51 protein-coding genes and 1 pseudogene (1 of these 52 running past the window's edge) are annotated in these 56951 nt (G+C 61.9%); 22 read left to right on the top strand and 30 right to left on the bottom strand.

The window, feature by feature from the left end; genetic code table 11:
* Positions 1-148, top strand: partial view of a hypothetical protein gene (locus YY7_RS0127980; protein ID WP_028166103.1) — the 3' portion only. The gene continues 77 nt to the left of window position 1, outside the view; 148 of the gene's 225 nt are visible here — the last part of the coding sequence; its start codon lies beyond the left edge, outside the window; the stop codon is at positions 146-148.
* Positions 149-484: 336 nt separating this feature from the next.
* On the opposite strand, the gene YY7_RS0127975 is transcribed toward YY7_RS0127980, so the two are convergent.
* Together YY7_RS0127975 and YY7_RS0127970 are read right to left on the bottom strand one after the other, a co-directional pair.
* On the bottom strand, positions 485-919 hold the full coding sequence (locus YY7_RS0127975) for a cupin domain-containing protein (RefSeq protein WP_028166102.1): 435 nt from the start codon (positions 917-919) through the stop codon (positions 485-487).
* Between the two features lie 327 nt (positions 920-1246).
* Positions 1247-1900 carry a glutathione S-transferase gene (locus YY7_RS0127970; RefSeq protein WP_028166101.1) on the bottom strand — a complete coding sequence of 218 codons (654 nt, stop codon included), beginning with the start codon at positions 1898-1900 and terminating at the stop codon, positions 1247-1249.
* Between the two features lie 202 nt (positions 1901-2102).
* On the opposite strand from YY7_RS0127970, the gene YY7_RS0127965 reads away from it, so the two are divergent.
* Both YY7_RS0127965 and YY7_RS0127960 read left to right on the top strand, forming a co-directional pair.
* The gene (locus YY7_RS0127965) at positions 2103-3323 is read left to right on the top strand and encodes a polyhydroxyalkanoate depolymerase (protein ID WP_028166100.1); all 1221 of its coding nucleotides are present in this window, start codon (positions 2103-2105) and stop codon (positions 3321-3323) included.
* A 138-nt stretch (positions 3324-3461) separates the two neighbouring features.
* Positions 3462-4256: a substrate-binding domain-containing protein gene (locus YY7_RS0127960; protein ID WP_028166099.1), complete on the top strand. Its 795-nt coding sequence runs from the start codon at positions 3462-3464 to the stop codon at positions 4254-4256.
* A 172-nt stretch (positions 4257-4428) separates the two neighbouring features.
* Here the strand turns inward: YY7_RS0127960 and pstS are convergent, their stop codons facing one another.
* Together pstS and phnA are read right to left on the bottom strand one after the other, a co-directional pair.
* Positions 4429-5433 carry a phosphate ABC transporter substrate-binding protein PstS gene (gene pstS / locus YY7_RS0127955; protein WP_028166098.1) on the bottom strand — a complete coding sequence of 335 codons (1005 nt, stop codon included), beginning with the start codon at positions 5431-5433 and terminating at the stop codon, positions 4429-4431.
* Between the two features lie 44 nt (positions 5434-5477).
* On the bottom strand, positions 5478-7016 hold the full coding sequence (phnA, locus tag YY7_RS0127950; protein ID WP_349642687.1) for a phosphonoacetate hydrolase: 1539 nt from the start codon (positions 7014-7016) through the stop codon (positions 5478-5480).
* On the opposite strand from phnA, the gene YY7_RS63530 reads away from it, so the two are divergent.
* A complete protein-coding gene (locus YY7_RS63530; RefSeq protein ID WP_349642686.1) occupies positions 6897-7268 on the top strand; it encodes a LysR family transcriptional regulator in 372 nt (123 codons plus the stop codon). The genes phnA and YY7_RS63530 overlap by 120 nt on opposite strands.
* Positions 7219-7743, top strand: a complete 525-nt coding sequence (locus YY7_RS63525) for a LysR substrate-binding domain-containing protein (protein WP_245287444.1) — start codon at positions 7219-7221, stop codon at positions 7741-7743. Before YY7_RS63530 ends, YY7_RS63525 begins: the two co-directional genes overlap by 50 nt.
* Positions 7744-8012: 269 nt before the next feature.
* Here YY7_RS63525 and YY7_RS0127940 read toward each other — a convergent pair whose 3' ends face one another.
* From YY7_RS0127940 to YY7_RS0127915, 6 genes are all read right to left on the bottom strand, one after another.
* On the bottom strand, positions 8013-9752 hold the full coding sequence (locus YY7_RS0127940) for a bifunctional protein-serine/threonine kinase/phosphatase (RefSeq protein WP_028166095.1): 1740 nt from the start codon (positions 9750-9752) through the stop codon (positions 8013-8015).
* A 59-nt stretch (positions 9753-9811) separates the two neighbouring features.
* The gene (locus tag YY7_RS0127935) at positions 9812-10630 is read right to left on the bottom strand and encodes a formate/nitrite transporter family protein (protein WP_028166094.1); all 819 of its coding nucleotides are present in this window, start codon (positions 10628-10630) and stop codon (positions 9812-9814) included.
* Positions 10631-11071: 441 nt separating this feature from the next.
* A complete protein-coding gene (locus YY7_RS0127930) occupies positions 11072-11818 on the bottom strand; it encodes a transporter substrate-binding domain-containing protein (protein ID WP_035691111.1) in 747 nt (248 codons plus the stop codon).
* Positions 11819-11974: 156 nt separating this feature from the next.
* Entirely contained in the window at positions 11975-12400 is a 426-nt protein-coding gene (locus YY7_RS0127925) for a DUF4399 domain-containing protein (RefSeq protein ID WP_028166092.1), read from the bottom strand.
* Between the two features lie 25 nt (positions 12401-12425).
* Complete coding sequence (locus tag YY7_RS0127920) at positions 12426-13988, bottom strand: SUMF1/EgtB/PvdO family nonheme iron enzyme (RefSeq protein WP_028166091.1); 1563 nt, start codon at positions 13986-13988, stop codon at positions 12426-12428.
* Between the two features lie 199 nt (positions 13989-14187).
* Positions 14188-15366 carry an MFS transporter gene (locus tag YY7_RS0127915; RefSeq protein ID WP_028166090.1) on the bottom strand — a complete coding sequence of 393 codons (1179 nt, stop codon included), beginning with the start codon at positions 15364-15366 and terminating at the stop codon, positions 14188-14190.
* Positions 15367-15488: 122 nt separating this feature from the next.
* Here YY7_RS0127915 and YY7_RS0127910 point away from each other — a divergent pair, with 122 nt between their 5' ends.
* Both YY7_RS0127910 and YY7_RS0127905 read left to right on the top strand, forming a co-directional pair.
* Positions 15489-16289 (top strand): AraC family transcriptional regulator, encoded by an 801-nt coding sequence (locus tag YY7_RS0127910; RefSeq protein ID WP_035691100.1) that lies wholly within the window; start codon positions 15489-15491, stop codon positions 16287-16289.
* A gap of 106 nt (positions 16290-16395) precedes the next feature.
* Positions 16396-17748 carry a malonyl-CoA decarboxylase gene (locus YY7_RS0127905; protein WP_028166088.1) on the top strand — a complete coding sequence of 451 codons (1353 nt, stop codon included), beginning with the start codon at positions 16396-16398 and terminating at the stop codon, positions 17746-17748.
* Positions 17749-18817: 1069 nt separating this feature from the next.
* Here the strand turns inward: YY7_RS0127905 and YY7_RS0127900 are convergent.
* The 7 genes from YY7_RS0127900 to YY7_RS0127870 form a co-directional block, all read right to left on the bottom strand.
* On the bottom strand, positions 18818-19987 hold the full coding sequence (locus tag YY7_RS0127900; RefSeq protein WP_028166087.1) for a mandelate racemase/muconate lactonizing enzyme family protein: 1170 nt from the start codon (positions 19985-19987) through the stop codon (positions 18818-18820).
* 137 nt (positions 19988-20124) lie between these two features.
* Positions 20125-20394: a DUF3297 family protein gene (locus YY7_RS0127895; protein ID WP_028166086.1), complete on the bottom strand. Its 270-nt coding sequence runs from the start codon at positions 20392-20394 to the stop codon at positions 20125-20127.
* Entirely contained in the window at positions 20391-20867 is a 477-nt protein-coding gene (locus YY7_RS0127890) for a glutathione peroxidase (protein WP_028166085.1), read from the bottom strand. The genes YY7_RS0127895 and YY7_RS0127890 overlap by 4 nt, the downstream gene beginning before the upstream one ends.
* Positions 20868-21069: 202 nt before the next feature.
* Positions 21070-22461 (bottom strand): amidase family protein, encoded by a 1392-nt coding sequence (locus tag YY7_RS0127885; protein WP_028166084.1) that lies wholly within the window; start codon positions 22459-22461, stop codon positions 21070-21072.
* 287 nt (positions 22462-22748) lie between these two features.
* Positions 22749-23318, bottom strand: coding sequence for a c-type cytochrome (locus YY7_RS0127880; protein ID WP_028166083.1), 570 nt, complete (start codon positions 23316-23318; stop codon positions 22749-22751).
* 145 nt (positions 23319-23463) lie between these two features.
* The gene (locus YY7_RS0127875) at positions 23464-24738 is read right to left on the bottom strand and encodes a PQQ-dependent sugar dehydrogenase (RefSeq protein ID WP_028166082.1); all 1275 of its coding nucleotides are present in this window, start codon (positions 24736-24738) and stop codon (positions 23464-23466) included.
* Between the two features lie 175 nt (positions 24739-24913).
* Entirely contained in the window at positions 24914-25174 is a 261-nt protein-coding gene (locus tag YY7_RS0127870) for a DUF6894 family protein (protein WP_028166081.1), read from the bottom strand.
* Between the two features lie 374 nt (positions 25175-25548).
* Between YY7_RS0127870 and pqqA the strand changes: the two genes are divergently transcribed.
* From pqqA to pip, 6 genes are all read left to right on the top strand, one after another.
* The gene (gene pqqA, locus YY7_RS57515; RefSeq protein WP_035635412.1) at positions 25549-25629 is read left to right on the top strand and encodes a pyrroloquinoline quinone precursor peptide PqqA; all 81 of its coding nucleotides are present in this window, start codon (positions 25549-25551) and stop codon (positions 25627-25629) included.
* Between the two features lie 149 nt (positions 25630-25778).
* Positions 25779-26708 (top strand): pyrroloquinoline quinone biosynthesis protein PqqB, encoded by a 930-nt coding sequence (gene pqqB, locus YY7_RS0127860; RefSeq protein ID WP_028166080.1) that lies wholly within the window; start codon positions 25779-25781, stop codon positions 26706-26708.
* Positions 26709-26743: 35 nt separating this feature from the next.
* Entirely contained in the window at positions 26744-27499 is a 756-nt protein-coding gene (gene pqqC / locus YY7_RS0127855) for a pyrroloquinoline-quinone synthase PqqC (RefSeq protein ID WP_028166079.1), read from the top strand.
* A gap of 12 nt (positions 27500-27511) precedes the next feature.
* Positions 27512-27820: a pyrroloquinoline quinone biosynthesis peptide chaperone PqqD gene (pqqD, locus tag YY7_RS0127850; RefSeq protein WP_028166078.1), complete on the top strand. Its 309-nt coding sequence runs from the start codon at positions 27512-27514 to the stop codon at positions 27818-27820.
* Positions 27817-29022, top strand: a complete 1206-nt coding sequence (pqqE, locus tag YY7_RS0127845; RefSeq protein WP_028166077.1) for a pyrroloquinoline quinone biosynthesis protein PqqE — start codon at positions 27817-27819, stop codon at positions 29020-29022. The genes pqqD and pqqE overlap by 4 nt, the downstream gene beginning before the upstream one ends.
* Complete coding sequence (pip, locus tag YY7_RS0127840; protein ID WP_028166076.1) at positions 29012-29998, top strand: prolyl aminopeptidase; 987 nt, start codon at positions 29012-29014, stop codon at positions 29996-29998. Before pqqE ends, pip begins: the two co-directional genes overlap by 11 nt.
* 28 nt (positions 29999-30026) lie before the next feature.
* Here pip and YY7_RS0127835 read toward each other — a convergent pair whose 3' ends face one another.
* From YY7_RS0127835 to YY7_RS0127820, 3 genes are all read right to left on the bottom strand, one after another.
* The gene (locus tag YY7_RS0127835) at positions 30027-32351 is read right to left on the bottom strand and encodes a caspase family protein (RefSeq protein WP_028166075.1); all 2325 of its coding nucleotides are present in this window, start codon (positions 32349-32351) and stop codon (positions 30027-30029) included.
* 1496 nt (positions 32352-33847) lie between these two features.
* Positions 33848-35242, bottom strand: coding sequence for a hypothetical protein (locus YY7_RS0127825; RefSeq protein ID WP_028166074.1), 1395 nt, complete (start codon positions 35240-35242; stop codon positions 33848-33850).
* Between the two features lie 196 nt (positions 35243-35438).
* Entirely contained in the window at positions 35439-35813 is a 375-nt protein-coding gene (locus tag YY7_RS0127820) for a patatin-like phospholipase family protein (protein ID WP_028166073.1), read from the bottom strand.
* Between the two features lie 428 nt (positions 35814-36241).
* On the opposite strand from YY7_RS0127820, the gene YY7_RS0127815 reads away from it, so the two are divergent.
* The gene (locus tag YY7_RS0127815) at positions 36242-36679 is read left to right on the top strand and encodes a hypothetical protein (RefSeq protein ID WP_028166072.1); all 438 of its coding nucleotides are present in this window, start codon (positions 36242-36244) and stop codon (positions 36677-36679) included.
* Between the two features lie 41 nt (positions 36680-36720).
* Here the strand turns inward: YY7_RS0127815 and YY7_RS0127810 are convergent, their stop codons facing one another.
* The 4 genes from YY7_RS0127810 to YY7_RS0127795 all read right to left on the bottom strand — a co-directional run bounded on the left by YY7_RS0127810 (position 36721) and on the right by YY7_RS0127795 (position 39578).
* A complete protein-coding gene (locus YY7_RS0127810; RefSeq protein WP_028166071.1) occupies positions 36721-37482 on the bottom strand; it encodes an SDR family oxidoreductase in 762 nt (253 codons plus the stop codon).
* Positions 37483-37556: 74 nt separating this feature from the next.
* Positions 37557-38249, bottom strand: a complete 693-nt coding sequence (locus tag YY7_RS0127805) for a RibD family protein (RefSeq protein WP_028166070.1) — start codon at positions 38247-38249, stop codon at positions 37557-37559.
* 28 nt (positions 38250-38277) lie between these two features.
* On the bottom strand, positions 38278-38673 hold the full coding sequence (locus YY7_RS53090) for a (R)-mandelonitrile lyase (RefSeq protein WP_035691105.1): 396 nt from the start codon (positions 38671-38673) through the stop codon (positions 38278-38280).
* A gap of 119 nt (positions 38674-38792) precedes the next feature.
* Positions 38793-39578, bottom strand: coding sequence for a carboxymuconolactone decarboxylase family protein (locus YY7_RS0127795; RefSeq protein ID WP_028166068.1), 786 nt, complete (start codon positions 39576-39578; stop codon positions 38793-38795).
* Between the two features lie 115 nt (positions 39579-39693).
* On the opposite strand from YY7_RS0127795, the gene YY7_RS0127790 reads away from it, so the two are divergent.
* Complete coding sequence (locus YY7_RS0127790; RefSeq protein ID WP_028166067.1) at positions 39694-40593, top strand: LysR family transcriptional regulator; 900 nt, start codon at positions 39694-39696, stop codon at positions 40591-40593.
* A 422-nt stretch (positions 40594-41015) separates the two neighbouring features.
* A complete protein-coding gene (locus tag YY7_RS0127785) occupies positions 41016-43004 on the top strand; it encodes an NF038122 family metalloprotease (RefSeq protein ID WP_028166066.1) in 1989 nt (662 codons plus the stop codon).
* Between the two features lie 132 nt (positions 43005-43136).
* Here YY7_RS0127785 and YY7_RS0127780 read toward each other — a convergent pair whose 3' ends face one another.
* Positions 43137-43931 carry an alpha/beta fold hydrolase gene (locus YY7_RS0127780; RefSeq protein ID WP_028166065.1) on the bottom strand — a complete coding sequence of 265 codons (795 nt, stop codon included), beginning with the start codon at positions 43929-43931 and terminating at the stop codon, positions 43137-43139.
* Positions 43932-44040: 109 nt separating this feature from the next.
* The gene (locus tag YY7_RS0127775; RefSeq protein ID WP_028166064.1) at positions 44041-44550 is read right to left on the bottom strand and encodes a DUF4269 domain-containing protein; all 510 of its coding nucleotides are present in this window, start codon (positions 44548-44550) and stop codon (positions 44041-44043) included.
* Between the two features lie 203 nt (positions 44551-44753).
* Between YY7_RS0127775 and YY7_RS0127770 the strand changes: the two genes are divergently transcribed.
* Positions 44754-45497: an SDR family oxidoreductase gene (locus YY7_RS0127770; RefSeq protein WP_028166063.1), complete on the top strand. Its 744-nt coding sequence runs from the start codon at positions 44754-44756 to the stop codon at positions 45495-45497.
* A 48-nt stretch (positions 45498-45545) separates the two neighbouring features.
* Here the strand turns inward: YY7_RS0127770 and YY7_RS0127765 are convergent, their stop codons facing one another.
* Together YY7_RS0127765 and YY7_RS0127760 are read right to left on the bottom strand one after the other, a co-directional pair.
* Complete coding sequence (locus YY7_RS0127765) at positions 45546-46562, bottom strand: methyltransferase (protein ID WP_028166062.1); 1017 nt, start codon at positions 46560-46562, stop codon at positions 45546-45548.
* 49 nt (positions 46563-46611) lie between these two features.
* A complete protein-coding gene (locus tag YY7_RS0127760; protein ID WP_028166061.1) occupies positions 46612-47592 on the bottom strand; it encodes a Bug family tripartite tricarboxylate transporter substrate binding protein in 981 nt (326 codons plus the stop codon).
* Between the two features lie 163 nt (positions 47593-47755).
* On the opposite strand from YY7_RS0127760, the gene YY7_RS0127755 reads away from it, so the two are divergent.
* The 5 genes from YY7_RS0127755 to YY7_RS0127735 all read left to right on the top strand — a co-directional run bounded on the left by YY7_RS0127755 (position 47756) and on the right by YY7_RS0127735 (position 55112).
* On the top strand, positions 47756-49327 hold the full coding sequence (locus YY7_RS0127755) for a winged helix-turn-helix domain-containing tetratricopeptide repeat protein (RefSeq protein ID WP_028166060.1): 1572 nt from the start codon (positions 47756-47758) through the stop codon (positions 49325-49327).
* Positions 49328-49373: 46 nt separating this feature from the next.
* Positions 49374-50045 carry a DUF4286 family protein gene (locus YY7_RS0127750; RefSeq protein ID WP_028166059.1) on the top strand — a complete coding sequence of 224 codons (672 nt, stop codon included), beginning with the start codon at positions 49374-49376 and terminating at the stop codon, positions 50043-50045.
* Between the two features lie 264 nt (positions 50046-50309).
* A complete protein-coding gene (locus YY7_RS0127745) occupies positions 50310-52109 on the top strand; it encodes an FAD-dependent oxidoreductase (protein ID WP_028166058.1) in 1800 nt (599 codons plus the stop codon).
* A complete protein-coding gene (locus YY7_RS0127740; protein ID WP_028166057.1) occupies positions 52079-53926 on the top strand; it encodes a 2-oxoacid:acceptor oxidoreductase subunit alpha in 1848 nt (615 codons plus the stop codon). Before YY7_RS0127745 ends, YY7_RS0127740 begins: the two co-directional genes overlap by 31 nt.
* A gap of 130 nt (positions 53927-54056) precedes the next feature.
* Positions 54057-55112: a 2-oxoacid:ferredoxin oxidoreductase subunit beta gene (locus YY7_RS0127735; protein WP_028166056.1), complete on the top strand. Its 1056-nt coding sequence runs from the start codon at positions 54057-54059 to the stop codon at positions 55110-55112.
* Between the two features lie 137 nt (positions 55113-55249).
* On the opposite strand, the gene YY7_RS0127730 is transcribed toward YY7_RS0127735, so the two are convergent.
* Positions 55250-56440, bottom strand: a complete 1191-nt coding sequence (locus YY7_RS0127730; RefSeq protein ID WP_028166055.1) for an ABC transporter substrate-binding protein — start codon at positions 56438-56440, stop codon at positions 55250-55252.
* A 268-nt stretch (positions 56441-56708) separates the two neighbouring features.
* Positions 56709-56951 (bottom strand): annotated as a pseudogene (locus YY7_RS62080) (IS4 family transposase); the annotation flags it as partial.

Raw genomic sequence — 56951 nt, 5'->3', positions numbered from 1 at the left:
TTGCGAAGATCAGAGCGGCACATATCAGTTGCCGTTCGCCTGTCGCTTTACCGACGGTCATTGGCTCAATGACGAATCCGGCGGAACGGTCGAGGCGACCGTGATTGCCTGGCGCTTTCCTCGCGTCAAGCAAACAGGTGTGGCTTAGGAGATCACAGAAGAGTCGCTATCGGCTTCCGCTTCGCGAGCGACGCGAAGCTCACGCTGAAGCAAAACCTGCGAGTGGGATGAAGCATCATCCCTCTCGCATTTGCTTGTATCAAAATGCGACGGGAAAATTCGCCGCCTTAAGGTTCGGAACACCCGTGGAACGAAGCGCGTCCGAATCAGTGATGGAGTGCTGTACGCTGTTGTTCACGGCTAGATGTCGGCGCCAGTCCGAGCAGGCGCACCACATGCAGGAGAACAACCAGCGGCCGCAGCCAACGGCCAACCACAAGAGTTAATTCCTCCGGAGACGACATGATCGGTGACTCCCAATCGGTTACTTCCAAGGCGTCACCGGCGGCACCTTGTCGGTGGCCGGCGGCATGTCGACGGTCTTGAAGTCCGCCGGGCTCACGATCTCCAGATATTCCATATCCGGTGAGTAATCGAAGAGGTAGTGCGCGATACCGGGCCGCTGGTGCACGACGTCTCCGGCCTGCACCAGCGTCGGCTTGTCCTCGTACATGAAGCGCGCCCAGCCCTTCATCATGATCACGATCTGGAAATCGCAATCATGGCGATGCCAGCCGGTGCCATCCTCGGGCGGGCAATCGGGATTCGCCTTGACCAGATGGCAGATCACCTGGCCGCCGGTGGCATCGGCTATGCCGAGATCGCGGTAGAGGAAGAAGTCGCGCAGGCCGCCGCCCTTGAATTCGGTATCGCCTGGCTTGACATGAGAGAACTTGCTGACAACGGCATGCTGGTTCATTTGAAGCCTCCAACGTTCTCGATCGCGAGACCCGCGGCTACGCAAGGCGTCCAAATTTTCGGCAGCGTCGCATCGTCGCGTTCACAGCTTGGTTCGTGCCATGCGAAATCCGCGCCAGTCGCGCTGCGGCGCAGCGATTCCTGCAGATCGCTGTCGCCAAGCGGACGAAGCGCTTGGAACCAAGCCTGAATTTGAGTCGAGCGATTTTTCGCGGCGCAACCACCGCTCGCCTGCCGCTACTCGCACGCGGCTGCCGTGGCACGAGCTTTAGGCAGTACTTGCACCGTGCTTGAGCCCGCTGAACGCGCAGCCGGCAGGCAGCACTGCCTAATATTCGACCTCCAGCTCCTCGACATCGGCAGGCTCGGCCTTGGCCGCCTCGACCCACTCCCGCATCTCCGGCATCGACATGATGGTCTCGGCATAGGCTGCGAGCATCGGCTCGAGCTTGACGTCATAGGTGATGAAGCGGGTGACGACCGGCGCATACATGGCGTCCGCCATGGTGCGGCGCTCACCGAACAGGAACGGCCCGCCGGACTCCGCGAGGCAGTCGCGCCAGATGCTGCAGATCCGGTCGATATCGGCCTGCGCGCGCGACCAGATCTTGAAGCCCGGGAAATGGCCTTTCAGATTGACCGGCAGCGATGCCCGCAGCGTCGTGAAGCCGGAGTGGATTTCACCGCAGATCGAGCGGCAATGTGCCCGCTTTATGCGGTCTTCCGGCAACAGGCCGGCATTCGGCATGACCTCGTTGAGATACTCGGCGATCGCCAACGTGTCCCAGACGGTAGCGCCCTCGTGGCGCAGGCAGGGCACCAGGATCGACGACGACAGCAGCAGGAGTTCCGCGCGGGCCGAGGCGTCGTCCGGAGCTGTGATCACCTCCTCGAATTCCAGCCTCGCGAATTTCGCCAGCAGCCAGCCACGCAGAGACCATGATGAATAGTTCTTGCTGCTGATGGTCAGTGTCGTTGCCATAGAGCCTTCCTTCACGCCTCAACCTCGACCGCAGGGACCCAAAGCCTCCAGCCTATCCTTGCGGATATCGCCCCTGCTCATCGCCTGGGCGCCGAATATCCCAAGCAGCAAGCCACGTGCCAATTTCGAGGGCGGTTCGACTCCGCTTTGGCTTCGATATTGCATAGCAACGCGGGGCAAGGGGCGGTCGCGTACGATGTCAATGTCAATGATGTACCAAGCCTACCAGAATCACATGGACCTGACGGCACCATGGCGCACGGGGGCGGCGGCGGCACTTAGATATCTTAATCTGGTGCCGCAGGGCGCGTCGGACCGGTTGTTTGGCCGGCTCGCGGCCGCACTCGAACTGATCTCGCGCTCCACCCTGACCTACACCCGCCCCGACTATGGCATCGGCAGCGTGAGGGTGGGCAATCGCGAATTGGAGGTGCGGGAGGAAGTTGCCTACGCCACGCCGTTCGGATCGCTCCTGCACTTCAAGAAGATCGATGGACCCGAGCACCCGCGCCTGCTCTTGGTAGCGCCAATGTCCGGTCACTTCGCGACGCTGTTGCGCAGCACGGTCATGACGCTGCTGCAGGATCACGACGTCTACATCACCGACTGGCACAATCCGCGCGACATTCCGCTCGACCAAGGTCGTTTCGGGCTCGAGGATTACACGGACCATCTCATCACCTTCCTCGATAAGCTCGGCCCGCGCGCGCACATGGTCGCGATCTGCCAGCCTTCAGTGTCGGCGCTGGCGGCGGCGGCGATCATGTCGGAGGACAATCACCCCGCGCGCCCTGCATCGCTGACCTTGATGGCCGGGCCGATCGACACGCGCATCCAGCCGACCAAGGTCAACGAATTTGCCAAGAGCAAGCCGATAAAGTGGTTCGAGGACAACCTCATCAACTATGTCCCGATCCAGTGCCGGGGCGCGTTCCGAAAGGTCTATCCGGGCTTTGTGCAGCTCACCGCCTTCGTCTCCATGAACCTCGAGCGCCACATCAAGCAGCACATGGACCTCGCCAATCATCTTGCCAAGGGCGAGAAGGAGAAGGCAAACGTCATCAAGACTTTCTACGATGAATATTTCGCGGTGATGGATCTGCCGGCGGAATTCTACATCGAGACCGTGCGCGACGTGTTCCAGGAGCACCTGCTACCTCAGGGCAAGCTGATGCACCGGGGCCGGCCGGTGAATCCCGCTGCGATCAGGCGCATGGGCCTGATGACGGTCGAAGGCGAGCGCGACGACATCTGCTCGATCGGCCAGACGCTGGCGGCGCAAGACCTCTGCACAGGTGTGCGCGGCTATCGCAAGGTGCATCACATGCAGGCCGGCGTCGGCCATTACGGCGTGTTCAGCGGCAAGCGCTGGAACAACGAGATCTATCCGCTGCTGCGCGATTTCGTGCACGTGAATTCGTGACGAGCAACGAACTCGCTTCGCCCCCTCCCCAACGACATGGCTGAACACACTTCAACGTGAGCGGTTGCTGGTAGCCGCGTATTGCTTGCCGAAGTAACGTCGCCGCAACGATCAACGAATCCCTGGGGAGAAACATCCATGCGGCACCGCGCCACCTTCCGCGCATTCGCCCTCGCCTGCTTCGCCGTACTCTTCCTCGCCGCCTCTACATCCGCCGCCGAAATCCACGTGATGATCTCGGGCGGGCTGACCGCCGCCTACAAAGCCCTGGTACCCGAATTTGAGCGCAAGACCGGCCACAAGGTCTCGACCGCCTATGGACCGTCGATGGGAACCACCGTCAACGCAATTCCGGTGCGGCTCGAGCGCGGCGAACCCGCCGATGTGCTCATCATGGTCGGCTACGCCCTCAATGACCTCGCCGCGCAAGGCAAGGTGACAGCCGACAGCCGCGTCGATCTCGTCAAATCGCCGATCGGAATCGCGGTGAAATCAGGCGCGCTAAAGCCGGACATCAGCTCGGCGGATGCCGTGAAGCGCGCGCTGCTCGCGGCAAAGTCGATCGCCTATTCCGACAGCGCCAGTGGCGTCTACGTGTCGACCGACATGTTCCAGAAGCTCGGCATTGCCGAAGCGATGAAGGACAAAGCAAGAAAGATTCCGGCCACGCCCGTCGGCGAGATCGTGGCCAAGGGTGAAGCCGAGATCGGCCTCCAGCAGATCAGCGAGCTGAAGCCCGTTGCCGGCATCGATATCGTCGGGCCGCTGCCGGATGAGCTGCAGAAGATCACGGTGTTTTCCGCCGGGATCGCCAGCGCCTCCAAGGAGCCCGACGCCGGACGGGCCCTGATCCAGTTCCTCGCATCGCCAGACGCCCACACTGAACTGATCAAGAGCGGACTGGACCCGATCCCCTCCGGCACCACGCACTAGAGCATGATCCGGAAAAGTGTGAAGCGGTTTTCCCTCGCGATAAACGCGAAGCGTTTGTGCGGAGATCACGCTCGAACAATAACCTGAAGCGCGAGAATGATTCATCCTCATCTCATCGCGCTTTAGGGTGCCACAGCCTGAGCGCATGGCCATGCTCTACGCATGCCGGTCATCAGTTGCTCCAGTTTCTGCTGATGTCGGCTTTGACTTTTTCGGGCAGGGGTACGAATTGCAAGGACCGGGCCGCATCGTCACCGTGCGCAAACGCCCATTTGAAGAACTGGAGGGTGGCGTTCGACGTAGCGGTTTTGCTCGAACTTCTCGGTACCAGGACGAACGTGGCGGTGACGATCGGCCAACTTTGTTCTCCGGGCATGTCGGTCAGGTCCACTGCATAGTTCGGCACGGTCCAATCCGCGTTTGCGGCGGCGGCGGCGAACGTATCTCCGTTCGGTACCACGAATCGGCCGGCCTTGTTCTGGATCTGCACGGTCGAGAGGTGATTGGCGACCACATAGGAGAGTTCGGCATAACCGATGCCGCCAACCGTCATTGGTATCGTCGAAGCCGCACCGTAGCTGCCTTTGACGCCGGCGCCGATCGGCCAGCTGAGTGTCATGCCAACCCCCATCTTGTCCCGCCATGCGTCGCTGTTCTTTGCGAGATATCGGGATATTGCGTAAGTGCCTCCTGACCCTCCCGCATGATAAAGAAGCGAGATGGCGAGCTTGGGCAGAGCGACGCCCGGGTTGAGCTTCGCGACACGTGCATCATCCCAAGACTTGATGTTGCCCATGAAGATGTCGGCGAGAACGGGAGCGCTGAGCCGGAGTTGGCCGGGCGCAACACCGGGGATATTGACGACCACTGCATACCCACCGACAACTGTGGGAAATTGCAGGATATCAGCCTCCTTAAGCTTGCTGTCCTCCATGGGAACATCGGAGGCGCCGAAGTCCGTCAGGCCTTTCAGCACCTGGAGCTGCCCAACGGAAGATCCCGACGGCTGGTAGTTGATCGCGATGCCGGTGCTTGGCTTTTCCTGCTCGGCCCATTTGGTGTAGATCGGAGCGGCGAAAGCCGAGCCGGTTCCAACGACCGCAGTCTCAGCATGCCCGGCCCTGCAGAATAACGTCGTCATCGCGAGCGCCATCAAGCCAATTCGCAATGTGCGCATGTGCAGTCTCCCATGACTGAATTCGATCGGATGAAGATTGAGGCTCATTCGACACCGTTTAGGGCAAAGTCGAAGATATCGTAGTTGCGCAGCACGCCCCTTTCCGCTCGCTCCCAGTAATCGCGCTTGAGTGGACGAGAGAGGAGGAACGGCACGCGCTGCTCCCCGAGACCACCATGGGAGCGCAAGCGATGATTGCCGAGCGCCGACAAGTCATGGTCCTGGCGGCGCGCGCCTATCGCCGTCCCGCGGTCCGAAAACACGGCGAAGTCACCCTCGCGATCCGGCGGCAATTGGTATCGCTCGCACACGGTCGCCCGATCCAGGACGAGCTCGACGCCGGGCAATGACCGCAGATAAGTCATCATAGCCTTGATGTCGCCAGCCCTAAGCAGGTGAACGCGCACGAAGCCGCCCAGCGCTCCGTGGTGACGAACGAACGGATCGGCGATCGGGCAGATCACCCTGACGGTTCCCGCACCGAACTTCTCGTTCAGCGTATCTTCGAGGTAGACGACGTTCGGCTGTCCATCTTCGCCCGACTTGTCAGCCATGCCGTGATCGGCCGTCAGCGCGACAGTTGCGCCGAGTTCGATCATGCGCGCGATGCGCCGATCCACCTCGGAGTGGAAGACATTGGATTCGTCGTCACCGGGCTCGTATTTGTGCTGAACGTAATCGGAGGTCGAAAGATACATGAGCCCAGGCCTTGCCGTTTCCAACAGCTTGAGCCCGGCGTCCAGCGCGAAAAGCGAAAGGTCAGCGGAATACTGATCCGGCTTGCCGCGCCCGACCATTTCTTCGCCGCTCTTGAACCCGAGAGCCGTGAGATCGGCGGCGTTCGGGTGCTCGGACGAGAATGCGATCCCTTCCATCTCGTAGGCGAGCACTTTGAGGAGCTTATCCTTGGCGGTGAACACCGCAGTTCGCACGCCGGCTTTGCTCATGGCACCGAGAATGGTGCCGCATCGCAGTCTCCTGGCGTCTGTCACCATGATCTCTTCGCCGGTCTCCGAGTCGAGATAATAGTTGCCGTTGATGCCGTGTATTGCGGGCGACACGCCGGTGACGATGGACGTGTTGTTGGTGTTCGTCGTCGTGGGCACCGTAGCCAGCGCCGTGCCTACGTAACCGGCAGACTTGAGCGCGCGGATCGTCGGCAAGGTGCCGTCCGCGATTCCCTTTTCCATATATTCGGGGTCGAAGCCATCCAGGCAAATCACGACAACAGGCCGCTTTGGCGTGGCGTAGCTGCGCCCGTTTGCCTCGACCAGGCGCTGAGAAGAGTTGGCTGTTGACGTCTGTGCCTTGCTTAAAATCCCGGCTCTGCTGTCGTTGACGACTGTAGTTTCAGCTTTTGACCCGTTCGATAAGCCGAGGAAATGTGAAAATCTATCGAATAAACCGCACCGATATGTGAGAAAAAGTCGTAGATCGTCGGTGTGGACAACCGGATGAAACCGGTGAGAGGGGAGGTCGGAGTGAAGGAAAGAGAATTGCCACTCGTCGCCCTTTGTGCTTTTGCGGCCGCGGCGCGCAGCGATAGCTTGAGCGCGGCGGCCGAAGAACTGGGCGTCACGCATGGGGCTGTCAGCAAGCAGGTGCGATCGCTCGAAGATTGGCTTGGACAGCAGGTCTTCACACGCGAGGGCCGCGGACTCGCACTCACGCCTTATGGAAAAGTCCTCGCTGAGCGCCTCAGCCAATCATTCCGGGACATCGATGCGGCCTGCCAATACGTCAGACGTCATCGCAGTAAGGCCGTGCTCGCCGTCGACGTTCGCGATGTACTTCCTGATGCCGAGATTGAAACGCTTCGAGACCAGATATCCTAACGTGGCAGTCTGGATATCTACCCGGATGACGGGACAAACGCCGGATGTCTCCTCTAACGATCTGCTGATAACGAGGGGAAATGCCGGTCGGGTCGGCGCTCATTCGAAAGGGACGACGGCGCTTTTTGAGGAAAACCTCACACCGGTTTGCAGCATGGAGTTGTTAAAGAAGCGCCCCGTAAGGAAGCCGGCAGACATTCTCAAGCATCCGTTGATCACTTCGGCGACACGCCCCGGCCATTGGGAGCCGTGGCTGCAAGAAGCAGGCATCCGCGATTATCTTTTCGAAGGCGGTCACCGCTTCGACCACATGTTCGTGGCAATGCACGCTGTCCGCGAAGGTTTTGGATCCATTGTCGCCCCCAGAGAGTTCTTTCCAGGTCAGGCACAGTGGAAGCTTCGATGCCCTCTTCCTGGCCTCGCCGTAAGGGGTGAAACGTATTTTGCAAACCCGGGCGGATCCACGACATGTTGACCGCTTTGTCGACTGGCTAAAGGAAGAGATGACAAGGTGATGACAGATCCGTCCTTACTTGGGCAAGTGTGGAACCTGGCGGAATAAGCATCGTGGTAGCGGTGGATGCATAGAATGTGACATAGTCGGTGTCTCGGTCGGCGAGCAGCGCCGCAAAACTGGCGACAAGTTGCGCTCCCGCCGTCGGCTTGTGGCCATCGCGCCATTTCGCTGCCGCGAGTAATTGTGTCGCTCTCAAGCGAACCTGACCGAGTTCATGAGTTCGCGCTCTAATGAAAACGATGCGCGCCGTAGGCCAGCAGGAGGACCAGGGCGAGTGCCAGCACGAGCGTCGTGCATTTCCAGAACAACAGCGGGTTACGCTCGATCAGAGGGGTCGATGACGTCGTGAGATATCTTGCGTTGGGATTGCGGAGGTCGAACAAGAACTCCGACAGACTGTCATATCGCTTGTATGGATTGGGATGCACGGCCCGCTCCATTGCTCGATCGACCCAGATCGGGATGTCCGCACGGATGTGCGTGGCCGGGCCGTAGATGAGCTTGTTGAAGTCCGATCGGGTCCTCGCGCGGGCGACCCGGGCGCCATAAGGCAGCCGTCCCGTCAGCATGTGATAGGTGATGACCCCGAGCGAGTACAGATCCGAGCGCGGCGTGCCAGGCTCGCCCAGGAAATATTCCGGGGCAGTGTATTGCTGGGTGCCGAGAATCTCGTTGCGGCCGTCCAAGGGCGCCGCCTCGACCACGCCGGTGATCCTCGTCGATCCGAAATCGATGATCTTCACCGTGCCGGTCTTGTCGATCATGATGTTGTCGGGCCTGATGTCCTGGTGCAGCATCTCCTTGCGGTGGAAGGCGCGGATGCCCTTGGCGATTTGCTCGACAATGCCGCGGACCGTCTCAAGCTGCGGGCTCGGATTGTCGATCATCCATTGCCGAAGCGTCTGCCCGTCGATGAGTTCGGTCACGACGTAGAGACAATTGCGCTTGCGCGGTGGCGTCCAGGGCTTCAGCACATGCGGGCTGTCGATGCGCTTGGCGACCCATTCCTCCATCATGAACCGCTTCAGATAGGCGGGATCGTCGCGCAGATCGATCGACGGAATCTTGATTGTCACCGTGGTGCCGGTGTCGTCATCAACGGCGAGGTAGATGTGGCTGCGGCTGCTGCCATGCAGTTCGCGCACGATGGTGTAGCCGTCGAACGCCATCCTGGCTTCCAAGAGCGGCGGCAACGGCAACTCGCTCGATTGGCCGAACGCCTCGCTGGCGCTGCTCTCCGGCAGTTCGTCGATACGCACGATCTGGACCGTGAGATTGTCCTGGCTACCGCGCTCATAGGCCTGCTCGACGATGGCCTTCGCCGCCTTGTCGAGGTCATCGGCGCCGTCGACGATTATCTTTGCCAACTGGCGCGGTGCGACATGCTCATAGATGCCGTCGGTCGCCAACAGGAACATGTCGCCCGGCTCGACCCTGAACGACTGGTAGTCGATCTCGACCTGGGCATTAACGCCCAAGGCACGGCCGAGATAGCTCTGCACCGAGGACAAGACCACGCGGTGGTCGGTGGTCAGTTGCTCAAGGCTGTTGCCGGCGAGCCGATAGATCCGGCAGTCGCCGACGTGGAAGATATGCGCGGTGGTCGACTTGATCACCATGGCGCTCAGCGTGCAGACATAGCCCTTGTCCTTTTCGTAAGGGTTCTGGCTGCGCCGAGTCTGCGCATGCAACCACGAATTGGTGGCTTCCAGCACGCGCTGCGCCGAGGTCTTCACCGACCAGGATTCCGAGGTGCAGTAATAGTCGGTCAAGAACCCCTTGACGGCCGACTCGCTTGCAATACGGCTGACGCTGCTCGAGCTGATGCCATCGGCGAGCACGATCGCGATGCCCTTCAGGCCGAGCAGCGGCTCGCTCGGAATCAGGACGCCATGAAAATCCTGATTGGTTTCCTTGCGGCCCCTATCGGAACACTGCCCGACCGATATTTTCAAATGGCGCGACATCGCGAGGTGAAGAGGCAATGGGTCTCTCCGCAAAGGAGAGACCCATATGCGCGATCAGATCAAGCCGCGAGGCGCTCGCGCCTCGGCGCTGTCTTCACATGGGTGGCGTAGAGCGTCAGCCCGGTGAAGGCGAGACCGCCGACGAGGTTGCCGAGCACGGTCGGAATCTCATTCCAGATCAGATAGTCCATGATGGTGAACTTGCCGCCGAGTAGCAGTCCCGAAGGGAACAGGAACATGTTCACGACCGAATGCTCGAAGGTCATGAAGAAGAACAGCATGATCGGCATCCACATCGCGATCACTTTGCCGCTGACGGTGGTCGAGATCATTGCGCCGACGACGCCGGCAGAGACCATCCAGTTGCAGAGCATGCCGCGAACGAACAGCGTCAGCATGCCCGCCGCGCCGTGCGCGGCATAGCCGACCGTGCGGCTTTCGCCGATGGTGCCGATGATCTGGCCGACCTTGTCGGGCGGCGAAGAGAAGCCGAAGGTCGAGACGATCGCCATCATCACAGCCACGGTGAAGGCGCCGGCAAAATTCCCGATGAACACGAGGCCCCAGTTGCGCAGCACGCCGCCGAGCGTCACGCCCGGCCGCCTGTCAATCCAGGCCAGCGGCGACAGCACGAACACGCCGGTCAGAAGATCGAAGCCGAACAGATAGAGCATGCAGAAACCGACCGGAAACAGCGCCGCGCCGACGATCGGCACACCGGTCGATACGTTGACGCTCACCGCAAAGGCCGCGGCGAGCGCCAGGATCGCGCCTGCCATATAAGCACGGATCACCGTGTCGCGCGTCGACATGAAGATCTTCGACTCACCCGCGTCCACCATCTTGGTGACAAATTCCGAAGGCACGAGATAGGCCATTCCAGTTCCCCTTGTTCGCAAAACCAACAACACCGCGGCTCGGCCGCAGCGCGGATATGAAGGATGAGTGGCCGTCCTGGACGCGCGCCGGATCTACGGCGCGACAGGAATGATTCCTGCTGCGACGCTGCGGTTGGCGGAGCCCAGTTGGAACAGGGATACGGGGTGTCGTCTTTAACGACTGCTCGGCGCGTCCGAATAAGGTCGCTTTGATCCCTGCACCTTCAGCCAACGCTGGCCCAGGCAATCCGAAGGACGGCAGTCGTCATTGACTGGTACATCCAAAAGCAATCGATGTGCCAACAGCGGTGCTCGCCGATCGGTGGAGAACGGCCGGGAATTGCAGGGGCTTTAGGCAGTTGTCGCTGCGCCGCCCTGGTGAAGCCATGCCGCTGATTTGGGCACGCTGCCTATACGGCACGCACACTGAGGACTGGGCGCCTATTTGGCCTGCGTCCGGATCGGCGCGTCCTTCAGCCCGTTATTGTCATAGGCTTTGCGGAGCGTGCCGTTGGCAGTCGCTTCCGTCATGAACTTGGTCGCAAAAGTCGCCGACAGCGGATGATTCAGCGGGACCGCGACCGCAGTCACCGTCTGCTTGAAGGTTTCGTCCAGCACCCGGGTGCCCGGAATATTCTTCGCCATAGCATTGAGCTGGTCGCGCGACAGCGCGAACGCGTCGACCTCGCCACTTTTCAGGAGGTTGAAGATCTCGTCATAGGTCTGATAGCCCGTCACCTTGGCGTTCTTCAGGTGCGCGATCGCACCCCGCATCGTGGTGGTGTTGTTGACGGCGGCGACCTTGACGCCCGGCTGGTCGAGGCTGGCGAAATTCGTCACCGCCGAGCCCGGCCTGACGATGTAGGTGGCGTCCGCGACCTCATAAATCGGGCCGAACGTCATCTTGGTTTCGCGCTCTGGATCCTTGGGCAGGAAGGTGACGTCCCAGGTGCCCTTCGATGCCGCATCGGTGATCTGTCCAGAATTCTGGTGCACGACATATTCAACGGGTACGCCGAGCTGCGTGGCCATTGCCTTGCCGAGATCGACCGGCACGCCGGCATAGCCGGTTTCGGTCTTGGTGCACCAGAACGCACCGCCCGCCGGACTGATCGCAATCGCGACGCGGAGCTTGCCGGTCGGCGCGATCTCGTCCTTCAGCGCGTCGGCACTGGCGGGTGCGGCCATCACGGCGACCGCGACAACAAGGCTTGTGATAAGGGGCAATTGACTGGCCATCGGCTTCCTCCACGCCGAGTCTGGTGCCCGGCTGTTGCAGCAACAAACCGCATGATGGGGAAACAGGCAACCGCCAGTTTTCGCAAGCCGGCCGACACTACAAATTCATCTGACGCGGATCGTGATCTTCTCCGACACGACCGGCGGCTTGAAGGGATAGTGCTTGGCGTCACCGAGCACGAGCTGCAAGGTGTGCTTGCCGGGCGGCAGCTCGATACGCGCCTCGGTCTGGCCTGCACCGAAATGCAGGTGGGACTTGTCCGATGGGATCGGCTCGTTCGGATTGAGCGGCTCGTCGACGTCGATCAGCAGATGGTGATGACCGGCGTTCGCATAGTCATCGCCGGCATGGGTCACGCCCATGTTGCGCAGGCCGAAGCGGGCCCAGAAGGCGCCCTTGATGGTCGTGCCATTCTGCGGCCAGACGAAATACAGGACCGCATCCTTCGGTGCAGGCTTGTCCTGCGCGTGCGCAACGTTCGTAAGCGACGACAGGACCGCAGAAATCAGAAGCGTACGCGCAACTCTCATTGCCCCCTCCCCCAATCCAAATACTTTAAGGCGACAGCGCGACCCGGAAGCCATGGGTCGGATATCGAACGTTGGTGTCGTAGTTATCCCGATTGGCCGGTCGCACATAACGCGTGTCATTCTTCCAGGAGCCGGAGCGGAGCACATGGGATGTGCAGTCTCCGCCAAGCCAGGGAGAACCATCGGCCGGCGCACCCTGATAATTCTTGTGCCAGCAATCCTCGACCCACTGGTCGACCCCGCCGCCCATGTCATGCAGCCCGAACGGATTGGACTTGAAGTTGCCGACCTTGGTCGGCTGCTCGGCGGCGGCGCTGTCGCCGCAATCCTTGCAACTGGCCATGCCCGGCTGCATCTGCTCGCCCCACCAATATCTGGTCTGCGTTCCGCCGCGGGCAGCAAACTCCCATTCGGCTTCGCTCGGAAGCCGATAGGCCTTCTTCGTGACGTCCGCGAGCCAAGTGACGTATTGTTTGGCATCGCTCCAGCTCACATTCGTGACCGGCGCCTCGTCCTTTCCGGTCGCCGTGAAGCCGCACACCTTGGCGGCGGCGCACGCGTTCCATTCGCGGACCGTGACCGGATATTTGGCGATGGCGAATGGCTTGACCGTCACCCTTCGGATCGGCCGCTCCGACGCGTCGTCATTGCTGCCCATCGAGAAGCTGCCGCCCTGAAGCGCGACCATCTCGGGCTCCCGCACGGACGGCGTGGGCGGCGTCGGGGGCGCGACCGCCGTCACGGCCGGGCTCGCGGAGGGCTGCGGCGGCTGCGGTTGCGCCGTGGGACTGGCAGCGGGAGCTGCCGCCTGTTTCGTGGCGGGCGCCGGCTCGGCCGCCTTCGGCGATGCCGCGGGCGACGGTGATGCCGCTGGCGCCGGGGTTCGCACCGCCAGCTTTTCGCTCCGCGGTATCAGCAAGGACCAGAGGATGCCGCCGGCGATGATCGCGAGCGTGATGCTGAGCAGGAAGATCAGGACGTTCTCGCGCCGCCGGCGCGTCCGCTGGAAGGCCGCGGCATCCGGCAGCACGCGATAGACCCGCACCGGGTCGGTGATGTTCTTGACTTTGCGGTCGCCGAGCGACTCGTAGCCGCACACCAGCTTGTGCTTGATCTGTTCGTAGATGCCGCCGGAAATGAAGACCTGCCCCGGCTCGGCGATCCCTTCAAGACGCGAGGCAACGTTGACGCCGTCGCCATAGATGTCGTCGGGCTCGATGATGACGTCGCCGAGATTGACGCCGATCCGGTACTCGATCCAGTAGTCCCTCGGTACCGCCGCGTTGCGGCCGACCAGGTTCTGCTGGATCACGATGCTGCACCTGACGGCTTCGACCGGACTGTCGAACATCGCAATGAAGCCGTCGCCGGTCGTCTTCACCAGCTTGCCGTGATGCTCGACGATGGTCGGCTCGATCAGGTCGCGCTCGATCCGCTTGACGCGGTTGTGCGTGCCCTCCTCATCGAGCTGCATCAGACGGCTGTAGCCGGCGATGTCGCCTGCGACGATCGCGGCAAGGCGCCGCGGCGTCGGATCACCCGGCGGCCGCTCGTGCCTGCCCGACTTAAAGTCGCGAATCTCACCCATGGATCGGTTGGGCTCCAAAAACCGCAAATACAGCGTTGAGGCGCAATTAGCCTCAGCCCCCGAAACCTAAAGGTCTACCCATAAAGAGCCTATCACACTCCTTACCCCGAACAAGTTTGCCAGATATTGTGCAGCGCATGAAGTGATGCAGTTCACATAACGATCAACCTTGCGTGTCCGCGACAAAATATCCCCAGCCTCAGTTCGCCTGCGGCGCCGGCGTCCTGATCTCATTGGGCAGGATAATGGCCGCTGCGATCGCCAATAGACAGAGCGCGGCGAACGCGCGCAGCATGGTGACGAACCCGCCCTGCTCGTAAAGCCAGGCGACCAACCCGACCGAGGCGCCGGCCGCGGTGAAACCGACGAAATAGCGCACCGCATAGGCGCGCGACCGCCATTCCTCGCTGGTGTATTTGCCGACCATGGCATCGTTGACCGTGACCTGACCGAACGCGCCCATCACGATGCCGATCGACACCAGGATCAGCGGCAGGTCCGACAGCGTCGCTGCCAGATAGAGGAACGGCGCCAGCATGAAGGACAGCGGCAGCGCCACCGTCTTAAGCGAATGGTGGTCGAGCAATTTGCCGATCGTGTACTGCGTCATCGCGCCGAACACATAGACGCAGGCTGCGATCACGCCGAGCAGCGCCGGGCTCCTGGTCAGGTCGGCGAGCCGTTCGGCGAACAGTTTCGGCAGCGCCACCGTCACCGCGTTGAAGGTGGTGGAGATCGCGATCACCACGATCAGGAGCGACAGGATCACGCGCCACATGTCCTTCTTCGCGACGCGCGCCTGGGCTGCGGCCTGCTTGCTCCCCTTGCGATCCTCATGCACCACGGTCAGCGCGAAGGCGATGCCGAGCAGCACGGTGACGATGCCGGGAATGATGAAGGCAAAGCGCCAACCGAGATACTGGCCGATCACGCCGGTGACCAGCGCCGAGGAGGCGACGCCGAGATTACCCCAGACCCCGTTCAGCCCCATCTCGCGGCCGAGCTTGTTGGCATAGGACACGATCATGGCAGTGCCGACCGGATGGTAGATCGAGGCGAACACGCCGATCGCCAGCAGCGCCGCACCAAGCTGCAGCGGGGTCTGCACGAAGCCGACCGAAATCATGGACAGCCCGATGCCGATGAAGAAGATCACCATCATATGGCGGCGGCTCCAGCGGTCGCCGAGCCAGCCTGTCAGCAGCGAGCCGGCGCCGAAGGCGATGAACCCCGGCGTGGCGTATGGCAGCAATTCCGAATAGGCCATGCCGAGCGCCGGACCCATCACGATGACGGCGGCGGCGAAGATCAGCATCGAATAATGGTCAATGAAATGGGCGGCGTTGACGTAGGTGATCACCCGGCTGGGGCTGTTCATGCGTTGATCCTGTTTCGATCCCTTTAGAAGTCCTCTTGAGATGTCCCCTTAGATGTCCGTTTGGGGAATCCTCTTGCTTCCGGAACTAGGTTATAGGGAGTTGTCCTGACGGGATGTCGCCAATGACTGTCGCCGAAACGCCAATTGCCGCGATCTTGCGGGGCCAACGCGCCACCGGCGACGGCGTGCATCTGGTCGCGCGTCACTACCGGCGCGGCGTGCGGCTCGACACCCACATCCACCGCGAGTCGCAACTGGTCTACGCCGCCGAAGGCACGATGCAGGTGACGACGCCGAAGGGTCGCTGGCTGGTGCCGCCGGATCGCGCGGTGTGGGTGCCGGCCTTGATGGAGCATTCGATCGACGTGCTCGCCGACATCCAGATGCGGACGCTGTATTTCGAGTTGCCGTGGCTGAAGCGCAACGCGCGCGGCAACAGCCTCGGTACCGAATTCGTGGTGCGGATATCGCCGCTCTTGCATCAGACCATCCTGGCGCTGTTCGACAGACAGGACGATCACGAGCGGACTGCGCTTCTGCTGCAACTGGTCATGCTGGAACTGGACCAGGCCGAGGATTCCGCGACCTTCCTTCCGCTGCCGCAGGAACCGCGCTGCCGGCGCGCCGCCAGCATCGTCCTCGCCAATCCAACCGCCCAATATGAAATCGAGACGCTGGCACGCGAGGTCGGCACGTCGGCGCGAACCTTGTCGCGCCTGTTCTCGTCGGAGACGCAGCTCAGTTTCAAGAGCTGGTGCCAGCGCGCCCGCATCGCGGCCGCGATTGAACGACTGTCGACAGAATCTAATGTGTCGATCAAGCAGATCGCCTCAGACCTCGGCTATGCCAGCGTTTCGGCGTTCTCCCATGCGTTCCGCCAGGTGACCGGCAAGACGCCGACGGAGTTTGCGGGCAAGGAATGAACGCGAGACTTCATTGGCAAGTCATGACAAAATGGTGTTCTTGAGTATAGTCGGCAGCAACCCAGATCCTATGTAAGGTTCGGTGTAACCGGATTCGATCCCTCCCATGGCCAATGCCTTTTTCTCCGACCTGCTGGCAACGATTTCCGAGCGCGGCCGTACGCTGCTCCGGCGAGGCAATTCGTTGGAAACGAAGCAGGACGCCTCCGAGCTTCTTGAATTGTGCGAGGCGCTGCTCTCGGGCCGTGGCGAAGCCTCCGGCACTGCCATGGCGCGCGAGGTGCTCGACCGCTATCACCATCTCGACGCCGCGGGGCGGCTGGCGTTCTTCCAGACGCTCTCCCGGGATTTCGGCCCTGACCGCGCCAAGCTGATGCAGGCGATCGAGGCCTGGCGCAAGGGTTCCGACGACGGCGAAGCCAGCGATTTGCATTTCGCCTCCGAGCCGCGCCGGCAGGAACTGATCCGCCGGCTCAACCGCGCGCCGGGCGGCACCAGCGAACTGGTGTCGATGCGCGCCGATCTGCTCAACCTGATGAAAGGCAACAAGGACCTGGAGTCGCTCGATCGCGACGTCACCCATCTGCTCTCTTCTTGGTTCAACAGGGGATTTCTCGTGCTGCGCAGGATAGACTGGTCGACGCCGGCCAATATTCTGGAGAAGATCATTCGCTATGAGGCAGTGCATGAGATCCGCGACTGGAACGACTTGCGCCGCCGCATCGATCCCATCGATCGCCGTTGCTACGCGTTCTTCCATCCGGCGCTGAACGACGAACCGCTGATCTTCGTCGAGGTCGCGCTGACCGAGACGATCCCCGGCGCGATCGCACCTCTGCTCGCCGAGCAGCGCGAGCCGGTGCCGATCGAGCGCGCCCGCACCGCCGTGTTCTATTCGATCTCCAACACCCAGCGCGGGCTCGGCGGCATCTCCTTCGGCAGTTTCCTGATCAAGCAGGTGGTCGAGGAATTGCGCCGCGAATTGCCGAAGCTCGACACCTTCGTGACGCTGTCGCCGGTGCCGGGCTTCATGCAATGGCTGAGGCAGGCGAGCGACGCGCCGCTCTCCGACGAGGATCGGCTGCTGCTCGAAGGGCTCGGCAAGCCCGACTGGTTCGACATTGCCGAACTGGCCGCGCAGCTCCGCACCGTGCTGGAGCCGCTCGCCGCCTATTATTTCCTGAAAGCGCGAACGCCGAAGGGACGGCTGATCGATTCGGTGGCGCGCTTCCACCTCGGCAACGGCGCGCGGCTGGAGCGCATCAATTGGCTCGGCGATCTCTCGCCGAAAGGCTTGCGCGAATCCGCCGGCATCATGGTCAATTATCTCTATCGCCTCGACGATATCGAGAAGAACCACGAAGCCTACGCCAACAACGGCGAGGTGATCGCCTCCAGCGCCGTGAAGAAGCTGCTCAAGGGCGAAGGCCGCCGGCTGCTCGAGATGCGGCTGTCGTGACGGGCGAAGCATTAGCGTGAGCGCCATCACTGTGTGGGGTGGGCAATCGGCACGCTCTCTCCACGTCATTGCGAGCGCAGCGAAGCAATCCATGTCTCCACAAGCGGCGCGATGGATTGCTTCGCTGCGCTCGCAATGACGGGCGGAGAATTCTGATTCAATTGTCAAACAGCTCTCTGCTGTCATCGTCCGGCTTGACCGGACGATCCAGTATTCCAGAGACAGCAGAGCTTGAGCCGAGAGGCCGCCGGATACTGGATGCCGCTTTCGCGGGCATGACGGTGGAGTGCGAGGAAACAGCAGTTCGCATTCTCGCGGCGCGTTGCGCCCGAGCTTTGCATCTCGTCTCACCCTCTCATTGAACAGAGGGCGCAGGGAAAGCCGGGTGCTGGTTGCACCCATGGGTCCCGTGCAACAAAAAGCACGGGGGTAGGACCACAGGTTCAACCGATGCATTCCGGCTTTCCCTGCGCGATGGTGTTACGGTTTCCTTCGTGCTCTTCCCGGTGACCGGGCTTTCTTGCCACCGTCGCCTCTCGCGCGAACTTGCTTCGCGCAAGAAACTTAGCGCCAGCGTCGGGGCGCCAGAACCACACGACTTCGCCGTCCGTGAGTATCTCGCTCGTCAGTCGTGACACTCACGTCCACCGCATCTCACCGCAACGTTCGTGACGATCGCGAGCCGCCCCTCATTCGGGTGAGACGCGCGGAGTTAAATCACTGATTTGCCCGACGACGGAAGCGGAATGTTTTTTGCGCGAGGGCTGGACAGAGCAAATCACGTTGATCGGCTTAAGGAAAATCGCGCGAATGATACGACGCCGTCATGCCCGGGCTTGACCCGGGCATCCACGTCCTTCCACGCGCCCGCGACAACGTGGATGGCCGGGTCAAGCCCGGCCATGACGGAGGAAAGGATTGCGCGATGCGTCCCCCCGTCATTCCGGGGCGATGCGAAGCATCGAGCCCGGAATCCATCGAGCCACATACGCGGGCGGAGAAATGGATTCCGGGCTCGCGCTGCGCGTGCCCCGGAATGACGGCGGAGATTCAATGGCGCGAGCGTGGCTTACTCCGCGAGCGCTTTCATCTCCTTGTAGAGATCGCTCTTGCCCTCGAATCCGATGCCGGGAAGATCGGGCATGGTGATGTGGCCATTCTCGACGCGCACGCCGTCGGGGAAGCCGCCATAGGGCTGGAACAGATCGGGGTAGCTCTCATTACCGCCGAGGCCGAGGCCGGCGGCGATGTTCAGCGACATCTGGTGGCCGCCATGCGGGATGCAGCGGCTTGGCGACCAGCCGTGGGTCTTCAGCACTTGCAGCGTGCGCTGATATTCGCAGAGGCCGTAGGACAGCGCGCAGTCGAACTGCAGCCAGTCACGGTCCGGCCGCATGCCGCCATAGCGGACGAGATTGCGCGCATCCTGATGGCTGAACAGGTTCTCGCCGGTCGCCATCGGGGCGGGATAGAATTCCGCGAGCGCGGCCTGCAGCGCGAAGTCGAGGGGATCGCCCGCTTCCTCGTACCAGAACAGCGGATAGTCCCGCAGCATCTTTGCATACGCGATCGCGGTCTCCAGATCGAAACGGCCATTGGCATCGACCGCGAGCTGCGCGTCCTTGCCGATCTCCTTCAGCACGGCCTCGATCCGCTCGCCGTCTTCGGTTAAAGGCGCGCCGCCGATCTTCATCTTCACGACATTGTAGCCGCGGTCGAGATAGCCACGCATCTCCGCACGCAGCGCGGAGAGATCCTTGCCGGGATAATAGTAGCCGCCGGCGGCATAGACGAAGACGCGCGGATTGGCCTTGAGGCCATGCCGCTCGGCGAGCAGGCGGAACAGCGGCTTGTTCGCGATCTTCGCAACCGCGTCCCACACCGCCATGTCGATGGTGCCGACCGCGACCGAGCGCTCGCCGTGGCCGCCGGGCTTCTCGTTCGACATCATGGTCGACCAGACCTTGTCCGGATCGAGATTGTCGCCGCTCGCATCAAGCAGCGTCTTCAGATCGGCCTCGAGCAGCCGCGGCGCAAAGCGCTCGCGGATCAGGCCGCCCTGCCCGTAGCGACCGTTGGAGTTGAAGCCGTAGCCGACCACGCGCTTGCCGTCGCGCACCACGTCGGTGACGACGGCAACCAGGCTCGTCGTCATCTTGCTGAAATCGATATAGGCGTTGCGGATCGGCGAGGCGATCGGCTTTGTCACTTCGCGAACGTCGATGATGCGGACGGACATGTGTGTTTGGCCTTTGGGTTTTGCGTCATGCCCGGGCTTGTCCCGGGCATCCACGCCCTTCCGTTATCGCGAACAAAGAACGTGGATGGCCGGGACAAGCCCGGCCATGACGGAGTGAACTACTTGCGCTTCAGATGTTACGACTTCGGCTTATCGCGGAAATACGGCTCGACCGGGCCGTGGACCTTGATGGTCAGCGGATTTCCATAGCGGTCCTTGGCGTTGCCGGCGGTGACGCGCACCCAGCCTTCGCTGACGCAATACTCCTCGACATTGGTCTTTTCGACGCCCTTGAAGCGGATGCCGACGTCGCGCGCCAGGATATCCGCATTGTAATACGGGCTGTTCGGATCGACCGACAGGCGGTCCGGCAGCTCGTCGTGGGTGGTTTCGTTGTTCTCGCTCATAGCAGGGCCTCGATTGCAGTCTTCAGTCCTTCGGGCCGCGCGGTGGGCGCATGGCGCGCCACCACCCCGCCCGATCGGTCGACCAGGAATTTGGTGAAATTCCATTTGATCGACGGGCCGAGCAGGCCCGATTTCTCGTTCTTCAAGTAGTTGTACAACGGATGCGCATTCGCGCCATTCACCTCGATCTTGGCGAACATCGGGAACGTCACCGCGTAGTTGGTTTCGCAGAACTCCGCGATCTGTTTTTCATCGCCCGGTTCCTGCGCGCCGAACTGGTTACAGGGAAAGCCGAGCACGGAAAAGCCGCGCGGCGAGAGCCCCAGATAGAGCTCCTGCAGGCCCTTGTATTGCGGCGTGAAGCCGCACGCGCTGGCGGTGTTGACGATGAGCAGCACCTGCCCCTCGAATTGCTTCAGGGGCACTTCATCTCCGACCAGCGAGCGGGCCGTGAAATCATAGACGCTTGGCATTGGCTTTACCTCGCCCCGCTTGCGGGGAGAGGTCGAAATTCAAGCAGCGCTTGAATTTCGGGTGAGGGGGAGCCTCCCCGAGCACAACTGTCACCGTGATCGCGGAGAAAGCCCCTCACCCCGACCCTCTCCCCGTAAGAGCGGGGAGAGGGAGAAGCGCCGTCGTCACTTCGACCTAAGATCGTCATGTTCGATTCTTCGATCAGCCTGCAGGATCAATGACCGCGGACGGCGTGCCGCCGGCTTCGATTGCCTCGCCGGCGGCAAGGCAGAGATCTTCGCGATAGCGGCCAGAGACCAGTTGCACGCCGACGGGAATGCGGCCGACCAATCCTGTGCTCACAACCAGCCCCGGCAGGCCCATGAAGGGAATGGCGATCTGCGGCAGTTGCGCGTGCCAGACCCGGGCAAAGGAGGCATCGTCCTTGCAGTCGAGTTGATCGGGGAACGGCAATTCGCCGGAGACCGGCATCAGCAGCACCGCGTATTGCTCGAAGAATGCCAGCCATTCGCGCGTCAATGTCGCCCGGCGCGTCAGCGCCTTCGAAAGATCGAATGGATGCACCTTGGCGCGGTTGCCGCGCAGGCAGGTCAGCGCGCCGGGATCGCCCTCGCGCTCGGCAGCGGCGAGCTGCGCCTCATAGCCATCGCCGAGCCAGAGTTTTGTCTGAAGGTCGGCGGCTTCGCGCAGCGGCGGCGTTGCCGTGATCTCCTCGACGGTCCAGCCGGCACGCTCCAGCCGCTTGCCGGCGTCCGCCACCGCAGCCTTCACCTCGGCGACCGGATTGAGACCGTCGGGATCGAGGCACATCGCGACGCGCTTCGGCACGGAAGGTCCCTCCAGCGGCACCGGCATCCACCAGGGATCTCTGACATCACGGGCCGACATCGCCGCGAGCGCGATGCGCAGGTCGCCAACGGTGCGCGCCAGCGGTCCCGAGACCGCGCTGATCTGCGGGCCGATCGGCCGCTCCGGCAGCGCCGCGTTAAAGGCGGGGATGCGACCCATGGTCGGCCGCAGGCCATGCACGCCGCAGGCATAGGCCGGATAGCGGATCGAGCCCGCGATATCGGTGCCATGCGCGATATGCCCGATGCCGGCCGCCACCGCCGACCCCGCGCCGCCGGACGAGCCGCCTGGCGTAAGGTTCGGATCGCGGGGGTTCTTGGTGTCGCCATGGATCAGGTTGGTGGTGAACCAGCGATAGGAGAAGGCCGGGCAGTTGGTGCGGCCGAGCAGGACGGCGCCCGCCTTGCGCAAATTCTCCACCACGGGATTGTCGGCCTTCGCGATCACGTCGCGCTGCAGCGTCAAGCCGTTGGTGGTGGCAAACCCTTCCTGGTCGACATTGACCTTGATCGTGACAGGGACGCCGCCGAGCGCGCCGACCTCCTCGCCGCGGCCGATCGCGGCATCGATGGCGTCCGCCTGCGCCAGCACGTCCGCAGGTCTGTGGTCGACCACGGCATTGAGCCTGGGATTGACCGCGTCCAGCCGCGCCAGGGCGGCGGTCGCCGCCTCCCTCGCCGAAACCTTTTTCGATTTGATCAGGCCGGCCAGATCCGCGGCCGACAGGCGCCAAAGTTCTTCCATTGCCGACTCCGTTGCGACGGGCGTGTTTTAGCGTCGTGGGGCGGACGTGGCCAGCGCAAGGAATGGACAATTATTCCTAAGCAAGTAAACCGGGCTGCAGCCGCGTGGACGGTGCCCACCTCTCCCAAAGGGAGAGGTCGGCGCAAAGCGCCGGGTGAGGGGTTTCAGTCTCTCATAGGCACCTGAGCCCCCTCACCCGGATCGTATCTTCGATACGATCCGACCTCTCCCCGCTGGGGAGAGGTCGACCGCGGCCACATCGAGTCAGACAAGAGCTATTCGGCGTGTCAGCGGTAGTGGGCGATGTAATACGCCAGGTCGGCGATCTGCTCTTTCGTCACAGGCTGCATCACGTCGGCCATGGTGCCGTCATAGCCGTGGCGGGTGTTGTCCTTGTATTCGCTGAGCGTCTTGTTCAGATAGTCTTCACGCTGGTTGGCGATGCGCGGGACGTTGTCGTTGCCGGAAAAATCCGGCCTGTGGCAGTTGTTGCAGAGATATTGATGCGCGAGCGCCTGGCCGCGCGCCATGCGCGCGGAATCGCCGGCCTCGGCGGGCGATGCCGGCTTCGGCAGGGTGGCGATAAAGTCGGAAAAGGTGCGGAGGTCGTCGTCGGACAGATTCTTCGCCATCTCGTTCATGGTGTCGAACGCGCGCAGCTTCTCGCGGAACATGAAGAGCTGGATCAGCACGTAAGCCGCTTGCTGGGCGCCGAGCGAAGGCGTCTTCTCGGTCTCCGACGTGCCGAGCTCGCCATGGCAGGCAAAACAGGGCGCGGCGCGCTCCTGAATGGTCTCAGCGCTGGCGGCGAAGGTGATGGATGCGAGGGCGAGCGCGGCAACTATTTTTTTGTACATCGATCTTTCCTGGCGCTCGTCATTGCGAGGAGCGAAGCGACGAAGCAATCCACTTCGCCACTTGCGGAGGCATGGATTGCTTCCGCCTTCGCTCTTTGAGCTACGGCGGACAAGTCGCTTCGCTTGCAATGACGGAGAGTACGACCTACTGCCCCGCGACCTTCTGCTTCCCGTAGCTGATGCGGTAGACGGCGCCGTTCCAATCGTCGGAGACCAGCAGCGAACCGTCCTTCAACTGCATCACGTCGACGGGACGGCCGACATATTTGTTATCCTCGAGGAAGCCGGTGAGGAACGGCTCGACCGACTTCACCTTGCCGTCCTTGTCGAGCTTGACCACGACGACATCGCCACCCTCCTTCTTCGACTTGTTCCAGGAGCCGTGGCGCGCGACGAAGATCGCGTTCTTGTACGTCTTCGGGAACATGTTGCCGGTGTAGAAGCGCATGCCGAGCGAAGCGGTGTGCGGGCCCATCAGGCCGACCGGCGGGGTATAGTCGCTGCAGGATTTGCCCCAGCCGAGCTCCTGGTCGATGATGTTGCCCTGGTAGCAGAACGGCGCGCCGAAATCCTCGCCGGCCTTGGTCACGCGGTTGAGCTCATCCTCCGGCACCGTCTCGGACAGCCAGTCGCGGCCGTTGTCGGTGAAGTAGAGGTGCTTGGTCTCCGGATTCCAGTCGAAGCCGACCGTGTTGCGCACGCCGACCGCATAGACTTCCGCCCCCGAGCCATCGAGATTGATGCGCCGGATCTGGCCATGCGCATCGTCATGCAGGACGTTGTTGCCGGGCTGGCCGACCGGGACATAGAGCTTGTTGTCCGGGCCGATGGCGATGAACTTCCAGCCATGGGCCTCGTCCTTGGGCAGATTGTCATAGATCACCGTCGGCTTCGGCGGACTGTCGATGACATCGTCGATCTTCTCGATCTTGGAGACCTTCGAGAGCTCCGCGATGTAGAGCGTGCCGTCCTTGAAGGCGACGCCGTTCGGGCGATAGAGGCCGGAGGCGATCACCTTCACCTGGCGTTTGCCGTCCTTGTTGACGATGGCATAGACCTTGTCGACGAGGCGGCTGCCGACAAACACCGTACCCTTGTCGCTCTGCGCCAGCGAGCGCGCATTCGCCATGCCGGCGGCGTAGACCTCGACGTTGAAGCCGGCCGGCACCTTCAGCTTGGCGAGCGGCAATTTGTCGGGCGCGGCCGCCAGCGGCGGCGGCGCGACCGGGGCAAGCTTGGCGGCCGCCTCGTTCTCCGGCCGCCCGATCAGCGGCGAGCCCGGCGGCAGCGGCTGCGCTGCGGCAGGTGCCGCACCGGCGGCGGGCGGACTGGCGGGCTGCTGGGCATGGGCGGCAAGCGTGAATGCGCCGAAGAAAGCGCCGGCCAGGACAAGGCTGCGCGGCGTGGTCAGATTGTTCATCGTTGTGGTTCTCCCCAGATGCGAAAGCCTTTTGGTCCTCGCATGTGCAGCATCCTGCGCATGCCGGCGTGGCTTCCTGAGTGGCAGTTTCCGACATTCGTCCACGGATGCAATCCGGAACATGGTCGGAATCGAGGCGGGGGAGCGATCTAGCGCAGAACGACCGCGCAGACCTTCAATGTTTCGTGACCGAGCCCGTATCCGGCGGGCCGATGATCGCCTCCGAGAATGGAAATTCGAGCACGATATCGCCCTCGTCGTCGGTCACCTCGATGACGGCATTCAACAGTGTGGCGTCGGCGCCTTCGGTCCGCAGCAGTTCCCGAATCATGGCGCGCGCCATCTCCCAGGCGCGATCGGGATCCCGCAGGATTTCGCCCTCGGGGTCGGAGATCAGCTCATCGCCGATACGGGTGTTGAAGAAATAGCGCGGCATCGGCGGCAGACACTCCGGTTGAGACCCCCTGCGATGGGACCTCCGTGAAACTCAGAATCGCCATTGATCGCAATGCGAACAACAACGAAACGTATGATTTGACTTGCGGCTCTCGCACAACTGCGTGAATTCCTCGAACATGATCCGGAAAAGTGGAAACCGGTCTTCCCTCGCGACCAAGCGTTTGCGCGGAGATCATGATCAAACAAAGAGATGAGATCATGATCTGATTCCGTCTAATCTGGTCATGATCCAGTGCGGCGCAGCATGACTGATGCAGCGCAGCACGTCAAAATTTAACTGGCGAACTTTTTCGCCCGCATTACTTTATCGCCCGGGACGAAATACGCCCGGATCATAAACAGGAGAACCTGATGGCCTGGAAAGCACCAAAGATCGTCGAAGTGTCCGTCGGCATGGAAATCAACATGTATATGTGCGCAACCCGCAAGTAAGCGGGCGCGACGACCTTAGCCTTAATACGTTGCTGGACTTGCGGGCGTCCGACCTTCCTTAAGGGAATGTGTGTTGACGCCCGGGTCCGCTTTGTTGTGTCCCTGGCTCGTTTGTTCCTACGCGTCAGGTTTTCGCCAGGAGACGGATCATGGTTCGCGTCGTCGTCCTGGGCGCGGCGGCCGGCGGTGGTGTTCCGCAGTGGAACTGCGGCTGCCCGGTTTGCACCACGGCAAGAAGCGAGGCGGCGGACCTGCAGAGTACCCAGGCTTCGATCGCGGTCAGCGCCGACGGCGCGCACTGGTTCCTGATCAACGCCTCGCCCGACCTGCGCCAGCAAGTGACCGCAACGCCGCGATTGCACCCAAAGCGCGGCGAGCTTCGCCATAGTCCGATCGCCGGCGTCATCCTCACCAATGGCGAGATCGACGCCATTGCGGGACTATTGTCGATGCGCGAGGGTTCGCCCTTTACGATCTACGCGCACCAGCGGGTGCTGGCGATCCTGAAGTCCAACAGCGTGTTCGACGTGCTCAGCGAGAAGAACGTGAAGCGCCAGCCGATCGCGGTGGACCAGGCGTTCGAACCCGCTTTGCCCGACGGCTCGGCTTCCGGCCTCGAAGTGCTGCCGTTCGAGGTTCCCGGCAAGGGCGCGTGGTATCTTGAGGGCAAGGCACATCCGGCCGGCAATGACGGCGCCGGCGACACGCTGGGCCTGCGCATTGCGGAAAAGGCCAGCGGCAAATATTTCTACTTTCTCGCCGCCTGCGCGCGCGTGACCGATGATCTGAAATCTCGGCTTGCAGGAGCGCCGCTGGTGTTCTTCGATGGCACGGTGTGGCGCGACGACGAATTGATCGCGGCGGGACTCGGCAACAAGACCGGTCAGGGGATGGGACATATTGCGATGTCAGGCAGTCACGGCGCGATCGAGAGCCTCGCAGGGCTTGCCATCGGCCGAAAACTGTTCCTGCATATCAACAACTCCAACCCGGCCCTATTGAAGGACTCTCCCGAGCGGAAGATGGCCGAGGGAGCCGGCTGGCAGATCCCCGCCGATGGAACGGAGATAGAGCTTTGAATGCACCTTTGCCCCAAGGACCTTCACTCCAAGCGATGACCGCCTATTCGATCGGCAAGGGCGTGTCGCTCGATAGCGCCGCGGAGCTGGAAGCCGTGCTGCGCCATATCGGCGCGACGCGCTATCACAACCTGCATCCATTCCATAAACTGTTGCACGGCGGCAAATTGAACAAGGGCCAGGTGCAGGCCTGGGCGCTGAACCGCTACTATTACCAGAGCACGATCCCGATCAAGGACGCGGTCGTGATCTCGCGCTTCCGCGACCGCATGACCCGCATCGAGTGGCGCCATCGCATCGAGGATCATGACGGTGATGTCGACAGCGAAGGCGGGATCGAGCGCTGGCTGAAGCTGACCGAAGGCCTCGGCCTCGACAGTGCCTATGTCGAATCGACCGAAGGCATCCTGCCGGCGACGCGCTTTGCGGTGGAAGCCTATGTGCATTTCTGCCGCGACCGTACGCCGCTGGAGGCGATCGCCTCCTCGCTGACGGAGTTGTTCGCGCCGAACCTGCACGAAGAGCGCATCTCGGGGATGCTGCAGCACTACAACTTCGTCAATCCTGATATCATGAGCTACTTCAAACGCCGCCTGCAGCAGGCGCCGCGCGATGCCGGCTTTGCGCTCGACTATGTCAAGAAGCACGCCACGACACAGGCGGAGCGCGAGGCGGTCTGCAATGCGCTGATCTTCAAGACCAACGTGCTGTGGGTGCAGCTCGATGCGCTCTATCATGCCTATGTCGACGGCCACATCCCGCCCGGCGCTTTCGTGCCGACGGCGAGCTAGAGGAATTCTTCGATGGCGGGCCGCAACATCAACGTCAGCGAGACAAGCCGGCCGAAATTGCCGCGGCATGCCAAGCTGAAGTTCGACGAGACACGGCAGGTCTGGGTGATCCTGGCGCCGGAACGCGTGCTGGCGCCGGATGAGATCGCGGTCGAAGTGCTGCAGCTCTGCGACGGCGAGCGCAGCGTCGCCGACTTGGTCGATCAGCTCGCGGCGAAATACGCCGCACCGCGCGAGGCGATCGCGACCGACGTGATCGCGATGCTGCAGGATCTGGCGGACAAGGGTTTTCTGAGCGAAGCACGGGAGAAGACGCCATGAGCGACATTCTCACCGACGGCAAGACAACGGCCGCGCCGAATGACGGGCTGGCGGTGCTGGAGCAGCACCGCTCGACGGCGACGAGCTATGGCATTCCGCTGGCGGTGCTCGCAGAGCTGACGCACCGCTGCCCGCTGCAATGCCCCTATTGCTCCAACCCGGTCGAGCTCGACCGTGCCGGCAGCGAGCTCACCACGGACGAATGGAAGAAGGTGATGACCGAGCTCGTCGAGCTCGGCGTGCTGCAGATCCATTTCTCCGGCGGCGAGCCGACCGCGCGCAAGGATCTCGTCGAGCTGGTGCAGCATGCTAATGACGTCGGGCTCTACACTAACTTGATTACGTCGGCGGTGCTGCTAACGAAAGAAAAGCTGGCGGCGCTCGCCGATGCCGGCCTCTGCCACGTGCAGATCAGCTTCCAGGGCAACGAGCCTGTTGTCGCCGACCGCGTTGCGGGCCTGAAGAATTCGCACGAGAAGAAGATCCAGGCCGCCAAATGGACGCGCGAGCTCGACCTGCCGCTCACCGTTAATGCCGTGATGCACCGCCAGAACCTGCACCAGCTTTCCGACATCATCCAGATGGCCGTCGATCTCGACGCCGACCGGCTCGAGGTCGCCAACGTGCAGTATTACGGCTGGGCACTGAAGAACCGCGCCGCCTTGATGCCGACGATTGAACAGATCGAGGAGACCAGCCGCATCGTCGAGGAGGCGCAGGCGCGATTGAAGGGCGTGCTCGCGATCGACTATGTGGTGCCGGACTATTACGCGCTGCGGCCGAAGAAGTGCATGGGCGGCTGGGGCCGGCAGTTCTTCAACATCTCGCCGGCCGGCAAGGTGCTGCCGTGCCATGCCGCCGAAAGCATCACCGGGCTCCAGTTCGAATCCGTGCGCTCGAACCATTCGATCGCCTGGATCTGGCAGAACTCGGAAGCCTTCAACCGCTATCGCGGCACCGGTTGGATGCCCGAGCCGTGCAAATCCTGCGAATTCCGCGAGATCGACTACGGGGGCTGCCGCTGCCAGGCCTTTGCGCTGACCGGCGATGCCGGCAACACCGATCCGGCCTGCACGCTGTCGCCGATGCACGAGAAGATCTTCAAGCTCGCGGAGACCGAGGCGGCCGGTGGCAACAACCGCTTCCTCTATCGCAATTTCGCCGGCGGCACGCTGGAGACGGAAGGCGACCATGGCGCCTGACGCCGAGGCGGGCAAAGCATCGCGCCGCACGGATCCCTTCGCGCCACTGACGTCCGAATTCTTAGGTGTCGGCGACGACCACGAGATCTATGTCGAGAGCGTCGGCCGCGAGGGCGGCGTGCCTGCGGTCTATCTGCATGGCGGCCCCGGCAGCGGCTGCCAGCCGGATCACCGTCGCCTGTTCGATCCCGAGCGTTTTCACGCGGTGCTGTTCGACCAGCGCGGCGCCGGACGCAGCCGCCCCAAAGGAAAGCGCGAGGCCAACACGCTGCCGCTTTTGATCGCGGACATGGAGGCGATCCGGCAGAAATTCGGTTTCGAGCGCTGGCTGGTGGTCGGCGGCTCCTGGGGCGCGACGCTCGCGCTGGCCTATGCGCAGGCGTATCCCGATCGCGTCAGCGGCTTGGTGCTGCGCGCGACATTCCTTGGCACGCGCCCCGAATTGGAAGTCGCCTTCCTCGACACGCTGCCGCGCTTCTATCCCGCGCTGTCGGCGGACTTCCTGAGCGTTCTGCCGGCCGAAGAACGCGAGCAACCACTCGAGGCCTATTGGCGCCGCATCCTCGATGCCGACGCGGCGGTGCACGGCCCGGCCGCGCGCGCCTGGCATGACACCGAGCACATCCTCTCCGTCCACGCGCCCAGCCGGACACGGCTTGATCCCGCCTCGCTGAACTCGTCGCGCGCCTTGCCCGCGACGCCGATCATGGAGGCGCATTACTTCGCCAATGACTGCTTCATGGCGCCCGACCAGTTGATGAACGAAGCTGGCAAGCTTGCAGGAATTCCCGGCATCCTGGTGCAGGGCCGCTACGATCTGCTGTGTCCGCCGGCCACCTCGTTCGCGCTGGCCGCGCGCTGGCGAGAGGCCGAAGTCCGCATCGTCGAAGGCGCCGGGCACATCCTGTACGACCCCGGCGTCCGCGATGCCGTGATGAGGGCAATCTCCGACCTCGCCTCGCGCAAGCGGGATTGATATCGCCGAGGCCCGCGCTTCACACCGGTCAATGCTGAGGGCACCCGCCAGGCGGGCAGGCAGCTCCGCCGCGCCCCGCCGGCGCAGCGGGCCGCGCTGGTGGTGGTGGCGCACGCTGCACCTGATGCATCTGCGGCGGCGGTGATGCGACCCGCGGCGGCGCGGCCGGGTGTGGCGGTGGCGCCGCGACGCGCGGAGCAGGAGCTGGCGGCGGTGCGACCGCGGCACGCGCAGGAGGCGGCGTCCGCGCTGCTGCCGGCGGCGGTGTCCGCGCCGCTGCCGGCGGCGGTGACGGGCGATGCGCGGCAGCCGGCGGAGCGACGGAAGGCGTCGGCCTTGCCAATGCGGTTGCCGCAGGCGCGTGGCGCGGCGGCGGCGCGCCAGCGGCCCTCGGAACATCCGCCGGCCGTGCGGCCGACGGGCGCTGTGCGGGCGCTGCCCGGTTGAGTTTCGTGTCGATCGGCGCAGCGGCCGCGTTCGGCGAAGCTCCCGGCCTGATCGCGTTCGGCTGCGCGGCCGTGGCAGGTGCCGTCGCGGTCTGCGGCGAAGGCCGCCCCTTGGTCCCAGCCGGCGCATTGGCGCCAGCCGCGTTGGGAGCTGTGCCGGGCGGCGACGTCAGCCTCGACGCCTTGGTGCCCGGATCAGGCTGCGCGGCGGTCGCGGGCGGCGGCGCCGGCGGCAATGGCTGCCTTCCGGCGCCTGGCAATGCATTCGCGCCGGGAGTGTTGGGTGCCGCGCCCGGCGTGGCTTGTGTCGGCGCACGCGGCGCAAACTTGGTGCCCAGCGCCGACTGACCGGCGCCCTGCGGCGATGGCTGGACCAGATTGGCCCGCTGCGCCGCGGCCGGCGGCAGCGATGGCGCTATCGCCGGTCGAGCTGCGCCACCACTGAACTTCGTTCCGAGCGCGCCGAGCTGCGCCGGAGTTGGGTTCGGATTGTTGATGACGTTGTTGATGATCGTCGTGTTGTGGATGTTGGCGAACACGATGTTGTTCGGCGGCGGCGCAACATAGATCGGCGGCCGGACAAAGACCGGGATCGGCACGAACAGCGGAACGGGCAGCACGTACACATCCACCGGAGGCGGCGGTGGCGCCAGAACCACGAAATCCGGCGGCGGTGGCGGCAGGAAGAACACCGGCGGCGGCGGTGGCGGCGCAAAGGCGTACACCGGATCGTCGAAGTAGAGCACCGGCCGGTCGTCCACATACGTCAGCTCGTCGGGCGGCGGCGGCCCAACGTCGTAGTCGATCGGCGCAAAGGACGGCGGCGGCTCCAGCGCCGCCGAAAGGATTGTAAGACGCCGCCGCGCATCGGCCGCATGAGGGCCGCGCGGATAGCGATGGAGATAGGACCAATAGGCATCAGGCGAATCGGTGCGATAGCTCCGACCCCAGGTGATCGCCTCGCGCCGCGCGGCAACGATCGCCCTCACCCGCTTGGCGAGCGGATCATTCGGAAACGCCTGCAGGAAGTCTTCGTAGCCCTGCAGCGTGTCGCGCTCCAGCGCGGCCGCGTAGGCGTCCTTGGCGTCGAAGTCGCGGATCGGCTTGTCGCGGGCGCTGGCATCGACCTGGGTCGGCGGCGCGTCCTGCTGCCGTTCGAAGAACATGAAGGGCGTGTCGATCTTCTGCGCGTTCCACGGAATCTGCGCGCCCTTGGTCATCTCGCTGACGCGCAGGCGGACGCGGTCGAACAGTTCAGGCAGCGGCAGGCCGCCAGCGCGAATCATCTCCGCGAGCGCCTGCGCGTAGGCGCCGTAAGGCGGCTGTCCCTCGGGCGCGATCGTGCCGGGTGCGGCATTGAACGCCACCAGCATCTTCGCGTCGGGCTCGACCAGCGCGAGGCCGCCGGCGAGCGGCTGCCCCTCCTTGGCGAAGGAATTCGCACGCGCGCCGTCGAGAACGATGATGTTGGCCTTCACCGGCAGCGCCGAGAGCTGGCGCATGTAGTCCGACAGCCGCAGGCCTTCGACCGGCACGTCGATGTCGTGGGCGATCTTCGCATCGACCGGAATGAAATAGTTCTCACCGGTAAGCTGCACGCCATAGCCGGCGAGATAGACAAAGGCGACCGTGTTCGGTCCCGCCTCCTGCACCTTCTGCACGAACTCACGGAACGACTTCCGCAGCGTCTCGCCGTCGAGGTCGCGCGCACCGACGACGTCAAAGCCCGCGGCCTGCAGCGTCTGCGCCACGAGGCCCGCATCGTTGGCCGCCGTCGGCAGCGCGCCGGACGCGTAGGCGCCATTGCCGATCACCAGCGCGAGCCGCTTCTCCTGCTCTTGCGCCTGTGCGGGCAGCGCGATCGATGACACCAGGCCGATGAACAATGCGAGCAGAATGCGCGTCATGATCGTATCCCCTATCGGATGCCAATCGATTGGATTCCTCGACGGGTGAACCACCGCTGAACAGAAATTACGCCAATTATGGCAATCCTTGGCCTCCCCTGTACGTTCCACTGGCTTTTCGTCGCGGCTCAATTCGACGGGGTCAGTGAATGGAACCGTGGCTACGGCGGCGCGGCTTAAAGCCGTCGGGGCGAGTGCGTAAGGCTCAATCCGAACCTTCGGCGTAGGACTTTAGTCAGGTTCAAATGCTCAGCTTGAAGATGCCCGCGATCGAGCTTGTTGGTCACCACGTACTCGAAAGTGGAACGGTTGTGCTCACGTTGGGTACTGTCAAGATTGACTCAAGTAGGCCGCGCAGGCGGCCTGATAAAGCAATCGGATTACCCTTCGCCCCACGATTCGTCGGCGCTTATTCGCTCGCTCGCCGCTCAGCGAAGCTTGAGATCTCGTTAGAAAGAAGCGCTGCAGCAATTGACCGCCTCAAAAGGGAATGGCACACAATCATCTGTAAGGCTTGCAACCGGAGCGGGACGGCCGATCGATATTATGAACTCCGTCTATATCTTTGGCTATCAGAGTATACTCGCGGCCGGCTCGCTAGCTACCTCAGTGGGTGCTGGAGAGAGCAGGCAGCTCATACCAGCACGATTAGAAGGCTATGTTCGCTGCTGGAGCGCAGCACGTAGCTTCCGAACCAACGAGACTAAACGTTACGTTTATACGAACGATTGGCGCATCGCTGAACGCGTGGCATTTGCGACTTTGACTCCGTCTTGCAGCAAGACAGTCAATGGCGTTTGTTGGCGCATTCCGACCGATCGACTGGCTGATCTTGACTTTAGAGAACAGGGCTACACACGCATTGAAGTAAGTCAGAATATATCGCCGTATCGGAGCTATGAGCTTGACAAGTCCGTCCCGTGCTACACCTACATCGACCCAACTCCGGATCCCAGCCCGACGATCGTAAGTCAATCGTACTATGATATGGGCCGGATGGGTGCAGCCTCTATCAGCAAGCAGGTTCCGGAATTCCTAGCTGACTACATATCGTCGACGGAACCGCCCCCATTTCTAGCGGACGACTTAGCGTTCGTATTTTTCTCTGGCGATGGCCATCATCTGTGGTTGTTGGAAGAAAGCGATTCTTCGCTTGTATTGCTCCACCGGTTCGCGCTTCCTCAGCTCATACCTTTTACGCGTGATCCGTCGGAGTCCCTCCGTCATGTTACCACTGGTCTAGAATGGCTCGACGCCAGGCACAGGGTCCTTCCTGAAGTCTCCGATAACAGACGGATTCCATCGGGAATGATCAGAGATTTGCTTCTTGCTGCCAACGGGGAGGATGTTTCAGCATCGCCCTACTGGCTCTGCCGATTAATTGCTGCCGATTCCGCGGCGCTACCCACAGTCCGGCTAGATGAACTAGCAGACGACCCCGACTTCTGGATCCGGCGTGCGGTGCAACTCCGACGAGCGGCGTCCCCGGCAAGTTCCTATTCCCAATCCCATTGAACTCTGTAGGTCATTCCAGGCTGTGGGCGGTCAACTCTCCATAGCAGCTCCTTTTCTTCGCCGCTTTCAAGCATGATCCCATCCGTCGACCGGGCAACAAGCGTACTATCATTTGGATATTTCAAGAACACTGGATCCTTGTAGGGAAGGCTTCTGGGAAAGATGATGCGTATTGATGCCGCCGGCGTAGGGTCAGTAAAGCGCATCCCGAGCCAGGTGTTATTTCGATCCCATGGCGCATCGATCGTTTTTGCCTGGGCTTGAAGTCCGAATTCTTTGTTTAATTCAATTTGCGAAACGTCGAGTTGAAGCTCGTAGGAAGTTAAGGAGACATTGCTCCCGCTCACCGTCTTCGGTTCGGATTGCAATAGCTTGACTGTTTCGTTTGTTTGGGGAGACCGAGCAAAGAACTTCTTAGCGGCGGTTTGAAAGAGGTACCTATATTGTGTCGCGCTTGCGTCGCGCCTTATCAGTCTGGAGATTCTCGTCAAAATCGCCGGACCAACAACTTCTATCCCTCCGCCTGACAGGCGGTTTGCATGAAGTCCGCGCAAATCCCATACCCTGTCGTCGCTCACGATTTCGAAACCGCTGTTTGTAGGTTGCGTAAGTTCTTTCACGGTTTCTATTGCAACGGGCGAGTCTTTCCATTCCGGCGGGTCGATTCTAGTCACCGGGTAGGCTTTTATACCTGCGATCACACTGTTGATTCGTTCAACAATGGGTCCCTTAAGTTCCGCCAATGCCGCGAACAGCAATGCGATCATGGCAAGCTGCGCCCAGCTGACCCAGTCGAGAGCGGAGAACAGGCGCCACTGCCTTTTAGAGCTATTCTGTAACTTCCGCGCTAGGTCACTTTGCAGAATCTTCGTTGCCTTTGTCGGTATATCCCATTCTGGTATTGCCTTGGGCACTGAAAGGCCCTGCTCTGAAGCGAGCGCCTTCGCGGTTAGGTAGTAACCTTGCCTGATCAATTCCTCTATTTCCAAGTCGGAGAATTTATCGAGGTCGGTGCGTACGTTTTCGAGCTGCGATTGGATGGCCTTTGCCGATGCTCCAGCAGCATCAGTTTCATGAGAAATTGAAATCAAGGTTGCGGGCTCTGCATTTGCAGCCCCGGCAAGATCCAATTGCCGAATTCGAAACATGAATATGTCAACCGCGCGTAGCGCCGTTCGCAAAATGCCGAAGTCAGTTTCTTTTTGGGGAACGAACGAGCGGCCTGCGTCACTCGCATAGATGCGGTCGAGTTGATCGGGCGCCCCACTCTTCAATCCGTACAAGCCGAGATTGTCAAAAACACCTGCATCAGTGAAATATTGTCCCTTGCCCATCGAACCTTCGCGAGCGCCAATATCTTTGTCGCCAAGCGACATTGGCGGAAAAAATGCGGGAAAGGCAGACGAGGCCGCTACGATCTGAGCCAGCGGATTAAGTCTGGTCTTAATCGGAGGGATCTTCGATTGATCAAATGGGATGTTCAGCAGATTTTCATGACCGAAACATGTGAGTCCTGGCAGAGATAAATTGGTGCTTAGGACTAGAAGCGTAGGTCGATCTGAACCTCCGATATCAGCAACATATGCTCCATGAAATAGGTATCGATCGTAATATTTGGCTAGCAAATGGGTGGGCGAGATCCGCCATCGGCTCGGAAGGCACTAGAGCCAATAACCACAAGAAGGGAAGCCTCCTTTGGATGCGGCCTCGGATATCCATCTTTGTGAGGGAAATCAGCTCCCCCGCAGTCCTATCGAAGTCTTCACAGGTCGAGTTATACTTGTCCCAGTTCGCCAAAAGATGAGCGGCCGTGATGCTTCCGCCGGACACACTTGCGATACGGGCTACTTCGGCTAGCCGACCTTCGGCTGCCAGCCTTCGAATGACTCCGAGATGAAACAATGAAGCCCTAAAGCCCCCGCCAGACAAGGCAAGGCCGATTTTCATGGCAATGTCACCCTACGTTGAGTTCTAGAAAGATCTGGACGTAGGCGATCGGCACGTCGGAGAGATGAAAAGTCCCACTGATCGACGGCACAATAATTTTCTTAACAAAGATTGCACGAAACCGTGAATACACGCAAGGGTGCCACTGGAGCGAACTACTGCAGTCTTTGCCGCTTAATCGCGATCTCTTGTTGCACGTGCGTTCTGCGGCCTGCGGCCACAACAGGACGCTCTCAATCGCAATCCTTGGTCGCCCCCGGGCGTTCGAAGCCGTCAGTGCTGAGCATGGTTTCATCCCTCGGGTCAGGATTTCGGGACAAAAGCTGCCTTGATCTAACTCAAGCGTTCTTGCGCCTGATCAGGATTGTCTCTCGTTTCAAGCTCGGGATTCGACCTGAGCTCGTTCAAAACACGGGGACCAGGGTCTTATGCGCGACCTTCGCAGTGCAATTGCATCCGGCCTGATGGCATTCGCCGCGTGGACGGTAACGACCAGTCCGTCACCGGCGGACACTGGCAGCGTACATGTCCTCTTCTCCAAGGCCGGAATCATCGCCGCCGTCGGCAATGGTACAGGCGTGCTGACATTCCACGGCAAAAAATATCCCTTCGACGTTTCGGGCGCGAGTTTTGGCGCGACGCTTGCGCTGTCAATTGATGAGTTCGTCGGGCAGGCCCAGAACCTGCACAATCCCGGCGATCTGGCAGGCACCTACACAGCGGTCGGAGCCGGAGGTGCTCTCGTGGCCGGAGCCGGCGCTGTGCGCTTGCAGAATGCGAATGGCGTCGTCCTGGTGCTTAGCGGACCGAGGTTGGGCGTGGAGCTCTCGGCCAGCCTGGCCCGCATCACCATTACGATGAAGTGACCGGGACCTACCGTCTGTGAGGCGTCTTCCGCTGGTCGCGTTCAGTGGGCGGTAAACCCGCCATCCACCACGAGCGCATGCCCGATCACGAAACTTGCGCCGGGGCTGCACAGCCAGAGTACGGCAGACGCGATCTCATCGGGGCGGCCAAGCCGACCGATCGGTTGATCCCGCAGGATTTCCTTCATCGCTTCCGGCTCTTTGGAGAGCATCTCGGAAACCATGGGTGTGTCGATGGTGCCTGGGCACACCGCGTTGATGCGAATGCCGCGCGCTGCATATTCGAGCGCAGCACTCCTGGTCAGCCCAATCACTCCATGTTTGGTGGCGTGGTAAGCCGCACGCCCTGGCAGACCTATCAGGCCGCCAATGGACGAGCAATTGACGATGGCGCCGCTGCCCTGCTCTCGCATGTGGTTGAGCTCATGCTTCATACAGGTCCAGACGCCGCGTAAATTGATGGCATTGACCCGATCGAATTCTTCGCCCGAGACGTCGGCAGTCTCGATCGCAGGCGACTGCACGCCGGCATTGTTGAACGCGGCATCCAGCCTTCCGAGATCGGACACAGTCCGCTCGATCGCTGCGGCGACATCGCCTTCGTCGGCAACGTTGCACTGAATCCCAATCGCCTTATGGCCGGCCGCCACCAGCTCTTCGGTGGCTTGCTGTACGGCGTCTTCGCGTACATCGACGAGCGCGACGGCCGCGCCGGCCTCCGCGAAAGCTCTGGCGGTGGCCAAACCCATGCCGGATGCAGCGCCTGTGATCAGCGCGACCTGGTTCTTGAAAGACAGATACACTGAACTTCCTCCGTTGGTGCTTGTGTAGAGGACGGGCGGCCCGTTCAAGGCCGATTGAGATGCAGGCGCTTGGATCATTCATTCTGCAGCTTGTAGCGCAGCCAGACGATGCCGCCCTCGAGCACCTGATGGCTCTCGAGAGTCATCGATCGGACGGGCGCCGATCGTCCCTGCTCCTTCTCCAGCGAGTCGAACACGGCCGGCGCGCCTGTCGCTCCGTCTACCGTCGGAAACAGGATCAGGCTCACCTCGTCGACGAGCCCTGCCCGCAGGAAGGCACCGTTGGTGACGCCGCCGCCTTCCAGCAACAGACGTTTCACACTGAGTTCGCGGTTCAGGACGTCCAACGTCAGCGGCAGATCGAGTTGTTGCTTTCCGCCGAAGACGTAGGAGATCCCCTCGCTGCGAAGTCCCGCCAAATGTGCATCCGAGACCTCCTCCGTCAGCACGACGACGATGGGATCATTGCCGATGTCCGAGCGGCCCCACACGATCTTGCCGTGCGCGTCCAGCACGATGCCGTAGGCCTTGTCGCGATGCGCGAGCCAGGGCTCGCGCGGGAAGACATCCTTTGTGGACGAGGGATAATTGCTGCCCTTGGCATATTCCTGACCGGTTGTGCGTCCGACCAGCCAAGCGTCGCCTCCGATCTCTTCGTGCAATCGGTCGAACAGCCCTGGCGACGCGCTGGCCTCAGGACTCCAACGGCTGGGAAGCGTGCGGCCATCGATGCTCGCCGCCATGTGGCAGATGACGTAGGGCTTCATTCGCTCTCTCCATCCAGTCGCCGCTTGGTCACTTGCGGTACTGCTCGTCGCTGACCTTCTCCATCCAGTCGACGTTCTTGCCATCGAGCGATTCCTGGATGGCGATGTGGGTCATTGCCGTGGTCGGCGTCGCTCCATGCCAGTGCCTCAGGCCTGGCGGGAACCACACCACGTCGCCCGGCCGCACCTCCTCGATCGGTCCGCCGTCGCGCTGCACCCATCCCAGTCCCGAGGTGATGATCAATGTCTGGCCGAGCGGATGGGTGTGCCAGACGGTTCGGGCGCCGGGCTCAAAGGTGACCTGTCCGGCGCCGACCCGCGCCGGATCAGGCGCCTGGAACAACGGCTCGACGCGGACCGAACCGGTGAACCAGTCCGGCGAGCCCTTGGCAGCGGGCCGCGAACCATTTCGCTTGATCTCGATATCCATGTCTCCACTCCTTTGCTCGGCGGCCGACTTCTCCGCTGCGGCCGGGCCGATCACGGTCAGCGCGAATCCGGCCGCGGTGCCGGCGAACAATCGTCGACGCGAGTACATCCCGATCATCTGCTACGGGGCCGCTTCTCGATCACGTCCTTGACCACCGGCGCCGCGGAAAACGCATTGGGCCAGCCGGCATAGAAGGCGAGATGGCCGAGCACCTCTCCGGCCTCTTCCCGCGTCAATCCGTTATCCATCGCCCGGTTCAGGTGATAGGTGATTTGCGCGACCTGTCCGGTCGCCACAAGGGCGCTTACGGTGACGAGGCTGCGGTCCCGAGGGGCAAGGCCCGGTCTCAGCCAGAGATCGCGGAACAGCACGTCGGTCGTGTACTGAACAAGACTGGGCGTGATCTCGCCGAACTGCTGCCCGACGCGCGTCGCCCGCTGCGTCTCCGCGGCCTCGTCGAGGGGGAGTTGCGGTCCGGACGCCGGCGGGAGCTGATCGGCTCCGATGTTGCGGCTCCTGAAGACCTCGCGCGCGGCCGGAATCGCGTTCGTTGCATTCGCCCAGCCGGTGTAGAACGCCAGATGCGTGATGATTTCCGACAGCTCCGACGGCTTCACGCCATTGTCGATGGCGAGATCGAGATAGTATGGCAGCTCGACCGTCTGGGCGCGGGCGATCAGGGCTGCGACGGTCACGATGCTGCGATCCCGCGCCGAGAGGCCGGGCCTCTTCCAGAGATCGCCAAGCACAACGCCTTGCGCGTAATTTTCGAGGGCGGGCGCGACCGCCCGAATATCTTGGGGCGTGGGCATCGTTCTCGCTCCATTGGTTGCGGACGTCTGGGCCGAAGCCTGCGCCATCAGACAGAGTGAGACGGCGGCGGCTGCGAGCACTCTCATGGAGAACTCTCCTCGGTAGCAGATGGCTGGGTCACGATCGCGGGCGAACGTAGCGCTTTGGGCATCCGAGGATTAGATGATAAAATCCGATCAGATTTATCGGAGTGGCCTATAAATGGACCGCGAGAACGCGAGCGATCTACTTGCCTTTCTGGCAGTGGCGCGGGAGCGAAGTTTCACCCGGGCGGCGGCAAAGCTCGGAATCTCGCAACCGACCCTCAGCGAGATCGTCCGCGGCCTGGAAGAGCGGTTGGGTGTCAGGTTGCTGAACCGCACGACCCGGAGCGTCACACCAACTCAGGCCGGCGAACGGCTGTTCCTGAAGATCGGGCCCAAGTTCGACGAGATGGATGTCGAGCTGGCGGCCTTGGGCGAACTGCGCGAGAAGCCGGCAGGCACGATCCGGATCACCGCCACGGAACATGCCGCGGACGCAATCCTGATGCCTGCCCTGGCGAACATCCTGCCGCACTACCCGGATATCAAGGTCGAGGTGCTGATCGACTACGGTCTCACCAACATCGTCGCGGCCCAGTACGACGCCGGGATTCGGCCGGGCGAATTGGTGGCAAAGGACATGATCGCTGTCCGGGTGGGGCCGGACCTGCGCATGGCGGTCGTGGGCGCGCCCTCCTACTTCTCCAAGCGGAAGCGGCCGCGGACGCCGCAGGATCTGACCCATCACAACTGCATCAACCTGCGCCTGCCTACCCATGGCGGGAGCCTCTATGCCTGGGAATTCGAGAAGAACGGGCGTGAAGTGAATGTGCGCGTCGAGGGCCAGCTTGTCTTCAATGGCGCCGGCGCGCTGCTTAGCGCCGCCTTGAAAGGCTTCGGGCTCGCCTACCTGACCGAGGGGCATGTGCAGCCGTATTTGTCGAGCGGCCAGCTTGTGCGCGTCCTGTCGGACTGGTGCCCGCCTTTCTCCGGCTATCACCTCTACTACCCGAGCCGCAGGCAGCCATCGCCGGCGTTCTCGCTGCTGGTCGATGCGCTTCGGTACCGCCGCAAATGATCGCTGCTCGAGTTTTGTCGAGAATGATCCGCCGGAGCAATTCCGACGGATCGTCTCCCGATCCGGAATTGCCGGCGGTCGCAGGTCAAACGACCGCCCTGCCGAGCGTTGTGAAGGCCCGCTTGGCGCATCGGCACAAGTTCAAATGGTCCGATCAACGCCGAACACTTAGAGTAGCTTGTCATTGACACAGCGGGGAACGGACGCATGCACCGCAGCAATGATGCGTGGACACCCCTAAACGCACTGATGCGAGCAATGCACGGCTTGAGGCGCTAGCAAGCAACCAGCTCGGGCCCGAGTTGTAGTCGCTCGCCATGTCAAAGACCCACTGATCTCTCGCTTTTGGTCTCCTAAAGGTACAGTGTGAGTGTACCGGGGCGCGCCCCGGGATCTCAGCGCGTTAGCACAGGGAGGCTAAGATGAGCTTCAGTGTTAGCTTCGATTCCAGCGTCAACGCCACGCAGCAAGCTGCGGTTCAAGCGGTCGCAAATTTCTTCAATGCCCATTTCACCGACCCCCCATCGATCGATATCAGCATTTCGTTCGCGAACATTGGTGGGCTTGGGGCGAGTTCCTACTCCCTCGACACTCAGACGTTCACTGCCATTAGAACTGCTCTTGTAAATGACAGCACGTCCGCCGACGACGCCACTGCAGTAGCGAGCCTGCCGACCTCTGACCCGGTCACCGGGACGCACAGCTGGACTTTGACGCCTGCCGAGGAAATGGCCCTGGGCATGATCGCCAATAACGGCTCAGCCTCCGATGGCAGCATCCGCTTCAGCAACACCGCGACTTTCGATTACGACCGTACGGATGGCATCACGGCAGGCGCCTTTGACTTCTTCGGCGTCGTTGCACACGAGTTCACCGAAATCATGGGGCGAGAGTTGAATGCCGTCGGCAACACGGTTGCAACCGGCGCGGGCGATCATCCCCTCGATCTCTTTAAGTTCTCGGCTGCGGGCACGCGTGAGTTCGTTGGAACAAATGCGGGTTATTTCTCGATCGACGGCGGCACGACCAATCTAGACAATTTTAATACCGCAACGAATGGTGACTTTGGCGATTGGGCAGCGAGTGCGGGAAATGACTCGTTCCTCGCCTTCAGCCCATCTGGTGTGGTGAACGCCGTTAGCCTTACCGACCTGAGAGAGATGGATGTCATCGGTTGGCAAGTGGTGGAGACAGCACCGGCTGTGGCTGCTTTGACAGCAACGGTGGGCGAGGACGGGCCGACCCTCAGCCAAAACCTACTCACCGGGGCGTCAGACGCTGAAAATGATACCCTGTTTGTGCAAAATCTGGCCAGCAGCGTGACGACTGTCAGTACATCCACGCTTGCTCAAACGCTCTTGCTGGGCAGCGACTACACGCTATCGGGATCGACAATTTCTCTTACCCCTGCAGGTTTCGCCAAGTTCAACGGGTTGTCTGCTGGGGAAACGGATACGGCAACATTCAATTACGATGTAAGCGACGGAATAACCACCACGCACAACACGTTTGCATTGACGATAAATGGTGTCAACGACGCTCCGTCGGCAATTGCGATTGCAGATAGGGTAAGCGAGGATGGACCGGCCGTCACGCTGACCGCCAACTTCACTGATCCCGATAGAGACGATACCCACGGCTTTTCGATCAACACTGCCGGCACCATAGGCAACGTCATAAACAACAACGACGGGACGTTCAGTTACGACCCGAACGGGCAATTTGAATTCCTGGCTCTCGGGCAGACGGCGACCGACACCTTCGCCTACACTGTGACCGACAATCACGGCGCAAGCTCGACAGCGACAGCCTCGATCACCGTGATCGGTCAGAACGATGCTCCTGTAATTCAGACCGGTGGCGGGGGCGACGAGGCAACTTACTGGCTTCGAGTGCACAATGCTGCGATCACGACGGTCCAGGCCAAAGACGTCGATAATGGAGACATCGTCACATACTCCATCGTTGGTGGGTCAGATGCGAGCAGCTTCACCCTCGACAGTCATACTGGTGTACTCGCCTTCGCGTCCTTGCCTAAGCAGCCGCACAACGCCTACGAGGTGCAGGTCCAGGCCTCCGACGGTCACCCCGGAGGCACCGACGTTCAGGCAATCACCGTCAATGTTACCGCAGACAAGATGGCAGGGGATCAGGCGAACCTGGAGGCTGACACCTTTGTCTTCCACGACAAGTTCGGGGTAAATACGGTTCAACACTTTGATGTCCTTCACGACTTCCTCCAGTTCGATCGGGGCATGTTTGCCGCAGATACGGCGGCTGCGGTGCTAGATGCCTCTCATGATGATGGCCATGGCAACGTGGTAGTCGATGCACATGCGGGCCATCTGACGCTGCAAGGCGTATCAGTGGCCCAACTGGCAGCTCACACTAACGACATCCTATTCGTCTGAGACGGACTCGGACATCAAGGCTCGACCGCCCCCGCGGTCGAGCCTGCAGCAAAAAAAGAAAAGGCTCGTATCGGAGTGTGCCGGGCTTGTGTACCAACCCGCCGAGCGGCTGGCCTTGCGGGCCCGGAGCGTTCAAGAGACGAGAGGATGTCGTTCAAGGAAGTCCGTGATGGCTGCGTTCACGGGTCCCGGGTTCGTCATGTTGACGGAGTGACCGCCCGCAATCAGGATCAGTTCCGCATTGGGGATTGCTGCCTTCATGGCTTGCGCCCTCGAAAGTGGAATGGCGGCATCGGCATCACCATGGATGACCAGTGCGGGGACGCGGATCGAGGAAATCTTGTCGCTGATATCGTCTCGGCGAGCGAGCGTGTCGAGACAGCTCAAGAGATTTGGCGCGGTCATGGCACGCCACTTTTCCCTCCATGCGGAGGCGCCAGGCCAGTTGGGACCGAAAATGATGTGCTCGACCGTGGTGGCGATTTCGTCCGGCAGCTTGCCCGCGATCCATGCACCGAGCAGCGCGCGATAGCTCGCGAGTGTTTTCGGATCATCTACGCCCGCCTGCGTTGCGATCAAGACCAAGGCACGGACGCGTTCGGGATTGATCAAGGCGCATCTCATGCCAAGGAAGGAACCCTGAGACACGCCGACGAGAATGGCGCTGTCGATGCCGAGAAACGAAAGAAGCGCGGAGAGATCGTTTGCGGAATCGTAGTACGAAAAGGCGGGCAACGTTTCCGTGGCAGTCTTCCCATGCCCGCGCTCGTCCCACACGATGCAGCGGTATCTGTCCCGGAACGCCATCACCTGCGGCGAGAACATGGTGCCGTCAAGCAACAGTCCGTGCGAGAAGACAATCGCCGGGCCAGCGCCGCCCGTATCCTCGTAATAGAGCCCCTGACCGTTAACGTCCGCGTAGGGCACTTCTTGCTCCTGCTTACCATTCTCCGTCATTGAAGCATGCGACATCGGCCCGACAAAGGCGACGGAATTTGAGCTACGGCGGTAACAGAGCGGCGCGTCGGACAATTCCTCACAATGAGTTCAGCCGAGCGCGCAACTGAACGTCGGTCTCGGAAGCGAGTTCGAGCAAGCCGCGATAGGGATCGCCGGCTATCCCAAGAACGGCTGCGAAGGCGGGCTCGGTCTTGATCCCGAGCGACCTTTGCTGAAGGACGGCCTTGCGGAGGCGTCCGTCGTCGAGCGCCAGCAATCTTCTTTCGATCTCGAAATGCAACCAGCCGTCCTGCTGATCCACCGGCCGAGTGTCGCCGAACACCTCGAAGGGCCACCCGCTCCATTCGAAGCGAGCGACCACCGGTCGTCCCGAGGAGGTCCACTGATAAAGACGAAAGCCATCGCAGGATTGGTATTGTTTCCAGATCGCCTCGGCAAAGACCGCCGGGTCAAATGCGTGACAGACGATGTCGATATCGCTGCCCGGCACGGAAATCGCCAAGGGAAGAGTGCCGACGACATGGGGATCGAACGCACGGAGCGTATCCAACACACCTGAGCTACTGATCGCGACTTCGTATTCCATCGTTGCTCGCCGAGGCACGAACCGCCGCCACTCCGGCTCTCAGCCTTTCAGCATTCGCAGTACCACATTTCATGCGATCCTCCATCATCGCTCCCGAGAGTTGCTGGACGTAGCGGCTCGTGAGATATTTGCACCTGTTGGCGAGCCGTCCCAGTCGTCAATCCGGAACTACTCGCCTTCGTCAAACGCTGAGGGAGAGTGCCATGAAGATCATCGTCATCGGCGGCACCGGGCTAATCGGATCGAAGCTGGTCGCAAAACTCAGCCAACAGGGACACGAGGCCGTGCCGGCCTCTCCGCGGTCGGGTGTGAACGCGGTGACGGGAGAAGGGCTCGCGGCCGCGCTCACCGGCGCGCAAGTCGTGGTGGACGTTTCCAATTCGCCATCCTGGGAACCTGCCGCAGTGCTCGACTTTTTCGAGCGTTCCACCCGCAATCTCGTTGCTGCGGAAACCGCGGCCGGCGTGACGCATCACGTCGCGCTATCGATTGTCGGGACCGACCGCTCGCCGGATATCGCCTATTTTCGTGCCAAGATCGCGCAGGAGACACTGATCAAATCGTCCGGCGTTCCCTACTCCATCGTCCGCGCGACCCAGTTCTTCGAATTCCTGAGCGCTATCGCCGAAACCGGAGCGGTCGGGAACAGGATTGTCGTTCCGTCGGCCCTGTTCCAGCCGATCGCGGCCGACGATGTCGTTGACTGCCTCGCAGAGGTCGCGGTCGGGCAGCCGCTGAACGCCACGATCGATATTGCAGGCCCGGAGAAGGCGCCCTTCAATGAATTCGTTGCGCGCCGCCTGAAGGCATCAGGCGACAGCCGGCTCGTTTTCGGTGATCCAACCGCAGAGTATTATGGCGCGCCGATCGACGATGCCTCGCTGACGCCCAGCGGCACAGCCCGGCTTGGACCAACCCGCCTGGAGGCTTGGCTCGCGAGACTTTAACGTCGGCCGAGGCTCGGCTGACCCAGACTCGGAGTTTCCGCACCGACCTCAGTTCGTGATCTTGTCGAACTGAATCAGGCTGAACGAGCCAGCGCTGGAGAGTCCCGCAAAGGTGAAGCCGGCCGACTCGGCAAGGGTGCGGTACTGGGCTTCGGTGCGCTCCAGGCCGCCCGGCTCCCGCAGCATGTTAAGGTCGCTCATGGCGCGCTCCCGGTCTTGAGCTGATGTCGTCGGACGTTCTGGCATGATCCGCTCGACGATGATCAGCTTGCCGCCCACTGGAAGCGCATCCCGGCACTTGCGCAGTATGATCTCGCTCCGATCGTCCCTCCAATTATGGAGGATGCTCTTCATCAGGATTGTATCGGCGCCGCTCGGGACCGCCGCGAAGAAATCGCCGGCAACGAACCGGCAGCGGTCGGCGATGCCAACCCGATTGAAATGCGCTCGCGCCTCCTTCTCGCAGCGTACAAGATCGCACGCTATTCCCGTGAGATGCGGATTATGCAGCAGCACGCCGGCGATCAGCTCGCCTGAGCCGGCGCCGAGATCCATGACGACGCGCGAGGTCGAGAAATCGTAGGCCTGAACGATCTTCGGAACGAGGCTCCGCGTCAGACTGACCATCGCGGCATTGAACCGGCTGACGACTTCCGGCGAATTGCCCATCACAGCATAGCGATCGTGTCCCTCTCCCCGCATCTCGGTCGCGGTCTTCCCGGAGCGAACGGAATCGACAAGGCCGGCCCAGGATCGCACGAGGACTTCGCCTTCGAAGAGAACCCAGTTCTTGAAAGAGGGATTGGCATTCCGATCAAGCTGTCGGCCGAGGTCGGTGATCGTAAACCTGTCCCCGCTTGCCCGGTTGCAGACCCCAATCGTTGTCAGCGCAACGAGCAGCCTGCGCAGCGCGCTTTCGTCGGCGGACACCAACCGGGCAAGCTCGGCCATGGATTTTGCATCGTCTCCGATCGCCTCCGCGAGGTCGAGCTTGGCGGCGGCATAGATCGCCGCCGTCACGCGGTGGGACTGCACGAGATCGAATATCGATTCTGATCCGTTCATGTGTTCCTCCAACAGGATGAGAGCCCGGGACTGCAGTCGGTCGGAGTCTTCAATTGGTCGGAGTGAATCCCGTTGCTTGCACGATCGCTTTCCAGCGTTCGGATTCGGATGCGATCAGCCGGGCGAAGTCGCCCATCGCGATCGCGTCGGGCTCAACTGCCAGCTTTGCCATGCCGGACCTTACCTCGTCGATGCGGAGGGCAGCCTGGATGGAACCGTTGAGGCGCTCGACAATACCCGCCGACGTCTGCGCGGGAACGAAAAACCCATACCATGTGAGGTCCTCAAGCGAGGGATAGCCGAGTTCTCGCACCGTCGGCACATCAGGAAGAAACGGACTGTGGCGCGGTCCGGTGGTCGCCAGCGCACGAAGATCTCCGGATCGGACAAGGCCGAGCGAGCTGCCGACCGGCATAATGGCCGATGCGATCTCTCCTTTGACCAAATCCTGGATCGCGCCATTGCCTTGATAGGGCACATGAAGAAAATCGAAGCCCGCGGTGCGGCCCAGCATCGCGCCAAGGAAATGCAGCGTGGTGCCGGCACCCGCCGTGCCGTAGGTGGCCTGCTTTGGGTTGGCGCGGCACCAGGCGACGAAATCTGCAAGGGTCTTCACCTCACCCGGCACCTTCGGACCGACCGTCAGCAAGGTCGGGGTCGAGGCGACGGTCGACACCGCCGTGAAATCGCGCGGCTCATATCTGAGCGTCTTGTAGACGTGCGGAAAGAGCATCATGAATCCAAGCGGCGCGAACAGCATGACGGTTCCGTCGGCGTCAGCCGTCTTCACCGCCTCGACCGCGACACGGCCGGCGGCGCCTGGCCGGGTCTCGACCACGATCGTCTCCGCATAATCCTTCATCTGGCCGGCAACGAGCCTTGCCAGGGCGTCCTGCAACCCCGGCGTAAAGCCTGTCAGTATATGCACGGTTCTTGCCGATGGTTGTGCGATGGCACGCTGCACGAGACCCGCGGCAGAGAACGCGACGCCGGCCGCCGACACGATCAACAAGTCACGACGTGTGATCATCAACTGTCTCCCAACCTGATCTCATTCCGCGCTTACTCTACCTTTGGATGTACCACGGCGAGGATGGACAGGCTTGGTCTCCGGCTTACTTTTTCCTTATCGTCGGCTTACTCTTGCGTTCGGGCATAAACTTCCGTGATTGGCCGCCGTGCGGGGAAGTCGCTTGCGTTATATTTTTGAAGATTTTTCATTTGATACCGCCCGGCGCGAGCTGCGTCGCGGCGCGGATGTCATCGCTGTCGCGCCGAAAGTATTCGACTTGCTTGGCTATCTGATCGGCAACCGGGACCACGTCGTCAGCAAGGACGATCTCATCAAAGCCATCTGGCAAGGCCGCATCGTTTCGGATGTGGCCCTGACCACGCGCCTGAATGCTGCGCGCAGGGCGATTGGCGACTCCGGGGACGAACAGCGACTCATCAGAACGTTTCCGCGCAAGGGTGTCCGTTTCATCGGCACGGTGCACGAATCGGCTGTGCCAGCGGGCGCAACGGTGTCGGACGGCTCGCCGAAACCGGGCTTTGCCATTCCTGATAAACCTTCGCTGGTCGTCCTGCCGTTCACCAATCTCAGCTCCGATCCCGAGCAGGAATATTTCGTCGACGGCGTGACCGAGAGCCTGACCACGGATCTGTCGCGCATGGTCGGGATCTTCGTGATCGGCCGCAACACCGCTTTCACCTACAAGGGCAAGCATGTCGATCTGAAGCAGATCGGTCGAGAACTCGGCGTTCGCTATGTCCTCGAGGGTTCCGTGCAGCGTAATGGAAGCCGCATGCGTATCAACGTTCAGCTCATTGATGCCGAGACCGGCAATCACCTGTGGGCAGAACGGTTCGACAAGCCGATCGCCGATCTCTTCGACATGCAGGATGAAATCGGCGCGCGTCTTGCCAATCAGCCTGGAACGGAATTGGTCACGGCTGAGGCGCGGCGGGCGGCGCAGGCGCCGCTTCCGGATTCGATGGACCTGTATTTCCAGGGCATGGCGTGTGTGAACCGGGGATCGGACCCGGCCAACCTGTCGCATGCGCGCAGGTTCTTCGAACAGGCCTTATGCCTGGATGCCGGCAACGCTGAGGCAATGGTTGGCATGGCGTTTGTCGATGCCATGCGGGGAACGTCCATGCAGACCGGCGACCGGACCGCGCGCCTTCTGGCGGCCGAGACGTCTTTGACCAAGGTCCTGGCGTCCGTGCCCAACCACGCGATGGCGCATTGCCTTCTTGGCGTCGTCCAGATTTTTACCAAGCGTGCCGCTCAGGGCATCGCCGAATGTGAGTGGGCCTTGGCGCTGGATCGAAATCTGGCCACAGCTTACGCATGGATTGGGCTTGGCAAATGTTATCTCGGTCGAGCCGAAGAAACTGAAGCCTACGTCATGGAAGCATTTCGGCTTTCGCCACGTGACAACCGAGCGTTCAGTTGGATGAATACAGCGGGTGTCGCGCAGTCCTATCTTGCAGCCGATGAAGCGGCTGCCTACTGGTTTAGGCGATCCATCGAGACCAACCGGAATGTCGCCGCGTTCGTTCACTTCTACCTTGCCGCGGCCTTGGCACATCTCGAGCGGATCGAGGAAGCACAGGCTTCGGTACAGGCGGGACTGGCCCTCGATCCCGATTTCACGCTCTCCCACTTCCTCGCCATCGCGCCAATGGACAACCCGACCTGCCTCGCGCAGCGCGCACGGATCGCCGAAGGTATGCGCAAGGCAGGGCTACCGAACGGCTGAATAGGCGGACAGTAATTCCGCAGTTGGAAACTTCTGGAGAACACTAATGCCCCTGGCCGGAAAAGGCATGCTGCTGACGTCGATGGATATCGATCCCGCTGATGAGGCCGATTTCAATCGCTGGTATGACCGCGAGCATCTCGAGGAGCGCGTCGCCATTGATGGCTTCCTGGAGGCGCGTCGCTACGTCGCACATGAGGGCAAGCCGAAATATCTCAGCCTCTACTCGACTGAGACCTTCGAGGTGTTGGATAGCCCGGCCTACCGCACCGCACTCGCCAACCAGACCGAATGGTCCAAGGCCAACATCGCGCGCTTCAAGAACATGATCCGCGGCGTCGCGCGCATCACCATCAGCCGGGGCACCGGCCGCGGCGCTGCGCTCGGCATCATCCGGCTTCGTCCGCCCGGCGAAGGCAAAGACAGACTGCGCGAAGCGCTGCGCGACCAGCTCGATCCCGCCAAGCTCGATGGGATCATCTCCATCCATTTGATCGAAAACGACCCTGCCCTTTCGAAACCGCTGACATCAGATGCATCGAATGCCGCGCCGGGCGCCGGTGACTGGTTCGTGCTGATTGACGCCACCGATGTAAGGGCCGTCCCGGCCGCCTTGGCGCTGGTGACCGACAACGCCGCCTGCAAGCCGCTGGTGATCTCCAGCGGCACTTACCGGCTGATGTGGGACCTCGCCAAGAGCGACCTGCCCCGCGCGTGATCCGCGCCGGCGGTGTCACGAATTGTTGCACCGCCGCATAAAGCCTTCATGGAGCTGAGCGGCAGGCGCGTGCTGCACCGCGCGAATGCCTGATGTCGCGCAGAATTGGCTTGTGTGCCTGATCTGGAATGGCTCTAATAAGAGCCGTCTATGATGCAATTGGAAAACCAGAAGAACGCCCGTCCGTTGGGCGTTCGCAGGCAAAGATAAGGCCGCGCATCTGACTTTGGGCTCCGACTTGGGTCCCGCGCGGATAAGGTAGGAATGAAACCGACTGATATCTCCGCGCCGGACTACTTTCACAAAGTAGTCGACTGCCAATGGGCCTGCCCCGCACACACACCGGTTCCCGAATATATCCGTTTGATTGCCGAGGGGCGTTACAGCGACGCCTACATGATCAATTGGAAGTCGAACGTGTTCCCCGGCATTTTGGGGCGCACGTGCGACCGTCCATGCGAGCCGGCCTGCCGCCGCGGCCGCGTCGAGGAAAATCCGGTCGCGATCTGCCGCCTGAAGCGCGTGGCAGCCGACTTCAAGGACGATATCAAGCACCGCCTGCCACGGCCCGGGCCGAAGAACGGCAAGCGCATTGCGCTGATCGGCGGCGGCCCCGCTTCGCTCACGGTGGCGCGCGACCTTGCCCCGCTTGGCTATCACTGCACCGTGTTCGACCAGGATCCCAAGGCCGGCGGCATGATGCGGACGCAGATCCCGAAATTCCGCCTGCCGGATTCGGTGATCGACGAGGAAACCGACTACATCCTGGGCCTCGGCATCGAGTTCAAGGGCGCCCACCGCATCGACAGCCTGAAGCAACTGCTGTCCGAGAACTATGACGCGATCTTCGTCGGCTCCGGTGCGCCGCGCGGCCGCGAGCTCGACATTCCCGGCCGCAAGGAGGCAGCCGCCAACATCCACATCGGCATCGAGTGGCTGTCGTCAGTGTCGTTCGGCCATGTCGAGAAAATCGGCCGCCGCGTGATCGTGCTCGGCGGTGGCAACACGGCGATGGATTGCTGCCGCACCGCGCGCCGCCTCGGCGGGGCGGACGTGAAAGTGATCGTCCGCTCCGGCTTCGACGAGATGAAGGCCTCGCCCTGGGAGAAGGAAGACGCGCTCCATGAGGACATCCCGATCCTCAATTACATGGTGCCGGTCGCCTTCATCCACGACAACGGCAAGCTCACCGGCGTCACCTTCCAGAAGGTGAAGGCCGAATATGACGCCAAGGGCCGGCGCAATCTGGTGCCGTCAGGCGAGCCCGATGAGACCGTGGCCTGCGACGACGTGCTGGTCGCGGTCGGCCAGGAGAACGCCTTCCCCTGGATCGAGGCCGATTGCGGCATCGAATTCGACAAATGGCACATGCCGAAGGTCGATCCGAAGACCTTCGCCTCGACCAATCCAAAAGTGTTCTTCGGCGGCGATGCCGCATTCGGCCCGAAGAACATCATCTGGGCGGTGGCGCATGGCCATGACGCCGCGCTGTCGATCCACAAGATGCTGTCCGGCGAGGACATCAACGAGCGCCCGCTGCCCGAGGTGCACGTCTCCTCGCAGAAGATGGGCATCCATGAGTGGAGCTACGACAACGACATCTCCACCGACAAGCGCTTCAAGGTGCCGCATCGCGACAAGGTGATCGCGCTGAAGGACATCCGCGCCGAGGTCGAGCTCGGCTACGACCTCAAGCTCGCACTCGGCGAGGCCGAGCGCTGCCTGAACTGCGACGTGCAGACCGTGTTCACCGCGCCGCTCTGCATCGAATGCGACGCCTGCGTCGACATCTGCCCGATGGATTGCATCACCTTCACAGAGAACGGCGAGGAAGACGATCTGCGGCAGCGGCTGAAGGCGCCTTCGCCGCATCACGACCAGGCACTCTATATCGCCGACGGGCTGAAGACCGGCCGTATCATGGCGAAGGACGAAGACGTCTGCCTGCATTGCGGGCTGTGCGCCGAGCGCTGCCCGACCGGTGCCTGGGACATGCAGAAATACCTCATCGATATGGTTCACGCGGGATCAACATGTCAGTCCAAAGCCCGATCAGCAGCGTAAACGACTTCGTCGTCCGCTTCGCCAACGTCAACGGCTCGGGTTCGGCGAGCGCCAACGAATTGTTCGCGCGTGCGATCCTGCGCCACGGCGTGCCGGTGTCACCGCGCAACATCTTCCCCTCCAACATCCAGGGCCTGCCGACGTGGTATGAAGTGCGGGTGACAGAAGCCGGCCATCTCGGCGCCCGCGGCGGCGTCGACATGATGGTGGCGATGAACCCGCAGACCTGGGACAAGGATGTCGCCTCGATCGAGCCCGGCGGCTATCTGTTCTACGATTCCACCAAGCCGATGCCGTCGTCGAAATTCCGCGCCGACATCACCGTGATCGGGGTGCCGCTGACCGCGATCACCAACTCGACCTATACCGATCCGCGCCAGCGCCAACTGTTCAAGAACATCATCTATCTCGGCGCGCTGTCCGCGCTGCTCGAGATGGATCCGAAGCTGATCGAGCAACTGATCGGCGAGCAGTACAAGGGCAAGGAGAAGCTGCTCTCCTCCAACGTCCATGCGCTGCATCTCGGCCGCGACTGGGCGCTGCAGAACCTGAAATGCCCGATCGGGCTCAGGGTCAAGAAGGCCGACAAGGTCGGCGATCGCATCTTTCTGGAAGGCAACAGCGCCGCCGCGCTCGGCGCAGTCTATGGCGGCGCCACGGTCTGCGCGTGGTATCCGATCACGCCGTCATCTTCGCTCGCCGAGGCCTTCACCAACCACTGCAAGAAGCTGCGGCACGATCCGGAGACCGGTCAGGCGAAATATGCGATCGTGCAGGCCGAGGACGAGCTTGCTTCGATCGGCATCGTGATCGGCGCCTCATGGAACGGCGCGCGCGCCTTCACCACGACCTCCGGGCCCGGCATCTCCTTGATGACGGAGTTCATCGGTCTCTCCTACTTCGCCGAGATTCCGGCCGTGATCATGAATGTGCAGCGCGCCGGTCCTTCGACCGGCATGCCGACGCGCACTCAGCAATGCGACATCATCGCCTGCGCCTATGCTTCGCATGGCGACACCAAGCATGTGCTGCTGTTCCCGGAAGATCCGGCGGAGGCATTCGAGTTTGCCGCGACCGCCTTCGATCTTGCCGAGCGGCTGCAGACCGTGATCTTCGTGATGCTCGATCTCGATATCGGCATGAACCACCGGCTGTGCCGGCCGCTGCGCTGGGACGACGCGCGGCAGTATGACCGCGGCAAGGTGATGACCAGGGAGATGCTGGAAGAAGGCCGCGATTTCGGCCGCTATCTCGATGTCGACGGCGACGGCATTCCCTTCCGCACCTATCCCGGCACGCACCCGACCAAGGGCTCGTACTTCACTCGCGGCACCTCGCGCGACCGCTATGCGCGCTATTCGGAGGAAGGCCCTGTCTACGCCGACAACATGCAGCGCCTGGTGCGCAAGTTCGAGACCGCGCAGGACCTGGTGCCGCGGCCGCTGCAAGCCAATGCGGCCAAGCCGACCAAATATGGCGTGATCTATTTCGGCTCGACCGCGCCGGCGATGGACGAGGCGATCGAGATTCTGGACGCGCGCGGCCATCATCTGGACCGGCTGCGCATCCGCGCCTTCCCGTTCCACTCCAGCGTCGCCAGCTTCATCGCCGACCACGATTTCGTTTACGTCGTCGAGCAGAACCGCGACGCGCAGCTCCGGCAATTGATCGTCAACGAGAACGGCATCGATCCCGTGCGGCTGGTGCCGATCCTGCATTATGACGGCACGCCGATCACCGCGCGCTTCATTGCGAACGCGATTGGCGACCACCAGGACCATCTCAAGGTGACCCCTCTGCGCAAGGCCGTGTCATGACCTCTCCTTTCATCTCTCCGGCGTCATGCCCGGGCTTGACCCGGGCATCCACGCCTTTCTTTCTCCTGACCAGTACGTGGATGGCCGGGTCAAGCCCGGCCATGACGCGGCGGGGACCGCAGGTGTTGTTATGACCTACATTGCAAAGCCGAAATTCCATCATCCCGGCCTCAAGAAGAACGAGCTCGGCTATACCCACCGCGACTACGAGGGCAAGATCTCGACGCTGTGCGCCGGCTGCGGCCATGACTCGATCACAGCCTCGATCATCGAGGCCTGCTACGAGCTCTCGATCGAGCCGCACCGGGTGGCGAAGATTTCCGGCATCGGCTGCTCGTCGAAGACGCCGGACTATTTCCTCGGCAATTCACACGGCTTTAACTCCGTGCATGGCCGCATGCCGTCGGTGCTGACCGGCGCCAACCTCGCCAACCGAGACCTGATCTATCTCGGCGTTTCCGGCGACGGCGACAGCGCCTCGATCGGCTTCGGCCAGTTCGCGCATTCGATCCGCCGCGGCGTCAACATGACCTATATCGTCGAGAACAATGGCGTCTACGGCCTGACCAAGGGTCAGTTCTCGGCGACCGCCGACCGCGGCTCGAAGTCCAAGAAGGGCGTGGTCAATACCGACAATGCGATCGACCTGGTCGCGATCGCGCTGCAGCTCGGGGCCACCTTCGTGGCGCGCAGCTTCTCCGGCGACAAGACCCAGCTCGTGCCGCTGATCGCGGCCGCGATCCAGCACAAGGGCGCGTCCTTCATCGACGTCATCAGCCCCTGCATCGCCTTCAACAATCACGCCGGCTCGACCAAGAGCTTCGACTATGTCCGCGAGCACAACGATGCCGTGAACCGGCTCGACGTGCTGGTCGGCCGCGAGCCGATCCACGTCGACTATGCGCCCGGCACAGTGCAGGTGGTCGAGCAGCACGACGGCTCGCGGATCGCGCTGCGCAAGCTCGATGCCGATTACGATCCGCATGACCGGGTGGGCGCGATGACCTTCCTGCAGAAGCACGCCGCCAAGGGCCAGATCGTCACCGGGCTGTTGTACGTCGATCCGGAAGCCGAGGATTTGCACGCCCATCTCAACACGGTGGACACCCCGCTCAATACGCTGGATGCGAAGGCGCTCTGCCCCGGCTCCGCCGCGCTGGACAAGATCAACGCCAGCCTGCGTTAACTGCGCCCCCTCTCCCGCTTGCGGAAGAGGGCGGGGTGAGGGTGTCTCCACGAGTCATTACGTGGAGAGGGCCCTCACCCGGCGCTATGCGCCGACCTCTCCCGCAAGCGGGAGAGGTGAAAGGAGCCTGCACGCCCTCACTTGTCGCCGAGCACGTCGCCGAACAGGACCCATGACTTGCCGTCGAAGCGCGCCATCTGGATTTGCCGGATGGGCGTGACATTGGTCGGCTCGGTCGTCACCTTGATGCCCGGCAGCAGCATCGGCAGTTCGAGGCCGTTGAGGTTGGTGGCCTGTTTGATGATGTTGTCGCGGCTGAGATCGTCCTTGCAGTTCTTCAGCACCGCCGCCATCACGCCTGCAACCGTATAGCCCTGCACGTTGAAGAGGTCGCCGGGACTGGCATTCGGCTGATACTTCGTCATCCAGGCCGAGAATTCCTTCTGCGCGGGATCGTCAGCCCAGCGCGGATCAGTCGGGTCCTTCAGATACAGGCCAGTAACAACACCGACGGCGTTCTCAAGACCAGCAGGTTCGAGCACGGCGGATACGGAATTGGAGACGGTCGGCAGGATGATCAGCGGCTTCCAGCCCATGCCGGCGGCCTTGCGCAGCGCTTGCGCCGCGAACTTCGGCGTCGCCTCGGCAAAGAACACGTCTGCGCCGGACTCGCGCATCGACACCATCTGTGAATCGATGGTCGGATCGCTGGTCAGATAGGTGGTCTCCGACACGATCTGGCCGACATGCTCGCCGAGCCCTTCCTTGAAACCCCTCAGATAATCCTTGCCGGCGTCCTCGTTCGGCGTGATCACGGCGATCTTGGCGTCCGGCTTGGTCCGCAGAATGTACTTGGCGTAGAGCCTGCCTTCGAGTTCGTAGGTCGGATTGAAGCCGACGGTCCAGGGGAACTGTTTCGGATCGTTCCACCGCGTCGCGCCCGACGAGACGAAGAGCTGCGGCACGCGCTTGATGTTCAGGTATTTCTGAACGGCGATGTTGGGCGCGGTGCCGACGGAACTGAACAGCGCAAGCACCTCATCCTGTTCGACGAGCTTGCGTGTCTGCTCCACCGTCTTCGACGGCGAATAGGCATCGTCCAGGCTGTCGAATTCAATCTTGCGGCCGTTGATGCCGCCCTGGTCGTTCAACATCTGAAAATACGCGGCTTCCGCGCGCGCGATGGTGCTGTAGGCCGATGCGGGCCCGCTGTAGGGCGCGGTGTTTCCAAGCTTGATGGTGGTTTCGGCACTGAGCGAAGCTGACATCGTCAGCATCGAGAGCGCGGCGGAGGCGAGAGCGCCCGCCAGACATTTGCGAGTTGTCACGGTCTATTTCCTTTTTGGTTTTTTCGACCGCGCGCACCATACCAATCACGCCAGATGAGGCAATCGCGCAAGAATTCCGCGTGCCGGCAATTGGCACGCGCAATGTCTCTTTCTCCCTCTCCCCGTTCTTACGGGGAGAGGGTTGGGGTGAGGGGCTTTATCCGCGAACAAAATGGCAGACGGACTCGCGGAGACTCCCCCTCACCCGAAATTCAAGCTCCGCTTGAATTCGACCTCTCCCCGCAAGCGCAGGGCTGTCCGGGGAAAATCAGCCATAGCAAAATGCCAATTGGTTCGGGGAAGTTCGCGATTTGGGCTTACTGGGATTGATAGGTGGCGGCTCGTTGATCGCGGCCAGGGATCGACGGGTGAACAGAAACTGGCGGATCAGTTCGGCCAGCCTGAGAGGGAGCATCTTGACGCAGTTGGCGCGCGCGGCGATGCGCAACAACAGGTAGGCAATCATCGCAGCGAGCACCTGCAGGCGGATAGCATTGTCGTTGGTGCCGAG

Source organism: Bradyrhizobium elkanii WSM2783 (assembly GCF_000472865.1).
GTDB lineage: Bacteria > Pseudomonadota > Alphaproteobacteria > Rhizobiales > Xanthobacteraceae > Bradyrhizobium > Bradyrhizobium elkanii_A.
The sequence above is the reverse complement of the archived record's forward strand: the minus strand, read 5'-3'. Positions and strand labels throughout refer to the sequence as shown.

Excerpts from the sequence above, each read along its gene's own strand:
- pip (WP_028166076.1), top strand. The coding sequence starts at position 29,012 with ATGGCGCCTGACGCCGAGGCGGGCAAAGCATCGCGCCGCACGGATCCC.
- YY7_RS0127875 (WP_028166082.1), bottom strand. The coding sequence starts at position 24,738 with ATGAACAATCTGACCACGCCGCGCAGCCTTGTCCTGGCCGGCGCTTTC.
- YY7_RS0127790 (WP_028166067.1), top strand. The coding sequence starts at position 39,694 with ATGGACCGCGAGAACGCGAGCGATCTACTTGCCTTTCTGGCAGTGGCG.
- YY7_RS0127825 (WP_028166074.1), bottom strand. The coding sequence starts at position 35,242 with ATGTCGCTTGGCGACAAAGATATTGGCGCTCGCGAAGGTTCGATGGGC.
- YY7_RS0127905 (WP_028166088.1), top strand. The coding sequence starts at position 16,396 with ATGGCCAATGCCTTTTTCTCCGACCTGCTGGCAACGATTTCCGAGCGC.
- YY7_RS0127895 (WP_028166086.1), bottom strand. The coding sequence starts at position 20,394 with ATGAGCGAGAACAACGAAACCACCCACGACGAGCTGCCGGACCGCCTG.
- phnA (WP_349642687.1), bottom strand. The coding sequence starts at position 7,016 with ATGCGTGACGCCCAGTTCTTCGGCCGCCGCGCTCAAGCTATCGCTGCG.
- YY7_RS0127735 (WP_028166056.1), top strand. The coding sequence starts at position 54,057 with ATGACCTACATTGCAAAGCCGAAATTCCATCATCCCGGCCTCAAGAAG.
- YY7_RS0127805 (WP_028166070.1), bottom strand. The coding sequence starts at position 38,249 with ATGAAGCCCTACGTCATCTGCCACATGGCGGCGAGCATCGATGGCCGC.
- YY7_RS0127940 (WP_028166095.1), bottom strand. The coding sequence starts at position 9,752 with ATGTCGCGCCATTTGAAAATATCGGTCGGGCAGTGTTCCGATAGGGGC.
- YY7_RS0127765 (WP_028166062.1), bottom strand. The coding sequence starts at position 46,562 with ATGAACGGATCAGAATCGATATTCGATCTCGTGCAGTCCCACCGCGTG.
- YY7_RS0127770 (WP_028166063.1), top strand. The coding sequence starts at position 44,754 with ATGAAGATCATCGTCATCGGCGGCACCGGGCTAATCGGATCGAAGCTG.
- YY7_RS0127815 (WP_028166072.1), top strand. The coding sequence starts at position 36,242 with ATGCGCGACCTTCGCAGTGCAATTGCATCCGGCCTGATGGCATTCGCC.
- pqqA (WP_035635412.1), top strand. The coding sequence starts at position 25,549 with ATGGCCTGGAAAGCACCAAAGATCGTCGAAGTGTCCGTCGGCATGGAA.
- YY7_RS0127915 (WP_028166090.1), bottom strand. The coding sequence starts at position 15,366 with ATGAACAGCCCCAGCCGGGTGATCACCTACGTCAACGCCGCCCATTTC.
- YY7_RS0127835 (WP_028166075.1), bottom strand. The coding sequence starts at position 32,351 with ATGACGCGCATTCTGCTCGCATTGTTCATCGGCCTGGTGTCATCGATC.
- YY7_RS0127795 (WP_028166068.1), bottom strand. The coding sequence starts at position 39,578 with ATGAGAGTGCTCGCAGCCGCCGCCGTCTCACTCTGTCTGATGGCGCAG.
- YY7_RS0127890 (WP_028166085.1), bottom strand. The coding sequence starts at position 20,867 with ATGCCAAGCGTCTATGATTTCACGGCCCGCTCGCTGGTCGGAGATGAA.
- pstS (WP_028166098.1), bottom strand. The coding sequence starts at position 5,433 with ATGCGCACATTGCGAATTGGCTTGATGGCGCTCGCGATGACGACGTTA.
- YY7_RS0127975 (WP_028166102.1), bottom strand. The coding sequence starts at position 919 with ATGAACCAGCATGCCGTTGTCAGCAAGTTCTCTCATGTCAAGCCAGGC.
- YY7_RS0127775 (WP_028166064.1), bottom strand. The coding sequence starts at position 44,550 with ATGGAATACGAAGTCGCGATCAGTAGCTCAGGTGTGTTGGATACGCTC.
- YY7_RS0127935 (WP_028166094.1), bottom strand. The coding sequence starts at position 10,630 with ATGGCCTATCTCGTGCCTTCGGAATTTGTCACCAAGATGGTGGACGCG.
- YY7_RS0127960 (WP_028166099.1), top strand. The coding sequence starts at position 3,462 with ATGCGGCACCGCGCCACCTTCCGCGCATTCGCCCTCGCCTGCTTCGCC.
- YY7_RS0127970 (WP_028166101.1), bottom strand. The coding sequence starts at position 1,900 with ATGGCAACGACACTGACCATCAGCAGCAAGAACTATTCATCATGGTCT.
- YY7_RS0127885 (WP_028166084.1), bottom strand. The coding sequence starts at position 22,461 with ATGGAAGAACTTTGGCGCCTGTCGGCCGCGGATCTGGCCGGCCTGATC.
- YY7_RS0127880 (WP_028166083.1), bottom strand. The coding sequence starts at position 23,318 with ATGTACAAAAAAATAGTTGCCGCGCTCGCCCTCGCATCCATCACCTTC.
- pqqB (WP_028166080.1), top strand. The coding sequence starts at position 25,779 with ATGGTTCGCGTCGTCGTCCTGGGCGCGGCGGCCGGCGGTGGTGTTCCG.
- pqqE (WP_028166077.1), top strand. The coding sequence starts at position 27,817 with ATGAGCGACATTCTCACCGACGGCAAGACAACGGCCGCGCCGAATGAC.
- pqqC (WP_028166079.1), top strand. The coding sequence starts at position 26,744 with ATGACCGCCTATTCGATCGGCAAGGGCGTGTCGCTCGATAGCGCCGCG.
- YY7_RS0127785 (WP_028166066.1), top strand. The coding sequence starts at position 41,016 with ATGAGCTTCAGTGTTAGCTTCGATTCCAGCGTCAACGCCACGCAGCAA.
- YY7_RS0127745 (WP_028166058.1), top strand. The coding sequence starts at position 50,310 with ATGAAACCGACTGATATCTCCGCGCCGGACTACTTTCACAAAGTAGTC.
- YY7_RS0127760 (WP_028166061.1), bottom strand. The coding sequence starts at position 47,592 with ATGATCACACGTCGTGACTTGTTGATCGTGTCGGCGGCCGGCGTCGCG.
- YY7_RS0127870 (WP_028166081.1), bottom strand. The coding sequence starts at position 25,174 with ATGCCGCGCTATTTCTTCAACACCCGTATCGGCGATGAGCTGATCTCC.
- YY7_RS0127920 (WP_028166091.1), bottom strand. The coding sequence starts at position 13,988 with ATGGGTGAGATTCGCGACTTTAAGTCGGGCAGGCACGAGCGGCCGCCG.
- YY7_RS0127925 (WP_028166092.1), bottom strand. The coding sequence starts at position 12,400 with ATGAGAGTTGCGCGTACGCTTCTGATTTCTGCGGTCCTGTCGTCGCTT.
- pqqD (WP_028166078.1), top strand. The coding sequence starts at position 27,512 with ATGGCGGGCCGCAACATCAACGTCAGCGAGACAAGCCGGCCGAAATTG.
- YY7_RS0127750 (WP_028166059.1), top strand. The coding sequence starts at position 49,374 with ATGCCCCTGGCCGGAAAAGGCATGCTGCTGACGTCGATGGATATCGAT.
- YY7_RS0127740 (WP_028166057.1), top strand. The coding sequence starts at position 52,079 with ATGTCAGTCCAAAGCCCGATCAGCAGCGTAAACGACTTCGTCGTCCGC.
- YY7_RS0127900 (WP_028166087.1), bottom strand. The coding sequence starts at position 19,987 with ATGTCCGTCCGCATCATCGACGTTCGCGAAGTGACAAAGCCGATCGCC.
- YY7_RS0127910 (WP_035691100.1), top strand. The coding sequence starts at position 15,489 with ATGACTGTCGCCGAAACGCCAATTGCCGCGATCTTGCGGGGCCAACGC.
- YY7_RS0127930 (WP_035691111.1), bottom strand. The coding sequence starts at position 11,818 with ATGGCCGCACCCGCCAGTGCCGACGCGCTGAAGGACGAGATCGCGCCG.
- YY7_RS63525 (WP_245287444.1), top strand. The coding sequence starts at position 7,219 with ATGTACTTCCTGATGCCGAGATTGAAACGCTTCGAGACCAGATATCCT.
- YY7_RS0127965 (WP_028166100.1), top strand. The coding sequence starts at position 2,103 with ATGTCAATGATGTACCAAGCCTACCAGAATCACATGGACCTGACGGCA.
- YY7_RS0127820 (WP_028166073.1), bottom strand. The coding sequence starts at position 35,813 with ATGAAAATCGGCCTTGCCTTGTCTGGCGGGGGCTTTAGGGCTTCATTG.